We start from the raw sequence: 54,810 nt of genomic DNA, 5'->3' as shown, positions 1-54,810 counted from the left end.
CTCTCCGGCGGGCAGCAGCAACGGGTGGCCATCGCCCGTGCACTGGCGATGAAACCCCAGGCCATGCTGTTTGACGAACCCACCAGCGCCCTCGACCCGGAAACCGTCGGCGAAGTGCTGCAGGTGATGAAGGAGCTGGCCGAGGAGGGTATGACCATGGTGGTGGTCACCCACGAAATGGGTTTTGCCCGTGAAGTGGCCGACCGCGTGGTGGTGCTCGATCAGGGTGAACTCATCGAGCAAGGGCCGCCGGAACAGATTTTCAGCCACCCCAGCCATCCGCGCACGCGTGCGTTCCTTAGTCGTGTGTTGTGAGTCTTCCCATCACGCTTGTGTTGACGAGTCTTAGCCATGTTGAAATTTTCTGCTCACGAGTACCCTTATCCCTCCCAACGCCAGAGCGTGTTTGCCCAGCGCGGCATGGTCGCGGCGTCCCAGCCCCTGGCCGCCCAGGCCGGTATCGAGGTCATGCAGAAGGGCGGTAACGCCATCGACGCTGCGATTGCTACGGCGGCCGCTTTGACGGTGGTGGAGCCCACCGGCTGCGGCATCGGCGGCGATGCGTTTGCCCTCGTCTGGTGCAAGGGCCAGTTGCACGGTTTGAATGGCAACGGCCATGCGCCGGCGGCCTTGAGTATCGAGGCGGTCAAGGCAGCGGGGCATGATCAGATGCCGCTGTATGGCTGGACACCGGTCACGGTGCCAGGCTGCCCGTCGGCTTGGGCCGAGCTGTCGCAACGCTTCGGCAAATTGCCGTTTGCCGAGTTGCTGCAACCGGCCATCCGCCTGGCGCGCGATGGTTTCCCGCTGTCGCCGGTGGTCGCCCATCAATGGCAGCTTACCCTGGAAGAATTCAGCCCCCATCGCGACGCTGCGCTGGATGCCTGGTTCGACACCTTCCTGATCGACGGCCGCGCGCCACGGGCCGGGGACATGTTTCGCAACCCGGCCCAGGCCCGTACCCTCGAAGAACTGGCGGCCACCCGCTGCGAAAGCCTGTATCGCGGAGCCCTGGCCGAGCGCCTGGATGCGCATTCCAGGGCGAGTGGCGGCTACCTGCGCGCCAGCGATCTCCAGGATTACCGCGCTGAGTGGGTGGAGCCGATCCACGTCAACTACCGGGGCGTGGATGTCTGGGAAATCCCCCCAGCGGCCAGGGCCTGGTGGCGTTGATGGCGCTGAACATCCTCGAAGGTTTCAGCTTCGATCACCGCGACAGCCAGCAGACCTGGCACCGCCAATTGGAGGCCATGAAACTCGCCTACAGCGACGGTCTGCACTACATCACCGACCCGCTGCACATGCGCGTGGCCGTCGCCGATCTGCTCAGCGATGACTACAGCAGCCGTCGCCGTGGGCAGATCGGTGAACAGGCCCAGCCCCCCAAACCCGGTGATCCCCACGCCAGCGGCACGGTGTACCTGGCCACGGCCGACGCCGAGGGCAACATGGTTTCGTTTATCCAAAGCAACTACCACGGCTTTGGTTCCGGCGTGGTGCTGCCCGACAGTGGCATTGCCCTGCAGAACCGCGGGCAGGAGTTCAGCCTCGACCCGACACACGCCAACTGCCTGGCGCCAGGCAAAAAAACCTTCCATACCATCATCCCCGGCTTCCTCACCCAAGACGGCCAGGCCCTCGGCCCGTTCGGCGTGATGGGCGGCTACATGCAGCCCCAGGGCCACGTGCAGATGGTGATGAACCTGGTGGATTTCGGCCTCAACCCGCAAGCGGCATTGGACGCGCCGCGCTGGCAATGGCTGGGCGACATGAAGGTCGGTATCGAACAGGGTGCCTCCCGCGACTTGGCCAATGCCTTGGCGCGGCGCGGGCATCAGGTGCAGATGGCCAGCGACCTCACCGACTACGGGCGTGGGCAGATCATTCTGCGGGACCCGGTCAGTGGTGTATTGTGCGGCGGAACGGAGCCGAGGGCGGATTCAACGATCGCAGTGTGGTAAGCGAAAAAATTGGCTGAAGCCTGTCCCCTTTTTTCATCTCGCCTGTCATTCCAGGCAAGTGAACAATATTGAGAGCTTCCGCCAATGCCTGTAGTCCGCCCCTTGCTGAAACTCAGCCTGCTGCTGAGCCTCAGCGCCAGCCCGTTCTTCGCTGCTGTCAGCTACGCCGAAGACACCGCCACTCGCCGCAGCTATCAGGTGCCCGCCGGCAGCCTGAGTGCGGCGCTCACCCGCTTTGCCGGGTTGGCGGGCGTCAATCTGTCGGTGGACCCGGCGTTGGTCAGTGGGCGCAGCAGCAGCGGTTTGTCCGGCGAGTATGCGGTCGAGGAGGGCTTTGCCCGCTTGCTGCAAGGCTCTGGCCTGCAACTGCAGCCGATGGGTGCACAGGCCTATATGCTGGTGCCGGCGCCGGAGGGCAGCAGCCTGGAATTGGCCCCGACGTCGATCCTCGGCACCACCGGCCTGTATGACGGCGACACCTACGCCGGTGGCCAAGTGGCGCGCCGCACGGCCCAGGGCCTGCTCGGCACGCGGGACTTCATGGAAACCCCGTTCAGCATCACCACCTACACCGCTGACACGGTGAAGAACCAACAGGCCCGCACCCTGGGCGACCTGATCGCCGCCGACCCGTCGGTACGCGCGACCAACCCGGCCGGTGGGCGCTACGAGCAATTCACCATTCGCGGCTTCAGCCTGTTCAACAGCGACGTGGCGTACAACGGCTTATACGGCGTGCTGCCGACTTACACCATCGACATGGAAATGGCCGACCGCGTCGACATCCTCAAGGGGCCAAGCCAGTTGATCAACGGCATTTCGCCGCGTGGCAGCGTGGGCGGCGGGATCAACGTGGTGCCCAAGCGCGCCACCGACAAGGACATCAACTCGTTTACCGGCAACTGGGCTTCCGACAGCCAGGCCGGCGGCGCAGTGGACATCGGTCGACGCTTTGGCGAAGACAACCAGTTCGGCATTCGCTTCAACGGCGTGAAGCAGTCCGGCGATACCGAGTGGGATCACCAGAGCGTCGACCGCGAAATGGCCGTGCTGGGCCTGGATTTTCGTGGCGAACGCTTGCGCCTTTCCACTGACATCGGCCACACCGAGCGCGACACCGATGCGCCGCAAGAGCGCGTACAGGTGGCGGCCGCAGCGCCGGTGCCCAGCGCCAATGACGTGCGCCGCAACTATGCGCAATCCTGGAGCAAGGCCCGCACCAACGACACCTTCGGCACGGTCAATGCCGAGTATGACCTCAGCGACAACGTGATGCTCTACGGCGGCATGGGGGCGCGTAAAAGCAACCACGATTTCCTGCGCCACGCGGTGTCCGTATCCAACGCAGCCGGTGATTTCAGCGTGCAGCCACGGGATTTCACCCGCGATGAAAACGTGCGCACCTACACCGCCGGCGTGCGCAACTGGTTCCAGACCGGGCCGGTGAGCCATGAGGTCAACCTGGCCGCCAGCTACTTCGACATGGACTTCACCAACGGAGGCGCGCGTTATACGTCGCCGTCGAGCAATCTCTACAACCCGGTGCAAACCCCCACGCCTTCGCGGCCGACGCGGTTTGATCCCAAGGTCTACACCGAAAACAAATTCAGCGGCGTGGCCTTGTCCGACACCCTGGGCTTCTTCGATGATCGCCTGTTGCTCACCCTCGGTGCGCGCTGGCAGCGCGTGAAGGTCGATGACTGGAGCGACGGCATCAAAGGTGATACCGCCTACGACGAAGAAAAGGTCTCGCCATCCGGCGGCATCCTGTTCAAGGCCACCGACAGGTTGTCGCTGTACGCCAACTACATGGAAGGCCTGAGCCAGGGCAAGATCGCACCGTCCACCTCGATCAACGAAGACCAGATCTTCCCGCCGTTCATCAGCCGCCAGGTCGAAGTGGGCGCCAAGTACGACGCCGGGGCGTTTGCCGTGACCGCTGCGGTGTTCCGTATCAAGCAGCCGGCCTATGAAACCAATGCGACCACGCGGCTGTTTGGTCCCAATGGCAAACGCGAGAACTCAGGTGTGGAACTGAGTGTGTTCGGCGAACCGCTCAAGGGCTTCCGCCTGCTCGGTGGTGTGATGTACATCGACAGTGAGCTGAAGGACACCACCAACGGTACCTGGGACGGCAACCGTGCCCCGGCCACGCCCAAGTACAACGTCAACCTGGGTGCCGAATGGGATGTGCCGGGCCTCGAAGGCCTGACGCTGACCAGCCGTGGCATTTACTCCAGCTCGCAGTACCTGGACCAGTCCAACGTCAAGGAAATCGACGCCTGGAACCGCCTCGACGTAGGGGCGCGCTACGCGTTCAAGGTGGACGACAAACACATCACCTTGCGGGCGAATGTGGAGAACGTCGCCGATAAGCGCTATTGGAGTTCGGCCGGGGCTTCGGATGACAGTGAGCCGGGGCTGACCTTGTCGACGCCGCGTACCTATCTGCTGTCCGCCACCGTCGACTTCTAAGGGGGGACACCGATCAACCTGTGGGCGCTGGTTTGCTTGCGATAGGGAGGGGCGCCAGTCACAGCGCTATTTGCTGATGTAGCGTCATCGCAGGCAAGCCAGCTCCCACACCTGATTTTGGCGTTAATGAGAATGTTTTTTGATCACGCCGCGTCGATATGGAATAGTACCCGCCGTTTTCCCCGGCCTGTCTAGCGGGGTGTTTTAACGCCGAGGTCCTTGTCATGCGAATGCTGCGCTCCATCCCCACCCTTGCCGCCTGCGTGTTGGCGTTCTCTTCAAGCCTGCTGAGCGCCGCCCCCATCGACCTCAACGACGGCCAGCACGCGGTGCATCTGCCGGATGCGCCCAAGCGCGTGGTGGTGCTGGAATTCTCCTTTCTCGACAGCCTGGCTGCCGTTGACGTCACGCCCGTTGGGGCCGCCGATGATGGTGATGCCAACCGCGTACTGCCCCGTGTGCGCCAGGCCATCGGCCAATGGAAGTCGGTGGGCCTGCGCTCGCAACCGAGTATCGAGGAAATCGCCCGGCTCAAGCCAGACTTGATCGTCGCCGACCTCAATCGTCACCAGGCCTTGTACAGCGACCTGGCGAGCATCGCGCCGACCCTGTTGCTGCCGTCACGCGGCGAGGACTACCAGGGCAGCCTGAAATCCGCCGAGTTGATCGGCAAGGCGTTGGGCAAAAGCGCGCAGATGGAAGCGCGGATCCAGAAGAACCGCGAGAACCTCAACGCCATTGCGCAACAGATCCCGGCCGGCGCCAGTGTGCTGTTCGGTGTGGCGCGTGAAGACAGTTTCTCCGTACACGGCCCGGACTCCTACGCCGGCAGCGTGCTCGAAGCCATCGGCGTGAAAGTCCCTTCGGTACGCGCCAACGCTGCACCTACCGAGTTCGTCAGCCTGGAGCAACTGCTCGCCCTCGACCCCGGCTGGTTGCTCGTCGGCCATTACCGTCGCCCCAGCATCGTCGACAGCTGGAGCCAGCAGCCGCTGTGGCAAGTGCTGGGAGCGGTGCGTAACAAGCAGGTCGCCGAAGTGGACGGCGACAGTTGGGCGCGCAACCGCGGCGTACTGGCCTCGGAGCAGATCGCCGAAGACGCGCTGGCGATTCTCAAAGGCGGTAAAGCCGTACTGAGCCAATAAGCATGGGGCGCAGTCTCGCGGCGGCAGGCATTGTGCTGCTGGGTGCCGGCTTGTTCTGGCTGTCGCTGTACAGCTGGTCGCCGTTCACGATCACGGCGACGGATGCGTGGAATGGCCTGGTTCATCAAGGCCGCGTGGGCGGCAATATGGCCTACATCGTCGCCCAGCTGCGTGTGCCACGCGCGCTGTGTGCCGCCTTGGTCGGCGCCTGCCTGGGCTTGGCCGGTGCGTTGATGCAGGGCATTACTCGCAACCGTCTGGCCTCGCCGTCCTTGTTTGGCGTGACGGCAGGGGCGGCGTTGGGCTTGGCGTTGTTTTCCACCGGGCTGGTTGCGTTGCCGTTTGCGGGCGGTGCGTTGTTGATGACCTGCCTGGGGGGCGCGCTGGCCTGGATCACCGTATTCAGCCTCGGCGGCGCCTGGTCGCCGACTACGGCCCAAGGCCGCCTGGTATTGGCTGGCGTCGCGGTGGCGGCGTTGTGCGCGGCATTGACCCGGCTCACGGTGATCCTGGTCGAGGCCCAGGCGCAAAGCGTGCTCAACTGGCTGGCCGGTTCCCTGGCCAATGCCGGCGCCGCGCAAGTGCAATTGCTCTGGCCGTGCACCTTGATCGGCGGCCTGTGGGCGCTCTGGTGTGCGCCGCGACTGAACCTGATCAACCTCGGCGAAGACGCCGCACGCTCCCTGGGCGTGGGCATTGCCAGCCTGCGTTTGCAGGTGTTCATCGCCAGCCTGTTGCTAGTGGGGGCGAGTGTCTGCGCGGTGGGGCCGATCGGATTTGTCGGGCTGATCGCGCCGAATATCCTTCGTCAGTTCCTCGGGAATGACTACCGCTGGTTGATTCCGCTGAGCGCTGCGTTGGGCGCGGTGATCGTGCTGGGCGCCGACCTGCTCAGCCGCGCCGTGGCGTTTCCGGTGGAGACCCCGGCCGGTGTGGTCACCGCGCTGATCGGCGCGCCGTTCTTCCTCTTTCTTGCCAGGCGTGCCCTATGACCCGGCCACCATTGCGCTTATGGCTGCTGCTGGGCCTGTTGCTGCTGGCGACGTTTATCAGCCTCAGCGCCGGCACTGTGTGGCTCACGCCTGACGCTGTGTTGGACCGCTTGTTGGCCCACGACGCCCTCGACTTCGACGTCTGGAACCACCGCCTGCCACGCAGCCTGATTGCGATCCTCGCCGGATGCGCCTTCGGCCTGGCCGGGGCGATTGTGCAGGGTGTGATCCGCAACCCGCTGGCCTCGCCGGAGATCCTCGGCGTGACCCAGGGGGCGGGCCTGGCGCTGACCGTAGCGATCATCAGTTGGCCGCACATGCCGATTGCGTGGTTGCCGTTGGTGGCGTGCCTGGGTGGGGCCGGCGGTGCGTTGCTGTTGGCGCTGTACAACGCGGGGGTGAGTTTTTCCGGAGTGCGCTTTGCACTGTCCGGGGTGGCGATTGCGGTGACCTTGTCCAGTGTCACCGAGTTTCTGATCCTGTCCCATCCGCTGGATATCAACACGGCCTTGCTCGCCCTCACTGGCAGCCTGTGGAGCCGTAACTGGCACCATGTGGCGCTGGTATTGCCGTTCCTGGTGCTGATCCCCGTGGGCCTGTGCCTGGCCAAGCCGCTGAACCTGATTGCCCTCGGCGACGAAGCCGCCCACAGCCTCGGCACGGCACTTGGCCGCACTCGCTGGCTGGCCATGGCCTGCGCGGTGGTGTTGACCAGCCTGGGCGTGGGCGTGATCGGGCCGATCGGTTTTATCGGCCTGGTCGCGCCGCACATGGCACGTCGCTTGGTGGGCGGGCATCACCAGTATTTGCTGCCGGCGGCGATGCTGACGGGTGCGCTGTTGCTGGTGCTGGCCGACACGTTGGGACGCACGTTGATCGCGCCCAGCGAAATCCCCGCCGGGGTGCTCACGGCGGTGATTGGCGCGCCGTATTTTCTTTGGTTGCTGGCACGGTTCAAGGGCTGATCACATGAGTATTCTTCAAGCACGCGAGCTGGATATCGGCTACGGCACCACGCGTATCGTGCAGGGGTTGTCCTTTGTGCCGCCGACCGGAAAGGTCACCGCCTTGATCGGTCCCAATGGCTGTGGCAAATCCACCTTGCTCAAGGCCTTCGCGCGCATCCTCAAGCCGACCCAGGGTGAACTGACCCTGGATGGCCAGGCTTACACCAGCTTGTCCGCCCGCCAATTGGCGCGGCAGATCGCATTCTTGCCCCAGGTGTTGCCAGTGCCAGAAGGCGTCAGCGTGCGCCAGTTGGTCGCCTATGGCCGCAGCCCGCACAACTCATTGTGGGGACGCCTGAGCGGCAATGACCAAGCCCATGTCACCCAGGCCATGCAACGCCTGGAACTGGACACCCTGGCCGACCGCGCCCTGGCGGACCTGTCCGGCGGCCAGCGCCAACGCGCCTGGCTGGCCATGGTGTTGGCGCAGAACGCGCCGGTGGTACTGCTTGACGAACCCACCACGTACCTCGACATCAGCCACCAGGTCGAACTGCTCGACCTGATGGGCGAACTGGCTGGCGAAGGCAAGACCGTGATCACCGTGCTCCACGACATCAACCAGGCCTGCCGCTACGCCCACCACCTGGCGGTGATGCACGGCGGCAAGCTGGTGGCCGATGGTGCGCCGGGGCAGGTGATCACTGCCGAGTTGATGCGGCAGGTGTTTGAGGTGCAGGTGCAGGTGATGAGCGAGCCGGTGGCAGGCACGCCGATGTGCCTGATCGAAAAAAGCACCCGACCTCATACCTGACGTGGTTGAACGTGTGGTTTTACTTCTTGTTGATAATGAAGTAACCCGGTTGAATGTATTGAAAAACCGTTTAATTGCGCGAGAAAACGTATAAGTGGCTAATTGCAACTAGTGAGATGATGGCTATTAGCTTCTAAGGCTCTGGCGCAAGGGTCTTGGCCATTATGTTTATTTTATTCCCGGTCTTCAGGAACTAGGGCTATAACTTCCAGTCGATAACCCCGGCTTACTCTCGCTTGGGTTGTGGCTAACTAATGGCATGTTGCTGTAGTTCCAAATAGCCATACTTTCTCGCAACACTAGATACCTGAACATTATGTCGTCAGCGCCTATCGATGCCTGCCAGATGCAGATCCCGCACACCGAACAGGTGTGCGCGTGGCTGATGCAGCATGCCGGGCTGAAAACGGTGGACCTGGAGCGCGCCCGACGCTTGTCCACGGACGATCTGCTGAGCCTGCTGACACGCCTGGGCCTGGTCTCTGAAGTCGAATTGGCCCGCGCCTGGGCGGCGTTACTCGGCGCGCCGCTGTTATTGGCCGATGCCGCGCCGCCGTTGCTCGATCCCTTGCCCGTCTTGACCGAACGCTTCATGCGTCACTACCAGGTAGTGCCCATGGGCTGGACCCAGGGCGGCCTGCGGGTGCTCGCCGCCAACCCGGCGCAACTTTATCCGTTCCAGGCCTTGGCTTATGCGTGCCAGGTGCCAGTGTGGCTGGCCATCGGCCCGCGCAATGAAGTCGACACCCTGATCGAGCGCTACTACGGCCAGGGCCGCTCGGCCATGGGCACGCTGATCGAAAACCTCGATGAGCAGGGCGGCGCCGAGGAAGATATCGAACACCTCAAGGACATGGCCTCCGAAGCACCGGTGATCCGCCTGGTCAACCTGATCCTGCAGCGCGCCGTGGAACAACGGGCCTCGGACATCCATATCGAACCCTTCGAAAACCAGCTCAAGGTGCGCTACCGCATCGACGGCGTGCTGCACGACGCCGAAGCGCCGCCTGCCAGTTCATCGGCGGCGGTGATCTCACGGGTGAAGATCATGGCGCGGCTGGACATCGCCGAACGTCGGCTGCCCCAGGATGGGCGCATCATGCTGCGCATCCAGGGCAAGGAGCTCGACCTGCGCGTGTCCACGGTGCCCACCAGTTTCGGCGAGTCGGTGGTGCTGCGCTTGCTGGACCGGCAGACCGTGCAGTTCGATTTCCCGAGCCTGGGCTTTGACGGCCAGCGCCTGGCAAGCTTCCTCGATCTGCTGGAGCGCCCCCACGGCATCCTGCTGGTCACCGGGCCCACCGGTTCCGGCAAGACCACCACGCTCTACACCGCGCTGTCGCGGCTCAATACCACCGAGCGCAAGATCATCACCGTGGAAGACCCGGTGGAGTACCAACTCGAAGGCATCAACCAGATCCAGGTCAAACCTGCCATCGGCCTGGACTTCGCCGGGGCGCTGCGCTCCATCGTGCGCCAGGACCCGGACGTGATCATGATCGGCGAGATCCGCGACCTGGAAACCTGCCGCATCGCCATTCAATCGTCCCTGACCGGGCACCTTGTGCTTTCCACTCTGCACACCAACAGCGCCGCAGCCAGCATCACGCGGCTGATGGACATGGGCGTGGAAAGCTACCTGATCGCCTCGACCGTCAGCGGCATTCTCGCCCAGCGCCTGGTGCGGCGCCTGGATCCGGTCACCCGCGTGGCCTTTGAAGCGCCGCCGGAACTGATCGCAGAACACGGCCTGGATCGCCTGACCGAACAGCGCCCGATTCTGCTTTATCGCGGGGACTATCACGGCCGCAGCGCCCTGACCGAGCTGCTGGTGATGAACGACGAACTGCGCAGCCTGTTGATGCGTCACGCCGATGCCGCCACGTTGGAGCAGGCGGCTCGCCGCGCCGGTTTGCGCACGTTGTATGAAGAAGGACTGCGCCAGGCCTTGGCGGGTATTACCTCGTTGGAAGAGGTACTGCGCGTCACCCGTGGAGAGGGCGCGTGAGCCTGTTCAAGTTCCGCGCCCTGGACAGCCAGGGTGTGCCGCAGAACGGTACGCTGGAAGCGGCGGATCAGGTCGCCGCCGTCGCGGCCCTGCACAAGCGTGGCCTGTTGTTGTTGCAGATTGAGGCGGCCGGCAGCCCGCTCCTGCGCAACCCACGCGGGCAGTTGAAGGGCGCGGCGTTGGTGAGTTTCACCCAGCAGTTGGCGACGCTGCTGGGGGCTGGTCAGCCGCTCGAACGTTCGTTGAGCCTGTTGCTCAAACAACCCGGTCAACCCCAGGTGCGTGCACTGATTGGGCGCATCCGTGATCACGTCAAAGCGGGTAAACCACTGTCCGCCGCTTTGGAAGAAGAAGGCGGCAGCTTCTCACCGTTGTACCTGAGCATGGTGCGCGCCGGTGAGGCGGGTGGCGCACTGGAGAACACCCTGCGCCAACTCAGCGACTACCTGGAACGCAGCGAGCGGCTGCGTGGTGAAGTGATCAATGCGCTGATCTATCCAGCCTTCCTGGTGGTGGGCGTACTCGGGTCCCTGGCGCTGTTGCTGGCTTATGTGGTGCCGCAATTCGTGCCGATCTTCCAGGACCTGGGCGTGCCGATTCCGTGGATCACCGAGGTGGTTCTCGCCTTGGGTGAGTTCCTGGGCGCCTATGGCCTGCTGGTGTTGGCCGGGCTGATCGTGAGCGGTGGGTGTTGGGCGGCACGCCTGCGTAATCCGGCGTTTCGAGAACAATACGATCGGCGCCTGCTCGGTGTCCGTGGGATCGGCCCGCTGCTGCAACGTGTCGAAGCGGCCCGCCTGACGCGCACCCTCGGCACGCTGCTCAGCAATGGCGTGGCGTTGCTGCAAGCCTTGGTGATCGCACGGCAAGTCTGCACCAACCGCGCGCTGCAGGCCCAGGTCGGCAGTGCGGCGGAATCGGTCAAAGGCGGCGGCACCCTCGCCAGCGCGTTCGGCAGCCAGCCGCTGCTGCCCGAGCTGGCCCTGCAAATGATTGAAGTCGGCGAACAGGCCGGCGAACTCGACAGCATGCTGCTCAAGGTGGCCGACATCTTCGACGTCGAAGCCAAGCGCGGCATCGATCGCCTGCTCGCCGCACTGGTGCCGTCCCTGACCGTGGTCATGGCGGTGCTGGTGGCGGTGATCATGTTGGCGATCATGCTGCCGTTGATGAGCCTGACCAGCAATATATGAAGGAGCTGAACCTATGAGAAAACCACGCCGCCAAGGCGGTTTCACCCTGTTGGAAATGCTCGCGGTGATCGTGCTGCTGGGCATTGTCGCCACCATTGTCGTGCGCCAGGTCGGCGGCAATGTGGACAAGGGCAAGTACGGCGCGGGCAAGGCGCAATTGGCCAGCCTGAGCATGAAGATCGACAGCTACGCGCTCGACGTCGGCGCGCCGCCCACCAGCCTGCAACAACTGGTGGACAGACCCGGTGGCTATGCCAAGCCGTCGGACCTCAAGGACCCGTTCGGGCATGCCTTCGGCTATCGCTTCCCCGGTGAACACGGTGCGTTCGACCTGATCTTCTACGGCCAGGATGGCCAGCCGGGCGGCGAAGGTTATAGCGCCGACCTGGGCAATTGGGAGTAACGCGGCTATGTTCCAGCGCGGCTTTACCCTGCTGGAAATGCTGGTCGTGATCCTATTGATCAGCCTCGCCGCCGGGTTGCTGGGGATGGGCGTGCGCCAGGGGCTGCAGGCGGCGAAGGAGCGCCGCGCGGTCGGACAGATGGTGGAGGCGTTGCGCACCACGCGGGCGGGGGCGATTATCAGCGGGCAGTCCGCACGTACTGCGTTCGACCTGCGCGCCCGCACGTTCCAGGCGCCGGGCCGTGCGCTGCAACAGTGGCCGTCCGAGCTGCAAGTGACACTGCACACCGCCGAACAGGTCGGCCCCGCCGTCGAGTTCTATCCGGACGGCAGCTCCACCGGCGGCAATCTGCTAGTGGCCAACGGCACCCGGCGTTGGCGCATCGATATCGGCTGGCTCACCGGCAGCGTGCAATCCAAGGCGCTGCCATGAAGCACCAGGCCGGGTTCACGCTGCTGGAAATGCTCGCCGCGCTGACGCTGATGGCGGTGTGCAGCACGGTGCTGCTGGTTGCGTTCGGCCAGAGCGCGCGCTCGCTGTCCCAGGTGGCCCACAGTGACCGGCTCACTCATGCGGCGCTGACGATTTTCGATCAAGAGGCCGCAGGGCGATTGAGCAACGGCGTCAGCCAGGGCGAACTCGATGGTATCCACTGGCAACTGACCTGTACCCGTCAGCAAACGCATATTTTTCGTCTCGATCTGGTCGTTGGTGAGGGCCCGCACCAGGCCCGTTTCAGCACGTTGAAGGCGCGCCTGTGAAGCGCCGCGAACAGGGCTTTACCTTGCTGGAAATCCTTGTGGTACTCAGCTTGCTGGGCGTGCTGCTGGTGTTGGTCGGCGGCGCGTTGCTGGGTGCCAATCGTGCCGTGTCCAAGGCCCAGGCATATGCAGTGAGCCTGGATGAAATGCGCGCCGCTCAACAGTTTTTGCGCACGGCGATCAGCGAGGCGTTGCCCCTGGCGGTGGGTGAGGGCGATGGATTTTTCGTCGGCACGGCACAGCGCCTGGAGTTCGTCTCGACCTTGCCCGGTGTGCTCGGTGGTGGGATCCACCGGTTCAGCCTGCAACGGGTCGAACAGGGTCTGCAGGTCGGGTTTTCCCAGCGTGAACCCCAGGTGCTGCTGAACAATATCGAGGGTCTTCAATTCAATTATCGCGGCACGTCACCGCTGGGCCAGCCCACCGGTTGGGTCAGTGACTGGCCATGGTCCAGGCGCTTGCCTGCGGCCGTGCGCATCGCCGCCCACGTCGACGGCCCGGTGCCCTGGGTCACCCAGGTGATTGCCCTGCGCTTGAACCTGTCCAGCGGGAGCGTGGAAGAATGAGACGCCAACGCGGCGCGGCCCTGCTGCTGGTGTTGTGGGTACTGGCGTTGCTCAGCGTGTTGCTCGGCGGCCTGGCGGGCTGGGTGCAACTGGAAAGTCGCCAGGCCCTGTGGCTGCGCCAACATACCCAGACTGTTTTGGCCGCCGAAGCCGGCGTCGCGCACGTCTTGGTCGACCGACGCTGGGTTGCCGATGGCCGCGATATCGCCCTGGCTTTTGACGACGCCCAGTTGCACGTCAGCTTGCGTAGCGAACGCGGCAAGCTCTACCTGATCAATGCCCAGGCACAGGATTTCACACGTCTGGCCCTGGCCTGCGGTGCCACTCCGGCCCAAGCGACACAGTTGGCCACGGCCCTCGACGCGCGACGTCACCAGGGCCTGGCGCCGTTCCGGGTGCTGGAAGAAGTGCGCCAATTGCCCGGCATGACGCAAACCCTCTACAGCCAATTGCTGCCCGAGATCACCTTGTGGAGCGACCTGGACCGCCCCGATCCCGCCTTCGCTAGCCCGCTGATGCGCAAGGCGCTGAACCTGCCGCGTCAGAACGCCGAAGGTGCCGACCCTGGCGAAGTGCTGGTGGTCGACAGCCGCGCCGAGCGCCCCGGCGGTTATCAGGCGCGGCTGCAAGTCACCGTTTTATTGAGCCCATCGGAGGACAGCGCACAACCCTATCGGGTGTTGCGTTGGCAAGAATGAATCGATTGGAACCCATTGCCCGGCACTGGCGCGGCAGCCTGCTGCAACAGGGTTGGCGCGTGTGGCTTGCGGAGTTGCGCGCCTGTGTGCCGAGTTGGTTGGCACGGCCAGAACCGCCGGAGCAGATCCACCACTGGCCGTTAGCGGTGCCGGTCGTGTCGAGCAGCACACGCCAAGTGCTGATGCTCGGCGCGGATGCCGTGCTGCTGCAACGCGTACAACTGCCTCTGGCCGCCGGGCGCAATCTGGAGGCCGTGGTCGGTTATGAACTGGACCGCTACACCCCGTTCGAGGCTGACCAACTCTACTTTGTCGCCCGCCAGGAGCGGCGCACGCCCAGCCACCTTGAGGTCACGCTGGTGGCGATCCTGCGCGAGCGCCTGGACCAGATGCTTACCGACTGCGCCGCCCTCGGCCTGCATCCCCATCGCGTGGACGCGGCAAACCTCGGTATCGACCTGCTGCCCGCACCGCTGCGCCCCCGTCAACGCCGGCCGGGCATGGGCTTGCAGCGTAGCCTGCCGTGGTTGTGCGGGGCCTTGCTGATCGCGGCGATGGTGCTGTGGCTCAACGACCGCCAGCGTGTCATCGACGTGATGCATACCAGCGTCCAACAGCAAAAAGCCCAGGTCGCCGAGGTGCATGCGCTGCGCCAGCAACTGCTCAATACCCGCGGCGCGGCGCAGTACCTCACTCGGCGCAAACTGGCGCAACCACCGCTGGCCGCGCTGCTCAATGACCTGACCACCTGCTTGCCCGCCGACACCTGGTTGGATCAACTGGAGGTGAAGGACGGTGAGATTTCAATCTCCGGCCAAAGCGCCAAGGCCAGCGCATTGATCACCCGTATCAAAGGCTGCCGCAGCCTGGAAAACGCCCAGTTCGAAGGGGTGATCCAACCCGATGCCCGCACCGGCAAGGACCAGTTTGCCTTGCGTGCACACCTACGCCAGGAGGCTGCCGATGCGCCGACCCCTCACACCCCGTGAACGCCGTGGTGCTGCCTTGCTGGTGCTGGCGTTGGTGCTTGGCACGGCCTACTGGCTGTTGATCGACAGCTGGTTCGCCGGCCCCCTGCGCGACATGGGCGAACAGGCCGAACAACTGCGCGAGCAACAGCAGCGGTATGCCGGCGTGTTGCGTCAACGCGATGCACTGCGCCAACAGCTTGAGCAAGCCCGGCAGGATCCCGCCAGCAGCACCAGCCTATTGCCGGGGGATGACCCCGATGTGGTGGCCGCCGACCTGATGCAGCGTCTCGCCGACCTGATCAACAGCCACGCCAACCTCGGCGGCGGTTGCAGTTTGACCCAGCGCAAGCCCATCACCCCGGAGCAGGACGACGGCGAGCCGTATCGCCAGGTCAAGGTCAGCCTGACCCTCGATTGCGCCATCGAACCTCTGGAAGCCCTGCTGCATGAGCTGGAGTACCAGCCGCCGTTCCTGTTCGTGGATGAACTGCGTATCCGTCGCAGCCAGCAGGCGCCGGCCAATGGCGGTGCGGGCAAGTTGGTGGTGCATCTGTTGGTGCGCGGCTATCTGCAACCGGCGCGGGTGACGCCATGATCGGCAGACTACGCCCCGTGGAGTGGGGCCTGCTCGGCTTGTCGGGCTTACTGGGCGTGTTGATGGCGGTGATCCTCAGCAGTATCGGCGATGAACCGCAGTGGCTGCCTGAAGCACCCACGCGCGCCCATCCTACCGCTCAGATCCAGGTCGCGCCGAGTGTCCCGCTGGAAAACCTCGCCGCCACTTGGCAAACGCCGCTGTTCAGCCCGGACCGCAGCCCGGATCGCGTCGTGGGCAAAGCCCAAGGCGCCAGCCTGGCCAACCTGACCCTCAGCGGCATCATGATCACCGGCAACCTGCAAATGGCCATGCTCAAACAGGCCGACGGCCGCGCCCTGACGGTCCGTCTCGGCCAGGCCCTGCCCAACGGCTGGCGCCTGGACCACCTCACCCCGCAATACGCCCGATTCAGCCTGGACGGCCGCACGCAAACCTTGAGCCTCTACGCCAAGCGCCTGCCGCCGCCGTCCAGCAGGCCCCCCATTACTTTGCCCCGCGAGCCTCTCCCTTGATCGACATGCGCACCTCAACGTTTTGCCTGGCCACCGCCCTTGTCCTGGGCGGCTGTGGATCTTTTCCCGACCGTCTGGAACCGGATGACGATCTGCTGCACGAAGCCATGCAGGGCACGGGCTCGCAACGCCCGCCGACCGAGCAGGCCGCAGCGGAAACTCCGCCGCCGTCGGTGCAACCGCCAGCGCAGCGCCAACTGATCCGTGGCAACCAACAGTTCGTCCGCGCGCCGGCAGCGCAGCCGGTGGCGAAAGAGAAGGGGGGCGATATCGTCTTCAACTTTGCCGACCAGCCCATCGAAGCGGTGATCAACAGCGTGATGGGCGACCTGCTGCACGAAAACTACAGCATCGCCCAGGGCGTGAAGGGCAACGTCAGCTTTTCCACCTCCAAACCGGTGGACAAACAACAGGCCCTGTCGATCCTTGAAACCCTGCTGTCCTGGACCGACAACGCGATGATCAAGCAGGGCGATCGCTACGTGATCCTGCCTGCCAACCAGGCGGTGGCCGGCAAACTGGTACCGCAGATGAACGTGGCGCAACCGTCCAGCGGCCTGTCGGCGCGGTTGTTTGCGTTGCGCTACATCTCCGCCACCGAGATGCAAAAACTGCTCAAGCCCTTCGCCCGCGAGAACGCGTTCTTGCTGGTGGACCCGGCGCGCAACGTGCTGAGCCTGGCGGGTACCCCGGACGAGTTGGCCAACTACCAGGACACCATCGACACCTTCGACGTGGACTGGCTCAAGGGCATGTCGGTGGGCGTCTTCGGTCTGCAACGGGCTTCCGTGGCCGAGTTGATGCCCCAACTGCAAAGCATGTTCGGCCCTGACAGCGGCATGCCCCTGGCCGGCATGCTGCGCTTTTTGCCGATTGAACGGACCAACTCGGTGGTGGCGATTTCTTCCCAGCCGCAGTACCTCAGCGAAGTGGGCGACTGGATTCGCACCATCGACGAAGGCGGCGGTAACGAGCCGCAGATGTACGTTTACGACGTGCGCAACATGAAGGCCGCCGACCTGGCCAAGTACCTGCGGCAGATCTACGGCACCGGCGCAATCAAGGACGACACACCGGCCAAGGTCGCGCCGGGTCTGCGCACGACCACCCTGTCGTCGCTCAATTCCGGCGGCTTGCAGAACAACCCGCCTGCGGCCGAAGAGTCGGAGCCGCAAGAAAAGGAAGTCGCCCCCACCAGCGCGCTCGAAGCCGGCACCCGCATCACCGCGCAAAAGAGCAGCAACCAGCTGCTGGTGCGCACCCGACCGGCACAGTGGAAAGAGATCGAAGCGGCGATCAAACGCCTCGACAACCCGCCGCTGCAAGTGCAGATCGAGACGCGCATCCTTGAGGTCAAGCTCACTGGTGAACTGGACCTGGGCGTGCAGTGGTACCTGGGGCGCCTGGCGGGGAATTCCTCCAGCACCACCGTGGCCAATGCCTCTGGCAGCCAGGGCGCGCTGGGCGGGGGTGGGGCGGGGTTGGGGGCAACGGATTCGTTGTTCTATTCGTTTGTCAGTTCGAATTTGCAGGTGGCGTTGCATGCGTTGGAAACCAATGGCCGCACCCAGGTACTGTCGGCACCGTCGCTGGTGGTGATGAACAACCAGCCGGCGCAGATTCAAGTGGGGGACAACATTCCCATCAACCAGACCACGGTGAACACGGGGGATGCGGATACCACCTTGAGCAGTGTCGAGTATGTGCAGACGGGGGTGATTCTGGATGTGGTGCCGCGGATCAATCCGGGTGGGTTGGTGTACATGGATATTCAGCAGCAGGTCAGTGATGCTGAGAATCAGAGTACGAATAGCGACACGCCGGTGAATCCACGTATTTCCACGCGTTCGGTGTCGACGCAGGTGGCGGTGCAGAGTGGGCAGACGGTGTTGCTGGGGGGTTGATCAAGCAGGACAACCAGGAGAGTGTGAGTGCGGTACCGTATCTGGGGAAGATTCCGGGGTTGCGGTGGTTGTTCGGCAGTACCAGCAAGTCGAAGGATCGGACGGAGTTGATTGTGCTGATTACGCCTAAGGTGATTACCAGCAGCGGGCAGGCTCGGCAGGTGACGGATGATTATCGGCAGCAGATGCAACTGTTGCGGCTGGATAAATAGGTGTACCTATCCGTTTCTTCGGTAACGGCAGCTTAGGGTCCCGCTGTTGCAGCGGGTCACTTTTGGAAGCGCCAACAGTAAGCAAAAACGCTTCGCGCCCCAACACGGCTTGCGCCCGCAAGGCCTGGACCTGGGCGATCAGGACCGCGTGATCGATTGACCGCCCATCATTGATGCTTGGCAATCACACCGCTCATGTACTGATTCAAATCGCGGAAGTCGTTAACCCTCCAAGCGAACGGCGGTAGTTTTACGCCGTTCTCTCGCAACGTTCTTGGGATCAAGTCGCCATTGGGTCGAAGTATGATCGAAGAGACGATAACGCCCGGATAATCATTCAGGCGTTTTTTAAAGGCAGCGGTGGTCAGGTCTGGTGTAGGCGGGTTGCTTTTTTTGGCCAACGGCCCTGTTCCCTTGATATCCGCGCCGTGGCACATGGCGCATCGCTGCATATAGAGATTTTTTCCGTTGGCGTTATCGGCGAACGCCAGCGATGTTTGGGTCAGCGACAAGATGCCGAACGCAGCGATCAACACTCTTTTCATTTCCATATGCCTTATTGTGTCCGTCGGCGGACAACTTATTGATTAAGTGAACAAATACTACACTTGGTGGTGGTTGTTTTTCTGAGAAAAATCCTACAACCAGCCAGGATTTTTCATTCTTCTAGTCTGCATTTTTCCTCCTAGGATGGCGCGATCGCTTGAACACAAGCGAGACGGCAAGGGCTGTTCCCATCGCCCCGCAGCCGTAAGAACATGCTTAGGAGTCAACACATGAAGATGACCAGTGTGAGCAAACGCCTGCGCCGCTCGGCCTGGGCCGTGATCGCCGCCGGTGTACTGGCAGGTTGTGCCACGCCGCAGCCACCAGCGGTAAAGATCTCCCTGGCCCGTGATGCGGTAGGGCGTGCCTTGGCAGCGCAAGCGACCCAGTTCGCGCCACTGGAAATGAAAACGGCCCAGGACAAACTGGCGCGTATGGACCAGGCCATCGGTGAAATGAAGTACGTCGAGGTCGACGCACTGGCCGATCAGATCGAAGCCGATGCCAGCCTCGCCGAAGCCAAGGCCAATGCCGTGCGTAAACAACAAGTCTTGAAGCAGGCGCGAGAGGGCATCCAGGTGCTCAAGCAGGAAATGCTCAACGCCCCCGCGACTACCCACTGAGGATCTTGCCATGCGTGCCCTTTTTTTCATTCCTGTTCTTTCGGCCCTGAGTCTGGTGTTTGCCGGTTGCGCCACGCCGCCGGAAAACCCGCAATTGCTGCAAGCGCGCAGCCAGTTCTCCAGCCTGCAGGAGAAGCCGGAGTCCAACACCCTGGCGGCGGTTGAAACCCGTATCGCTTCCAACGCGCTGGACCGCGCCAACCAAGTGTCCCTGCACGACCGTACCGCCCCCCAGATCGACCAACTCGCCTACCTTGCCACGCAAAAAATCGCCCTGGCCGAGCAGACCATCGTCGGCCGCAAAACCGACGCCCAGCTCGACAACATCGCGGTCGACCGCACCCAGGTGCAACTCGACGTGCGCACCGCGCAGCTCAAGGCGTTGCAGGCGATGAAAGCCCAGCCGACCGAGCGTGGTCAGGTCATCACCTTTGGTGACGTGCTGTTCGATACCGGCAAGGCCGATTTGAAAGCGGGCAGCCAACGCGACTTCCAGGGGCTGGCGAACTTTCTGGTGCAGAACCCGGAGCGTCAGGTGCGCGTAGAGGGGTTCACTGACAGCGTCGGTGGCGATGCCTACAACCAGAGCCTGTCCGAGCGACGTGCCCAAGCAGTCGCCCGTGGCCTGCAACGGCTTGGCGTGGGGATCGAGCGTATTGCGGTAATCGGCTACGGCAAGCAATTCCCGGTCGCCGATAACCAGAGCGCGCAGTCACGCCAGTTGAACCGCCGTGTGGAAGTGATCGTGTCCAATGACGCTTCGGCAGTCAGCGCACGTCGCTGAGGAATCGGTATACGGCAGCATCCCAGGCCCGTTCAGTCGCGCGGGCTATTCCTGCAACTGCAACGCCTGCTGCTTGAGCGTGCGCTTTTGCTCAAACGGTAACTTCTCATCATCCCCATACGGCGCGCTGTACCAGTTGCCATAGGTCGGGTTGGGCAGCAGAAACCAGCGTTGCCCCAGCCAGTTCACATAGGGCGCCACGGCCTTGCGTTGATCCGCGACGGTGTTGTGCTCGGCCTGGACGAAATCCCCAAGGGAATCACCCGCCATCAACAACACCCGAGCATGGGCAGCGACCCATTGGCGGCGGCAGTTCTTGCCATAGCCGGCGCTTTCGCAATGGCCGGTAGGTGTGCTGGCGGCGAGGACGTGTTCGTCGCTTTCCACCGGAAAGCCGCGCAGGCGCAGGTTTTTCACCGTGGCGGTGACCTGGCTGTGTTCGCGGTTGGTCAGGTAGTAGACCGCGATGCCTTTTTGCTGGGCCGCTTGCAGGAAGGCGACTGCGCCAGGCAACGCCTGGGCCTTGGCCTGGTCGACCCAGGTGTTCCAGCGGTCGTAGGAGTAGACCTGGTTGTTGACCACATCCCGCGCGTTGAGCGGCACGTTGTCCAGCAGGGTTTCGTCGATATCCACCACCACGGCCGGCGGCAAGCCCGTCAGGTTGCGCGGTGGTAAGGGCAGGGCGTCCCAGGTGGGATCAGCCAGGGCCACGTCGAGTTGGCGGGTGGCATTGGCAAAGAGCTGGCGGTAGATCAGCTCATGCTCGATGGAGGTCTGGGTCCAGAGCACGGCGTCGAGCTGGTCGTTGGCGGGTGGCGTTTGTTGGCAGCCGGCCAACAGGCAGAGGCTGACGAAGATCAGGTTGCGCATTGAAATAATCAACCTTGGAAAAGGCGCGCCGCGTGGCAGGCGTAGAGTTTGATGGATGCCGCACCATACGGCCCCGAGCGGCTTTGTGGCAAACGCTCAATAGGATTCACCAGCACGTGTGCAAGCGATCAGAGCGGGTATTGCCCGTCGCAGCAGACTCTCCGTAGATTTCCTCATCCGCAGCTCCATTGAGCCGTCCGGTTGCAGAATGATGATGCCCGCCAGCTTGTCGTGATAATTGCGTTCTTCATGAAATCCACCGCTGTCCGTAAACAGCATCAACAGGCCACGTTCTTTGTGGGTGATGTCGTAGACCCCCTTGGGTCCGTTGACGGTTTTTTCGAACAGCGACAGCATGGCGTTACGCGTTGGCTGGCCGGGACTCACGGGTTCCGGGTAGTGCCGGTTAAGTATGAGCCCCATGCCCGAATCAGCAATGCGCTCGGCAGTGGTTGGCCAGCTATCCAAGGCTTGAGTATTCAGCACTCCACCCATTGAACTCGACAGGTCGACAATCAGGCGGGGCAGAGGTAACGCGTACTCTGTGAGTGCACAACGAAAATGCTGGCGCAATAGGTGCGTTGACATCGCGTTGATGGGGGTGACGCCTGCAAATGCCTGGCAACGCTCACTCACGTTTTCATCGCCATTCTGCGCGCACAGGTCCACCAGCTTTTTCGGCTGACTGGCGGGCACCGGTCCGTAGTTTGCGAGGGCTACAAGGGCGTGTGTGTTGATCTTTGCGTAGTCGCGCAGGGCTTCATTAAAGTTTCGAGTGTTGGCGCGCGCGTACTGCTTTGCTTCCAGCACATAGACAACTTTTTCGGTTTTATCCGGCAGGCGCTGCAGGAGCGAATAGTCAGGTTGAATGTTCTGGCTACGGCCTGCACCTGCCAACTTAATGTCTTTGGAGGCGACGCGAAGCTCCGCCATCAGCTCGAGCACATCGTTGCCGACATGCAGCTTGGCAATAAGAGTAGGCCTGAAGGCGAATGTGAGGCCGTTGTCTTCGGCCATCAGTTGAAAACGTTCACCCGACTGTTTGAGTTCGCGCTTCAGCAGCGTAATAAGCCACACCGAATAGAGCTGTGAACGTTGTTTCCAGATGGGCAGGTCCAGCAGGTCTTCCAGCTCACGTGACAAGGGTTGGGGCGGGACGAACTGCGAATGGGCATTGGTGAGTGCTTCAATTTTTTCTGCGAAATTGTCCCTGTGTGACAGGGGGACAAGCTGTTGGCAATACCAAAGTCCGCGTAAGAGGTGATAGCGCGCGATGTGATCGTCCTGAGCGTGCGCTAACTGGGATTCACTCCATTGATGGATGGGCGCTCTCTCTGATGGGCATGGCTCGTCATCACGGCGGGCGCTGCGCAGGTCATTCTGGCTGGTATAGCGGCTTGTACGTTGGCACAGCTGCTGGATCAGGGTCGCCAGTGGTGCAAGTGCCTGGGTCAGTGAGTCATTGGGCGCACCATCGGGCAGCGGCACAGGCGTTTGATAAGGCCATTCGTGGCCATCAATCCAGCTTTTTGCAGCCATATCCACGAGAGAAGGGGGCCTGGTAGTGTCCACCCCCGGCGTTTCTCTCAACGCACGGAACACGCCGTTGCTGATGAGCCTCAAGTCCTCTGCACAATAGGCGCGCTGGGCAACTGCGTGGCTGAGGTTTTCCATTATCGCGCGGGCGCGACGAAACGCATCGACGTCGAAGGGCACTTTGTCGCCCTGACCAAAATCGAACTCGATCAGCAGTCGCTCATTGCTCTGGGACACACCGCCCTCGGCGAACATCTCATAGATGTCGTTGAGCATCATGCCGAAAGGCTGCAAGGCATTCAGTACCGCGATGAGGAAAGACGTGGCATCGACGGTGTGACGTTTCAGATAGGCGCCAATGTCTTGAGATGGCGCAATCTGCAACGCCGCGCGCAGGTCTGCGACGAACTGTCTGTCATGGCTCCTGGGCGCCAGGCGGTCCGCTGAGTTTAGGCTGTTCCACAGGTCAGCTGCTGTTCGAAGGGTCACAAATCTTCCTTGATAAGAATAGGTGGCTATTAGCCATGTGGTGCGAAGTGTGGGATGTTATCCCACTCAAGGAAATCATGCGCTGGTCAGGAACATCATGAACGCACAGCAAGGTCTTTACGAAAACATCACCCTTATCGACGTCCAGTTGGCGTCCGTCTATTACCCAATTCTGGTTGATCTGGCCAAGCACAAACATTGCCTGACGTACTCCGAACTGGTCGATCGTGCCCAGTGTGAGAACCCTGACCATCCGGTCGTTCAAAATGCTATTCCCGTTTCCACCGGGCGGCGGCTGGACGTGGTCAGGCTGTTCACCAATGAGCGAGGGCTGCCAGACCTGACGTCGTTGGTGATCAGTAAAAGCTCGGGGGAGTGTGGCAGTTTTTTTACTCGACACTTCGATCCGGTGGCTGCGCGTAAGCAGGTCTTTGAGTTTGACTGGAGCGTCGCGACAGCGGACTTCGATGGTTTCGTCAGTGTGACCACGCAGGCAGTGAAACCTCGCCAAAAGGTCAAAAAGCCGCAAGCTATCCAGTGTATGGCGGCTTATTACCAGACGAACAAGGCGACCCTGCCGGTGAAGGTCAGTGAATACAGAGAGGCTATCATCGACCTCATCATGGAGGGGTTCTCGGCTGAAGAAGCCTACCTGATAGCCCTGCGCTGAAAGACGGGTTGGTTATCCTCATCAATCGTCCAGTGAGGTTGGCCGGGTTGGATGCACGTTCCACCGACCCAGCGTTCATGGGAGCAATGGTCGGGCCAATAGGCTCGGCCTTTGAGCACGTCTTGGCCCAATGCCGTCAGCGTCAACCCTCTTTGCGGCCATGCTTTTTGGGCTTCTGCTTCTAGGAGCAAAGGGTTGTCGCCATCGATCAGCGGCCGCAAGAGCGCATGAAACATCATGTCCCCCAGAAACGGCAGCGGTTCACGCTTGGCCATCAGCTCGGCAAACACCCGACCGAAGGGGGTTGGCCCAGCTTCAGCAAGGTACGTCAGGGCCAGTCGCTCGGTCAGCGACAGGCCATCGCGCATCCCAGGCAACTCCTGCAATTGACGCAACAGCGCCGGGGCGAGCAACGGTAAGGCGGGATGGCTGTCATGGGCCAATTGCGCCCATTTGACTGGCGAGCTATCGCAGTACGCCGACCAGGCCCGTTTGGCCAATTGCACGGCATCATTATCGATCAGACGCCGTTGTGGCCACAGCCACGCCAGCACATCCGGCGCCAGTTGGCCGATGCCGATAAAGCGTTGCACGCCGGGAATGTGGTCTACCTCGATCAGTTCCAACTTACGCGGTGCTTGTTCGAGGCCGGCAAGCGCACGGACCAGGAACAATTGGTCATAGGCATCCGCTTCGCACCACAGCACGCTGTGATCGGCGCTGGCCAATGCGTCGAGGTGGCCGTATTCAACGTCTACGCGACGCGCTGCGTCTGCTTCATCGATAGAAAAGGCCTGGCTGATAAATGCACTGCGCATGGCGCGGAAGTCTTGGCCGGGCAAGTCGCGGACCGGCCCCATGCACAGCGGGTCGGCGAGCATCCGGAACTGCCCTTTGAACCCCGCCAGCTGGAGGGTGTGGGCAATGTCATTGCCGCAGCGCCAGTGGGTGGTGCGGGCTTCATCACTGGCGGCAAAGTCGGGGTGGCGGGCGGCGAAGTCGATGGCGTCGATATGGGCCTTGAGCTTGGGCCAACTGCTGAAACCCAGCTGCTTGGCGATCGTCCACTGGGCCACGGACAAGGTAGCGTTCGGGTCCTGGGTTTTCAGGTGTGGCAGCAGTTCCTTGGCGCGCTTGCGCTGCTGCTCAAGGTTGAGGCGGCCATCGGTGTTGAATGGATGGGACATACGATCTCCTTGCACAAACCTTTTCCGCTTCAAGGTTGGGAGTCGTAAAAAAAGAGGGTGTTGCAGGGTCTTGGGCGCAGCCCTTTCCGCGGAAGGTGGCGTAGAGAGCGCCAGGCGGGAAATATAGGCAGTGCCGCGCTCGATTGCAAATCAGTCTCTTGTGTCCGGCTCCCACAGAGGTCAGTCGGGTTTTTTCAGCACCGTGGTGGGACCTGTGGTTGAGCGAACACTGTCTTTGGGAACTCGGCGTTTCTGAAACTGGATTTCGCCGCCCTCCCTGTGTTTTTCCACCAGATACAACATATCGTCACTTTCGCCGACGATACAGGCCGTGACCACATCGAGGTTGTTGAGCTGGAGAATTGATGGCTTGCAATCACGAATCTCTTCGTAGGCTCTCAGCTTGCCATGTGCCATCGACTGCGCGTACGCCAGCGACCAGATGATCCAGGCGAAAAATGCCAGCAGGCTGATCAGCAGTGCGCCGGATATCGGCGTCGTGGCTTTCCTGTAGCTCTTCTCCAGCCTGCGCAGCATTCGATAGCGACGTGTGTGGATCCCCAATTCCCGAGTGGGTAAAACACGGTCAGGGTTTTCGGTGAAGTACATCAGGCAGGCGAAAACCAGGACCGCTGCGGTGAAGATAAGCAAGGCCGCCAGTTTGACCAGAATGTGGTTTCCGCCGTACACCACGTAGTGATAAGTGTCGTAGCCGAGACGGTTAACGGGCACGCCGAGCACCTTGTTATAAGTCTCCAGATAGGCGTAGCCGTTTGAGTAAAACAGCGCAAACAGCAGCAGCATGATCGGCAGGCTTTGACGCTTTAGCAGTCGCCATAACCACGCTGCGCTCAAGCGGGAAGCGGGGGTATTGGATACTTTCTGTTCGTCCATGAGGGTTCCTTTTTATAGGACTGCGAGTCTAGCGAGCACAATGGGCCTTGCCCAGGCCAACTGCGCGCTTCTGCTCGTGCACATGAGTTTGAATGTTTTGCATGAAATCCCGACGAGTGTGCTTCACCATTGCACCATCCAGATTGAGAGGAACACCGCGTCCATGAGCGCACTGATCGAAACCCGCGCCCTTACGCGCATGGACGAGCGCCGCCACGTGGCCTTGCTCCAGCCCACCGATTTCACCTTGAATGCCACCGATCGCGTGTCGATCACCGGCTCATCCGGCTCGGGCAAAAGCGTGTTCCTGCGCGCACTCGCCCTGCTGGACGCGCCCAGCTCCGGGCAGATCCTGTGGAACGGCCAGCCGATTAACAACGCGCAGATTCCTCACTACCGCTGCCACATCAGCTACCTGTCGCAACGCCCGGCGCTGCTCGACGGCACAGTGGAAGACAACCTGCGCTTCCCGTTCAGCCTGAAGACGTCGCGCAAACGCCGCTTTGACCTGGCGACGGTGACCACGCTGTTGGGCCACGCGGGTAAGACTCCGGATTTTCTGGCCAAGCGCGCCGCCGACCTGTCGGGCGGTGAGTCCCAGGTGGTTTCGCTGATCCGCACCCTGCAGCTCAACCCCGAAGTGCTGTTGCTCGACGAGCCCACCGCCGCCCTCGACCCCACGTCTTCCCGCGAAGTGGAAGCGCTGATCGACGCCTGGTTTGCCGTGGATCGCTCCCGCGCCTGTGTCTGGGTCTCCCACGACCTCGAACAGGCCCGGCGCATGAGCGACATCCATTTGCAGATGAGTGCCGGTGTATTGAGTGGAGTGGCCCAGCCATGAACTATCAGAACCTTACCGCGCTGGACATGGGCATCGCCGCCTCGCTGATCCTGATCAACGGCGCGCTCTCCCTGCTGTTGCGCCTGGGCCTGGAGCGTCAGTTGTTGTGGGCGGCTGTGCGCACCGTGGTGCAACTGCTGGCCATCGGTTATCTGCTGGGCTGGGTGTTCGAGTTTGCCTATTGGTACGTGGTGCTGCCGCTGATGTGCGCCATGACGCTGATTGCCGGTATCTCGGCGGCGGGGCGCGGGCGGCGCACGTATCGGGGGCAGCGCGTGGACAGCATCCTGTCGGTGTGGGGCAGTTCGTGGCTGGTGACGGCGGTGGGCTTGTTTGCGGTGATTCGCATCCATCCGTGGTACGAGCCGCAGTATGCGATCCCGATCCTTGGCATGATTCTGGGCAACACCCTGACTGGCGTGTCGCTGGGGATAGAGCGCATGACCCAGGAACTGACGTCGGGCCGCAACACCATCGAAATGATCCTGGCCCTTGGCGGCTCGCGCTGGGAAGCGGCCCAGGAAGCCATCCGCCAGGCGGTGCGCGCCGGTATGATCCCGACGCTGAACCAGATGACGGTGGTGGGCATCGTCAGCCTGCCCGGCATGATGACGGGGCAGGTACTGGCGGGGGAGAGTCCGGTGGACGCGGTGCGGTATCAGATCGTGATCATGTTTCTGATTGCCGCATCGTCGGCGTTGGGCACGGTGGGGGCGGTGTTGCTCACGTATCGGCGGTTGTTTTCGGTGAGCCATCGGTTTTTGCGTGATCGGCTGCAAGAACGTGCCTGATCGAGGTCTTGGCCTGGATCGCGTTGGACAGCGTGGTGATGACCACCGTGTTCAACCTGATCGTGGGTATTATTCGACGAGTGATTGTTTCACCGGATGAAATGCTGGATTGTAAATCCTGGTGATTCCAACGGCCGGGGCAGCGGCGGAACATGCGGGGCGTCGATACCCCACTTTTTTGGAGCCTTTCATGATCAAACTCTACGGTTTCCCGTTGTCCGGCCACTCACACCGGGTCGAGCTGATGCTGTCCCTGCTCGGCCTGCCTACGGAGTTTGTGCAGGTTGACCTCAAGCAAGGCGCTCACAAAGCCCCCGAGTTCATTGCCTCCATCAACCCGTTCGGCCAGGTGCCGGCCATCGATGACAACGGTGTTGTGCTGGCGGACTCCAATGCGATCCTGGTTTACCTGGCGAACACCTATGGCAACGGTCAATGGCTGCCGAGCGACCCGGTGGGGCAGGCTCGCGTGCAGCGCTGGCTCTCGGCCGCTGCCGGCCAGTTGCACGCCGGGCCTGCGTCTGCACGACTGGCCACGGTGTTTGGTGCCGAGGTCGACACCGCCGTCGCCATTGCCCGTTCCCATGCGTTGCTGAAACTGGTGGAGGCGCAATTGAGCCAGAGCCGTTTCCTGGTCGGCGAGCAACCCACTATTGCCGATGTGGCGTTCTACACCTACACCGCTCACGCGCCGGAAGGCAATGTTTCGCTGGCCGACTACCCTCAAGTGCGCGCCTGGCTCGCCAGCATCGAGGCGTTGCCGGGGTTCGTGGGCATGCCGCGAACGGCGGTGGGCTTGCAGTCGCAATAACTTTCTAGAGGCGTGCCGATGGACCGATTTCATGAGATGCAGGTGTTCCTGGCCGTGGCCGAGGAGGAGGGCTTCGCCGCTGCGGCGCGCCGCCTGAAAACCTCGCCGCCCAGTGTGACCCGGGCCATCGCCGCCATGGAGCAACGCATCGGCACCCAATTGCTGGCGCGTACCACACGCAGCTTGCACCTCACCGAAGCCGGCCAGCGTTACCTGGAAGATTGCCGGCGTATCCTGGCGGAGCTCGATGAAGCCGAGGAAGCTGCGGCGGGCAGTTATTCCATTCCTTGCGGCCATTTGACGGTGACCGCGCCGGTGCTGTTTGGCGAGCTGTATGTGGCACCGGTGCTGGGGGAGTACCTGGACCGGTTCCCGCTGGTGAATATCAACGCCTTGCTGGTCGATCGCGTGGTCAACATGACCGACGAAGGTGTGGATGTGGCGGTGCGTATCGGTCACTTGCATGAGCCGGGGCAGCAGGCGATCAAGGTCGGTGAAGTGCGCCGAGTGGTGTGTGCATCGCCGGCCTATCTCGAACAGCACGGGCAGCCTACGCATCCGTCGCAGTTGCGTGAAGCCAAGATCGCCACGTCGTCGTCCAGCCGGTTGGTGAGTGGCTGGGAGTTCGTCGACGGCGGCCAACCCTTGACCGTGTCCATCGAGCCACGTCTGGTAGTCACGGCGAACAATGCCGCGATCAACCTGGCGCGGTTGGGCTGGGGCATGACGCGTGTGCTGTCCTATCAAGTCGCAGCGGCGGTGGCGGCGGGTGAGTTGGAGATTGTCCTTGAAGCCTATGAGTCGGCGCCGTTGCCGATCCAGGTGGTGTTCCAGAAAAGCGGCCGGGTGCCGGCCAAGATCAACACCTTTGTCGACTTTCTCACCCACCGCCTGGGCCAGGACGCCGCGCTGAACCCGGCAATCAAGCGGCGCAGCTGATGGAGCGTTATCGCGATATGCAGTTGTTCGCCGCGCTGGCCGGGCAGCCTAGCCTGGCCTCGGCGGCGCGTGATGCACAGGTCTCCGGCCCGACCCTGGTACGCGCGATTGCCCGCCTGGAGGCGCGTTTGCGCGTGCCGTTGCTGGCGCGCAGCACGCGTGGCGTGAGCCTCACCGACGCCGGCAGCGCCTACCTGGCGGACTGCGTGCGCCTGCTCGCCGCGGTGGACGCCGCCGAAGCCTCCGCCAAGGGCCTGCATGTGCAGGCCCAAGGCAATCTGCGGGTGTTTTTGCCGTTCCTGTTCAGCCGCTATGTGATGGCGCCGGTCTTGGCCGACTACTTGGACCGCTATCCCGAGGTGAACCTGGTCGTCAGCTACCACGACTATTACCCGAACCTGCACGAAGAAGGGCTCGACGTTGCCATCCTCGTCGGAGAACTGCCCGATTCGTCATTGATTGCCCGACCGCTGGGGCACGTGCGGCCTATCCTTTGCGCCAGCCCCGACTATCTTGCTGTTCATGGTGAGCCTCAACGCCCGGACGACCTCAAGCAGCACCGACTGATCGCCAGCACCGATCAGGTGCATTGGGATTTTCCGGGCTATCAACTCAAGGCCCGCGCCCGACTCGGCTGCGCCACGGTGCAGGGCGCGATCAATGCGGCGGTGCATGGCGCGGGGTTGATTCGCTGCTTGAGTTATCCGGTGCACGACCACCTGCACAACGGGCAGCTGCGTCGAGTATTGCCGGACTTTGAGCCGCCGCCCCTGCCGGTGCAGGTGGTGTACCGCGAAGGCCGCAACGCACCGATGCGCGTGCGCAGTTTTGTCGACCACTGTGTGACGGCGTTGCGCGACTACCCGGCATTTCAGCTGGCGTAACAGTGGATTGCCTGGCGTGGTGATTCTCACGCCGGCTGACAGGGCGCAGCATCGACACATCCAACATGAGGTGCTCGCCATGAACCTGATCGAACAATCCCCCTGGCATGCCGGTGAACGGCACATACAAGCGGCGGTGGGCGTGGCCGACCGTATGGCCGTGGTCGGGCCCAAAGTGATCCGCGATCACCTGCCGGAACAGCACCGGGATTTCTACCCTTTATTGCCGTACCTGATACTGGGTGCGGTGGACGAGCAGGGCATCCCTTGGGCGACGATGATTGAAGGCGCGCCAGGCTTTGCCCACTCGCCGGATCCGCAGACCCTGCAGATCGACAGCCTGCCGTCCGCGACTGACCCGGCCCGCAACGCCTTGCGTACGGGAGCAGCCGTCGGCCTGCTGGGCATCGACCTCAACACTCGGCGCCGCAATCGCATGAACGGCCGAATCGGTGCATTCGATCACGAAGGTTTTTCGGTCGACGTGGTGCATACCTTCGGCAACTGCCCCAAGTACATCCAACTGCGCCCGGTCGACAGCATCGCCCGCAGACCCGGAACGGTGGTCGAACGCTTCAACGACCTGGACGATGCCGCGCAAACCCTGATCCGCAACGCCGACACGCTTTTCGTCGCCAGTTACGTCGAGGTCGATGGCCAACGTTCGGTGGACGTTTCTCATCGGGGCGGTAACTCAGGTTTTGTGCGGGTCGAGGGCAACGTGCTGACCATCCCCGACTTCGTCGGCAACCTGTTCTTTGCCACCCTGGGCAACCTGCAAGCCAACCCGGTGGCGGGTTTGTTGTTCATCGACTTTGAGTCGGGGGATGTACTGCAAGTGGCTGGACGGACCTCGTTGATTCTCGACGGCCCGGAAGTGGCGCTGTTCGAAGGCGCCCAGCGGCTGTGGACGGTGACAGTGGAACACGTGGTGCGCCGCCCAGCGGCGTTGGCGTTGCGGTGGCAGTTCGCGGAGTTTTCGCCGTTCAGTCTGGCGATGGGGAGTTGGTAGCCAGGCCCGGACCATAGGAGGCATTCGGGAACAACTGGTTGGTCATCTCGATGATCTTGCTTTGTGCATCGATAAACTTGCCCATTCGAGCGCCACCCGAGGTCGAGTCATACAGCGCCTTGCCCACCTGGCGGCCATTTTCAAACACCTGGATATCGGCATAGCTCATGTAAAGCGCCAGGTCCCAGCTCCATTGACCAATGTAGGTCGTCGACAGGGCGCAACTGGCCGGTGGGGTGCCGGGCCGCAGCTCACGAGTCTGGAACCCTTTGCTGCGCAACTGCGCGGTGTAGGTGGCATTGAACCCGGCACGCAAGCCTTCGGCGGGGATCATGCAGATCTCAGGCGCCTGGGCGCCGCTGAAGGCAACCGGCGTGACGGTTTGCTTGATGCTGCAGCCAGCCAGGGTTAAGGCGGCCAGTAAACAAGCGGGAGCTGTTATCAGGCGCATAGCGACGTCCATTTCTGCAGTAGTGGTTTGATGATAGCAGTGAAGGCCTGATGCCGAGCGCAGCATTTCAGACGCAGGGGATCGTCTGTATGGGAGCTGGCTTGTCGGATCGCCGCACTGCTATCGGGGGCAAGCCCTTATGCCAGTCAGTTAAGACAAACACTGTAACTGTGGCGAGGGAGCTTGCTCCCGTAGGGTCGCGAAGCGGCCCCAGCTCTATGTTTGATCAGGCTACCGGGCATTCCCGGTTCAGCGCTTCATCGACCAACAACTGCGCAATCTCGACCATCTGCACCACCGCCAGCACCTTTTTCAGGCTTGGCCCATCAAGGTGTTCGGCACAGTCATAGGCGCAGACAGCCGCTGACTCGAGCATCTCGCTGGCATTGCTCAAGGCGGCTTCGGTACTGAGTCCGGGACGGACGGTGAAAATGACATCGGGAGGAAGTTGCGGATTGTCATCCGAGGTGGATGGCGGGGGATTGGGGGTGACGTTTGTCAGGGTGAAAATCCTATGAATGAGCACCTCCATTTCGCTACCACACGAAGTAAGGAGGCGACTGTACACGGGGTGGTAGACCGGTCATAGAAACCCGGCAGGCCGAAGCCTCCCATGCACAGCCGCCACAAAGCAGCCCGCACAAAAAACGCCCATGAGCGTTTTGGGGTCTATGAAAGAACTGGGCTACCACACCCATTCGCTGAATTTGCAGCGACCCGCGAAGGTTAGCGGCGAGGTTCATCGGACGCAACCCGAAAGTTATTCAGGAACGGTCCGATAAAAAGGGCCTTCTATACCATTCGTGCCCCCCGGTTAACATTCAATTGCGCCATGCCCGGTGGTGACCCGTGCTTTTTGAGGCAATACTCCCTCACGTTTCTGCCTTGAGGTTCCAACCATGAATGTACCGAGCCGTCTTGCGCTCCTGATTGCCGCTGCCGCTGTCCTCAGCGCTTGTGGCGAAGCCTCCAGACTGCCTTTCCAGGCGGGTGTCGGGCCTGCGCCGCAACTGCCCGAGCCCAGCACTTCTTTGATCCCTACGCTCAAGGTCTCCAAGGCCGTGGGCTGGTCTGACGGTGTGCAACCCACCGCGCCTCAGGGCTTCACCGTCACGGCCCTGGCCGACAATCTCGACCACCCGCGGTGGGTCTACACCTTGCCTAACGGCGATGTGCTGGTCGCCGAAAGCAACCACCCGCCCATGCCCGAAGGTGCCACCGACGGCGGCACCGGCTTGATCGCCTGGGCACGCCGCACGGCAATGGGCGTGGTGATGGGCCGCATCGGCGCCGATGCACCCAGCGCGAATCGCATCACGTTGCTACGCGATGCCGATCACGATGGGCATGCGGAGGTACGCACCGAATTCCTGACTGGCCTGATGTCACCTTTCGGCATGGCGCTGGTGGGCAACGATTTGTACATCGCCAACGCCGACGCGGTGGTCAAGGTGCCCTACACCCCGGGCCAGACTCACATCGACGCAACTCCGGTGAAGGTCACCGACCTGCCGGCGGGCATTAACCATCACTGGACCAAAAACCTGCTGGCCAATCCCGAGGGCACCCGGCTGTATGTGACGGTTGGATCTAACAGCAATGTCGGCGAAAACGGCCTCGACGCAGAGGAGGGTCGTGCGGCTATCTGGGAACTGGACCCGGCCAGCGGCGAGAAACGGTTATTCGCCAGCGGCTTGCGCAACCCCAACGGCCTCGCTTGGAAACCGGGTTCTACCCAGCTGTGGACGGTCGTCAACGAGCGCGATGAAATCGGCAGCGACCTGGTGCCCGACTACCTCACCTCGGTGCAGGACGGCGCGTTCTACGGCTGGCCGTGGAGCTATTACGGCAGCCACGTGGATGTACGCGTCCAACCGCCGCGCCCGGACAAAGTCGCTCAGGCCATCGCGCCGGACTACGCCCTGGGTACCCATGTCGCCCCCCTGGGCCTGACGTTCTCCGACGCACGCGGCATGCCGGCCGCTTTTGCCGATGGGGTGTTTGTCGGTGAGCACGGCTCCTGGAACCGCAATCCGCAAGCGGGCTACAAGGTGGTGTTTATCCCGTTCAAGGACGGCAAACCGTCGGGCGCACCGGTCGACTTCCTCACTGGGTTTCTCAATGCCGAAGGCGAAGCGCAAGGTCGGCCGGTGGGCGTGACCCTGGATGAGCAGGGCGCCTTGCTGGTGGCGGATGATGTGGGGAACAAGGTGTGGCGGGTGGCGCAGAGCAAACCCTGACCGTCGATATGTTGCGGGATGTTGAACTGCCAGATTGAACGATGCCTTTGGGTTAGCCTTGTTTTCCTACCGACAACAAGGAAGCGTCATGCAACGAAAGGTCATCAATCCCACGACGGTATTCAACTCCCTGCAATACGGCTTCAGCCAGGCGCTTGAGGTGCCACAGGGGCGACGTATCATGCTTTCCGGCCAGGTGGGCGTGGATGCTGACGAGCGCACGGTGGGCGGAGGCATTGCCGAGCAGGCCGCCAAGGCGCTGGACAATATCGACAAGGTGCTGGCCGAAGTCGGGGGTGACCTTTCCGATGTGATCATGCTGCGGCTGTACATCGCCGAGTCCGCTCGTGACCAGCAGGAGCCGATCGCGCAGGCGCTGCGCCAGCGCTTCCCACATAACCCGCCGCCGTCTTCGTGGATTATCGTCAGCGGGTTGTCGTTGCCGGAATGGTTGATCGAGATCGAGGCCGAGGCGGTCGTTCCATTCAGTACCGAATCATCACCGATTTGAGTTCGGTGTAATCCTCGATAAACGCACTGCCGAACTCCCGCCCAACCCCCGAAGACCTATTGCCCCCAAACGGCACCGCGGGATCGAGCAGCGTGTGCATGTTCACCCACAGGGTGCCGGCCTGGATGGCCGGCACCATGCGCAAGGCCTTGCCCAGGTCGTTGGTCCATAGGCTGGCGCTGAGGCCGTAGGGGCCGTTGTTCATCAGCGCGAGCAGTTCGTCTTCGCTGTCGTAGGGCAGGAAGGTGGCGATGGGGCCGAAGGTTTCTTCGTTGAGCAGGGTGTCGTTGATGCTGTTGGCGAGGATCACCGTGGGCTCGACGTAGCAGCCGGGGCGGTCAATGAGGGTGCCGCCATGGATGATCGTGTTGTTTTCGGCGCGGGCCTGGTTGAAGTAACCGAGCAATTTGAGTTGGTGCTGGTGGTGGGTGACGGGGCCGAATTCGGTGCGTTCATCCAGTGGCGAGCCGATGTTCAGGCGACTAAGGCGCTGGCTGAGTGTGTCCAGCACCGCGTCGATCTGCGAACGGTGCACGAAGAAGCGCTCGGCCGCCGCGCAAATTTGCCCTGAGTGCAAAAAGCCCGCTTCGATGATGCCGTTCACCGCCGTGTCCACGTCCACATCGCGCAGGAAACCGGCAGCATTCTTGCCCCCCAGCTCCAGGGTTGCACGGGTGAGGCCGGCGCCCATGGCGCTGCGGCCGACCGCAATGCCCGTAGGCACGGAACCGGTGAAGGACACTTTGCGGGTGCCAGGGTGTTCCACCAGGCCTTTGCCGACATGGCCGCCGCCCGTCAATACATTGAGCACACCCGGTGGCAACCCGGCTTCGACGGCCAGCTCGGCGATGCGCAGAACGGTCAGCGGCGTGAATTCGCTGGGCTTGATGATGATGCTGCAGCCGGTTACCAGCGCGGAGGCGAGTTTCCAGATGGCGATCATGGTGGAAAAATTCCACGGCACGATGCCCACCACCACGCCCACCGGTTCACGCAGGGTGAATGCGGTGTAGCGTTCGCCGTTGAACGAGGGCAGCGACGGAGTGAGGGTCTGGCCGCTGAGCTTGGTCGCCCAGCCCGCGTAGTAACGCAGGAAGTGCGCGGCCTGGTCGACCTCGAATGCGCGGGCAATCTGGATGATCTTGCCGGACTGGCAGGTCTCGATCTGCGCCAGTTCTTCGCGATTGCGCTCCAGCAGGTCGGCGAGCTTGAGCAGTACATTGCTGCGTGTCGCGGGTAAAGCCTGGGACCACACCTGGAAGCCGCGGTTGGCAGAATTCACCGCCGCGTCGATATCCGCCAGGTCCGCATCGGCCACCTGGGCGATCACGTCACCGGTGGCCGGGTTGGTCACGGCCAGTGTCTGGCTGGAATGGCTGCGGATGTTGACGCCGTCGATGAACAGCCCATGGGGCCGACGCAAAAAGGCTTCGACTTGAGGCAGCAGCGGGATATCACTCATGGCGGGTTCCTGGCAGGTCACAAAGGAAAAACCGAGGGTAACCAAGCCACCGGGCCATGGCTTGACTCTGCCTGCCGTGCGAGATGTCTGTGGCTGCCAGCCCTATGAAAAGTACAATCTTGCCTGTGGAACGTGCATTTTCCAGCCGTGCCACCCCACCGATACTGGCCCTGCATCAGGCGCCGTTCCTCAACCCGGAGCGCGCGCCGGACTTCCAATAATAAGCAGGGCCGTCCATGAAAAAGCCAAACCCGCTCCTTGAAGACCTCAAGCCACTCCTGCCCATCATCGCCGCGAATGCCACACAGGCTGAACAGCAGCGTCAGGTGCCGGATGAAAACATGGCCTTGCTCAAAAGCATTGGCCTGCACCGCGCTTTTCAACCCAAGGCCTTTGGTGGCCTGGAACTCTCGCTGCCGGAGTTTGCCGATTGCATCGCCTTGCTTGCCGGCAGTTGCGCGAGCACCGCCTGGGCCATGAGCTTGCTGTGCACCCACAGCCACCAACTGGCGTTGTTTTCGGCCCAGTTGCAGCAGGAGATCTGGGGCGAAAACCCGCACGCCACCGCCAGCAGCAGTATTGCGCCATTCGGTCGTGTGGTGGAGGGCGAAGGCGGCGTGCACTTCAGCGGTGAAATGGGCTGGAGCAGCGGTTGTGACCATGGCGAGTGGGCGATTGTCGGCTGCCGTCGACAGAACGCCGAAGGCGGCCAGGATTACTGCTTCGCCGTGCTGCCGCGCAGTGACTACCAGATTCGTGACGATTGGTACGCCGCCGGCATGAAAGGCAGCGGCACCAAGACCCTGGTCATCGACAACGTCTGGGTGCCCGAACACCGGATCCAGAAAGCCAAAGACATGATGGAAGGCAAGTCCGCAGGTTTCGGCCTGTATCCCGACAGCCAGATTTTCTACGCGCCGTACCGGCCATATTTCGCCAGCGGGTTTTCCACCGTCAGCCTCGGCGTGGCCGAGCGCATGCTGGAGGTGTTCCGCGAAAAAACCAAAAACCGCGTGCGCGCCTATACCGGTGCCGCCGTTGGCGCGGCCACTCCCGCCTTGATGCGCCTGGCCGAGTCCACCCACCAGGTGGCCGCCGCCCGCGCATTCCTCGAAAAGACCTGGCAAGACCACGCCGAACACAGCGCCGCGCACCGTTACCCGAGCCGCGAAACCCTGGCGTTCTGGCGCACTAACCAGGCCTACGCGACAAAAATGTGCATCGAAGCCGTGGACCGTCTGTTCGCCGCTGCCGGCGGCAACGCCTGGTTCGAACATAACGAGATGCAGCGCCTGTTTCGCGATTCCCATATGACCGGCGCCCATGCCTACACCGACTACGACGTCTGTGCGCAGATCCTTGGCCGCGAGCTGATGGGTCTGGAGCCGGACCCGAGCATGGTGTGACGCGTTCTTCCCCCACAACAATCAGGGCGCCCGTTCGACGGCGCCCGGGAGTCTTGCATGTCTGACAGCAGCCTTTTCGACCCACGGGCCTTTCGCCGTGCCCTGGGCAACTTTGCCACCGGCGTGACCGTGGTCACCGCCGCCACCGCATCCGGGCGCAAGGTGGGTGTGACCGCCAACAGTTTCAACTCGGTATCCCTCGACCCACCGCTGGTGCTGTGGAGCATCGACAAGCGCTCCAACAGCCATGAGGTGTTCGAGGAGGCCAGCCATTTTGCGGTGAACGTGCTGGCGGCCGACCAGGTGCACTTGTCGAATAACTTTGCGCGCCCCCGTGAAGACCGCTTTGCCTTGATCGAATACGAACCGGGGGAGGGTGGCTCGCCGGTATTCGCCGATTGCTCGGCACGGTTCCACTGCGAGAAGTACCAGCAGGTGGACGGCGGCGATCACTGGATCATGATCGGCAAGGTGGTCGCCTTTGATGACTTCGGGCGTGCGCCGCTGTTGTATCACCAGGGCGCTTATGCCGAGGTCCAGGCGCTGCGTCCCTGCGCGCCCGAGACGGTTCAGAACGGCACGGCAACCACCAACTGACTGTAGACGTTGGTGCCGTTGCCCCCGACCTGATTGCCGCCGGTCTCTGCAGCCTGGTTGGGCTTGTAGAGACCCAGCAGCGGCGTGATGATCAGGTGATCGTTCACCGCCCACTCGGCGTACAGGTCCAGCTCACGGCCATCCAGGTTGCGTTGGCCACGGGTGCTGACGGTGGTGTAGTCGAAAAACAGCGCGCCGAGGGTGACGTTCTCCAGCGGCTTGACCTTGAGCGCCACGTGTTGCACTGAGGTGTTGGTGTTGTAGGGGCCGGAGTAGTTGCCGGCGACTTCACCCTGCACCCAGGTGCCGTAGCCCCGGCTGAAACCGGAGAACATGGCGTCCCAGTTCTTTGAATAGCGCGCGTAGCGGTAGGTCAGGTCCGGCGACCAGGGCAGGTCGGCGAAGGTGTAGCCGGCTTCGGCGTAGCCCGCATTTTGCTGGCTGTCGCGGCGGTCCTGGCGGGCCAGTTCGAAGGCGAAATGCGCGTTGTCGATACCCGCATTGCCCGCGCCACGCAGGCTATAGAGGTTCATGCCCTTGCGTTGGCGCTGTACGTCGCTGGCGAAGCGTTCATCCACGTCGATTCCGTGAATGTAGGTGAGCCCGAGCGTGCCCGGTGCCGCGCTGTATTCCAGGGTGCCGGCGGCCATTTCAGTCATGGCCTGGGCGGGGTTGTCGGACTTGATCCACATCAGGCTGCCATGTACGCCGTCTTTGCCGCCCAGGCGGATCACGGCGGTCTTGTCGAAAGCATGCCGAGCGGCAATGTAGTAAGCGCCGCCACGGTTGAAGTCCCCATCGCCCACGCCCTTGCCGAGGTTGGGACCGTCATCATTGATGAGAAAGCCGTCGCCCAACAGGATGATTTGCCGGCCGAACGACAGGTCTAGACCGTCCTTGCCCAGGGCCGGGAACAGGTCGCCGGAGCGCCAGCCGGCGAAGGCTTCGTCAAACTTGGTGGTGCGCTCCTTGCCCGTGGTGACCCCCGACGCATCGCCATCGCCCCAGGTGCCGGAGCTCACCAGGTTGGCCGTGCCATACACGCCGCCAAAGGCGCCCAGGCTCTGGTCCACGCTCAGGCCGTACTTGATAAACGCCTCGCGCCAGGTGGAACCGCCGCTGCGCCCATCGTAGTTCTTCGGACTGTTGAACATACCGTACACGGCGAGGAAATTGCCGGTGACCTGAGTGTCGGCATCGGCATACAACTCAATGGCCTGGGCCTGGCCCACCAGCAGCGCAATGCCCAGGCCGACCGCCTGGCGCAGGCGGCGATTTTTCAGTGTGTGCTCCATTGTTATTGTCCCCATCTTGGTTAAGAGTGAGGGCGCATTAGGGCGAGCGTTGGAGGCCTGAGTCTTTTCTCTGCGTGCCAGGGAATTGACCCAGGCCGCCACGCCATACGTTGTGGCAGGGAGCAACAAAACCGGCGGCAGACAGGGGCAAGACGATCAACTCGAGTGGGGCGCAGAGTGCTGACACATTAAAAAAACCGCTTTCGAGGACCCCAACATGTCGATCAACGACCGGCTCACCGCGCACCTCAACCGGGGCACGGTAGGTTTCCCCACCGCTTTGGCCAGCACCATTGGCCTGATCATGGCGAGTCCGGTGATTCTCACCGCCACCATGGGCTTCGGCATCGGCGGCAGCGCGTTTGCCGTGGCAATGCTGATTGCCGTAGTGATGATGCTGGCCCAGGCCACCACCTTCGCCGAGGCCGCCTCGATCCTGCCCACCACCGGCTCGGTGTACGACTACATCAACTGCGGCATGGGTCGTTTTTTCGCGATCACCGGCACCTTGTCGGCGTACTTGATCGTGCATGTGTTCGCGGGCACCGCTGAAACTATCCTGTCCGGCGTCATGGCCCTGGTGAACTTCGAACATCTCAACACCTTGGCAGAGTCGGCCGGCGGTTCATGGTTGCTGGGCGTCGGCTTCGTGATCGTCTTTGGTGTGCTGAACGCGTTTGGGGTCAGCGCGTTTGGCCGTGCGGAAATCATCCTCACCTTTGGCATGTGGACGACCCTGATGGTGTTCGGCGTGCTGGGGCTGATCGCCGCGCCCGCCGTGCAGTTGGACGGCTGGTTCGGTGAGTCGCTGGTGGGCACCGACCTGATCACCGTGCTGTCATTGGTGGGCATGGCGATGTTCATGTTTGTCGGCTGCGAATTCGTCACGCCGCTGGCGCCGGACCTGCGCCAATCGGCCAAGGTGATGCCACGCGCCATGATGCTGGGCCTGATGGGCGTGGCCACGTGCATGTTCATCTATGGCGCCGCAATGAAACGCCAGGTGGAAAACGTGGTACTCGATGCCGCCTCCGGCGTGCACCTGCTGGACACGCCCATGGCGATCCCCAAGTTCGCCGAGCAGGTGATGGGCCAAATTGGCCCCCTGTGGTTGGGCATCGGCTTTCTGTTCGCCGGCGCGGCCACTATCAACACCTTGATGGCCGGTGTGCCACGGATTCTGTATGGCATGGCGGTGGATGGAGCGTTGCCCAAGGTTTTCACTTACCTGCACCCACGTTTCAAGACGCCGCTGCTGTGCATCCTGGTGGCGATGCTGATTCCCTGCCTGCACGCGCTGTACCTGGGGGGCAACACCGACAACATCATGCACTTGGTGCTGGCGGCGGTGTGTGCGTGGAGCTTTGCCTACCTGCTGGTGACGATCTCGGTGGTCAGCCTGCGTATCCGTCGGCCGGATTTGCCGCGGGCGTATCGTTCACCGTGGTTCCCGCTGCCGCAGATCGTATCGAGCATCGGCATCCTGCTGGGCATGTGGTTCATCACGCCTCCGGGCATGAACCCGGCGGACATCTATGTGCCGTTTGGCGTGATGCTGGGCGGTACGGCGGCGTACGCGCTGTTCTGGACCCTGGTGGTGCAGAAGGTCAACCCCTTCAAGCCGGCTTCCGTGGAGGAAGTGTTGGCAAAGGAATTCAGTCATCAACTGGAGCAGGCCGATGAGGGTCATGGCGACTTTGCGGCAAAGACTGTTTGAACTGTTTCGCACCGGTCGTGCCCCGACGGGGTATCGGCCAGGGGTGACCCTGGCGCACCTGCGGCGCAACCTCGGGCTGGCGACGCTGGACGTGGAGGGGGTGGCGTTCGAGATTGTCGAACGCACCGAGTCGCAGTTGTTGATGCACCTGGTGCTGACTGAATTCGTCCTGCAGGTACCCGCTGCGACAGGGGGCACGGCGAGCTTCGAGGTGCACCATGGCGGCGCGATCCGCCGCACGGGCCTCCGTGTGAGGTGCCGTTCCGGCGACCAGGCGCTGGGTCGCGAGTTGCAGGTGCGATTGCTGGCCGACACAGCGCTGTTCCAGGCGCTGATGCCGCTGGATTTCAAACGCCTGCGCATCCAACTGCAAGACCAGCACTGGTGCGTGCGCCTGGAGCATATGGGCGGCAGCGAGGTGGTCAATCGCCTGCCGGCGTTTCGGCGTTACATCGCGCTGAGCCCGGTGCAACGCACCCACCTCCTGGCATCCCTGACAGGCCTGCAGCGGGTACTGTCACACCTCTAAAAAACGACCCACGCTGCGAAGCGCTACTCATCGTGGGTGCGCGGACCCGCAGGAGCCGGCGCCTATCCTTCCCATTGGCATCAATAGTGCTACTCCAGCAGCACACCAGATGTTGTTGCGTGCATATAGATAACATGTTAACTATTGCACCAGAACAACAAAAAGAAGCCATTGCGGAGACACCCCATGAGCATCCCACAGCATGCACACGACGGGCTGGACACCTGGAACCGCGAGCTACGCGCCGCGTGCGGGTATTTCGACACAGAACTGGCCTTCAACCGCTCGTTGTTCATCGGCGAGATCAGAGACCTGCCGCGCGGCCTGGCCCTCTTGCGCACCAATGCCGGGCTGATCAAACGCCCGGCGCACCACGCCGACCATGACAACGACCAGGACTGTTTCCTGATCAGCCAGCGCAGCGGCTACTCGCAGATCGTGCAGAACGGCCAGGCCCTGCAACTGGCCCCCGGCGAGATGCTGCTGATGGACTCGGTGGGCTCCATCGAAATCACCCCCTTCGGCCTGATCGAACACGCCTCGCTGTCATTGTCGCGCCCGCAGGTGTGCAAGCACCTGGGCGGCGACGCACGGGCCTTCGGCAAGATCTCCTCGACCAAAGCCTGTGGGCGCATGCTGCATGTGCTGATGGACCAATTGTGCAAGGACGACACCGAAGACGGCGCGGGTGAAGTGGAGGCGCTGCAAAGCGCTTTTGTATCGCTGTTGGGCTCGGCCCTGGAGCAGGGCGACGAGTGTCGCGAAGGCTTGGCACTGCTGCAGGGCAACAACCTGCGCAGTTATGTGCAGAAGGTTATTGATGAGTCCCTGAGCCAGCCTGGCCTCAGCCCGATCGGCCTGGCCAACCGCCTGAACATTTCGGTACGCCACTTGTACCGTCTGTTCGAAGAGCAGGACGACAGCGTTTGCCGCTACATTCAGCGCGCGCGGCTCAAACGCAGTGCGGATGACTTGACCAACCCGTTCCTGCGCAGTGAGTCGATCACCTCGATAGCCTACAAGTGGGGTTTTACCGATTCGGCGCATTTTAGCCGGTCGTTCAAGAAGCAGTTCGAGGTGTCGCCCAAGGATTTCCGTTCGAGCCGCATGCAGGCGGTGGGGGCGTAGGAAGGTCAGACTTCTGGCAGGGTGGACCCGCCGTCCACCACCAGGGTCTGCCCGGTGATGTAGCCGGCGAGGTCGGAGGCAAGAAACAGCATGGCGCCGGCAATATCCGCCGCTGTTCCCAAACGCCCCAGTGGCACGCGACTGGCGATGGTGACGTTCAACGCGGTATCGCCCAGGTTGGCCATCGCCGGCGTGGCGATCATGCCCGGTTCCACGCCATTGACCCGCACATTCAGCGGCGCCAGTTCCAGCGCTGCATTGCGGATAAAACCGTTGACGCCGGCCTTGGACGCCGCGTAGTGGCTGAGGCCCGGATAACCGACACGGTTGCCGGTCACCGAAGAGGTCACCAGCACGCAGCCCCGGCCTTGTGCGCGGAACGCCGGCAATGCGGCCTGGGTCAGCCAGAACAACGCCGACAGGTTAACCGCCAGGGTGCGCTGCAGGAGGTCCGGGGTGATGTCTTCAAAAGCCGTCAAAGGAAAATACCCGGCGTTGTGCACCAGAATATCCAGCTGCGGCAGCCCTTGAACGCACTCAAACACAGCCTGGGATTCGGCCAGGTCGACGCCCACCGCTGTAACTCGGCAACCCTGCGCGGATAACTCAGTCGCCACCGCCTGAGCCTGTTCCCGCTGCCGATCGGCGATTACCACCCGTGCGCCACGTTGGGCAAACGCCTTGACGATGCCTCGGCCAATGCCCTGGGCGCCGCCCGTGACCAGCACCACTTGCCCGCTGAAATCCAGGTCATTCATGGGCATTCTCCAAGTGAGCGAAAGCCAGCGTGGGCACATCGACAATGCTGGAACCGCCATCGGCCACCACCGTCGCCCCGGTAATGATGGACGCATCACTGGAAGCCAGGAAGCGACACACCTTGGCGATCTCGTCGGCACTGGCGGCCCGTCGCAGCGGCACGTCGGCGCAGACCCGGTCATAGGCTTGCTGCAACGTGTCGCCAAAAGCCTCCATCAGCGGCTGCATCTCCGCATCGGCCATAGGTGTACGTACCCAGCCGGGGCAGACCGCGTTCACCCTTACGCCGTGCGGCCCATAGTCGCGCGCCAGCGAGCGATTGAGCCCGAGCAACGCGTGTTTGGCCGTGGTGTAGCCGCACACCTCAGGCCCCGCCGCCAATGCGGCGATGGAGCCGATCAACACGATATTCCCCGCACTTTCCTGCAACAACGGCAAGCAGGCGCGGGCGCTGTAGAACGCGCTGTCCAGATTGCTGCGCAGGGCGCTTTCCCAGGTGCTCGGGCTGGTCTGGGTGGCGCTGCCCAGGCCATGCCCGCCAGCACAGGCGAGCAGCACATCGAGGCGCCCGTGTTGCTCGCGGATCTGGTGGATAAACCCGTCCCAGGTCTGCGGGCAGGCGGCATCACCCACCAGGATCAGGCCGCCCGTGTCCTGCGCAACCTGTTCCAACGGCGCTCTGCGCCGACCGATCAGCACCAGGCGTGCACCTTCCTGCGCATACAGCCGGGCACACGCTGCGCCGATGCCTGTGCCGGCGCCGGTGATCACCACCGTGCGCGGCTCAGTCATCGGGATACTCCGTGCGGTTGAGCACCTGGCAATACGAGCTGATGGGGAAGTTCGACAGCGCATCGAAGGACGCACCCGCATAGCCGAAGATCTTGCCGTCGCTGCGGTGTTGTTGCAGGTCGATCAGCACCAGGCCGAGGGTCGGCACGATCTTCTCCTGCCATACGAACAGATACAGCTGCTCGGCGATCTTGTAGGAGTGGCAGCGGTCGGTGTCGCACAGGCCTTGTTCTACACCTTTGAGGCATTGCCAGGCGTAGAAGCGCTCGTTGAGGTAGATGTGTTCGTAGACTTCGCTGGGGCTGTAGCGGTAGTGGTTGCGCAGGCCCACCAGTTCATCGGTGGGCGCATGCAGGCAGTGGCCGGCCTGCCACGGGCGGTCGAGGCTGCCATGGAGGAAGTCGACTTCGACCGAGGTCAGCGGTTTCCCGGCGAGGGCGCGGTGATAGAGGCCTTCGTGAGTCTCGGCGTGGTCCGGCAGGCGCCCGATCACCGCCGTGAATGAGGTGTTCGGTGCGTCCAGCACCAGGCTGATCGACCAACTGTGCCCGGCCTCATGCTTGATGAAGTCCACCAGATACAGCCCTGGACGGATCGAGGTGGCGCGGTACGGCGCACTGCCGCTGGAGTGCCCGTCAGCGGCGTGCCAGGCCAGGCGGTCCTGCTCGAAACGGTGCTCGATCTGCCAGCCGTTGGCGAAATGCAGGGTGAAGGTTTGGCCCGCCAAGTCGGCGAGGTTGGGCAGGATGAAAGCGTCCGGGGCGAAACCGTCGGCCAGCGCACCGACGGTGATCCAGTCAGAAGAGCTCGTCATGGCAATGTCTCCTTTATACGACGGCGAAGTAGTGTTTAACGAAGCTTTCGGTGAGCACTTCCCACAACACTGGCGTGCCCTTGGTCACGAACCAGCTGTCACCGGCTTTGTAGTGCGTGGATTGGCCGGTGGACTCGTCGGTGAGCCGCACTTCGCCGGTCACCACCGTGGCGTGTTCGGCGAAGGGGTAGACCATGCGGAATTTGCCCTGGGTGGTGCCAAAATAGGCGCTGCTGACCGGGTCGGTGGGCGCGCCGAAGGTCATCTTGCCGAAGGCACGCACTTCGCCTTCGAGAATCTGCGAGCCGAGGTCGGCCACGGTGCCCCAGGCGTCGAGTTCCGACAGCTGGATGTTGTGCTTGAGGGTCGTGAGAGTCATGGCGTTGCTCCTGATGAGGACAAAATGTAGGAGCGAGCGTGCTCGCGAAAAACGCAATGGCACCGCGATCAATCGGAATGCCCGCGTTATCGTTAACGATTTTCGCGGGCAAGCCCGCTCCTACAGGGGGGGTTAGCGGCGCCCGTTCCAATATCCGGACAGTTGGTGCCAGGATTTGCCCGCCGTCAGCAGCAAGGGGCGGATCGCGTCCTTGCCGATGATGGTCGGGCGATGAATCGAGCTGACCAGGTCATAGCGCGCCGAGCCTTCGCTCATGCCTTCGGCCAGGACCTTGCAGATGATGTGGCTGGGCGTCACGCCGAAGCCGGAGTAGCCCTGCACGAAAAACGCGTTGCTGCGCCCCGGCAAGGTGCCGACCTGCGGGAACAGGTTGGGGCTGCACGCCATGGGGCCGCCCCAGGCCAGGTCGATCTTCACGTCCTTGAGGTAGGGGAAGATCTTCAGCATGAGGGTGCGGTTCCAGGCCTTGAGGTCGCCGGGAATATGCTCCACCAGCGGCGTGGCGGCGCCGAACAGCAGGCGGTTCTCGTGGGTGACGCGGTAGTAATCGATCACCGGGCGAATGTCGCTGTAGGCCCCGCGAATCGGGCTGATGCGCTGGATCAGTTCCTCGGACAACGGCTCGGTCATCATCTGGAACGCGTAGGTGTTGATGGTCGAGCGGTGCAGCTCCGGCTCCAGCTTGTTGAGGAAACTGTCGCAGGCCCACAGCAGCTTGCTCGCGCGCACCGAGCCGCGGCCGGTACGCACGGTGATGCGTTCGCCATAACTGACTTCCAGCGCCGGGCTGTTCTCGAAAATCCGCACGCCATGGCTGGCCAGTGCGGTGGCTTCGCCCAACAGCAGGTTCAGCGAGTGCACATGCCCGCCGCCCATGTGCAGCAGGGCGCTGCTGTAGGCCTTGGAACCGATGATCTGCTGCACGTCCGAGCCGCCGAGAAAGCGGATCTCGTGCTGGCTGTTGACCGACTTGAAGTCCTTTTCCCAGGCGCGCAGGGTTTTTTCCTGGCGGGCGTTGAAACCCATGTAGCCGTAGCCGTGGCAGAAGTCAGCGTCGATGTTGTACTTGGCGATGCGGTTCTTGATGATGTCGGCGCCCAGGTCGCTGATCTCGAACACTTGGCGCAGACCGTCTTCGCCCACGTCCTTCTTGATCTTTTCCAGATCGTGGCCGATACCCGCCATGATCTGCCCGCCATTGCGGCCGGTGCCGCCGAAACCGAGGTAGCGCGCTTCGAGCACCACGATATTGGTGATGCCTTTTTCCGCCAGTTCCAGGGCCGTGTTGATGCCGGAGAAACCGCCGCCGATCACCACGACGTCGGCGTCGATGTCCTGTTCCAGGGTCGGGAAGCTGAGGTTGTATTTCTTGGTGGCGGTGTAATACGTCGGGGTTTCGATGTTGATCATGGCGCAGCCTGAAAAGGTGAAGGAAGGCTCTAAAGCGGATGCCTCCATTAGGGGCCCTGGCGGGATGGAAGTCTTGATCCTGCGTGCCCAGGCTTTTGATTCTGCGCGCCATGGGCGGTGCGATAGACAAGTTATAGCGCGCTCGCTGGCAGGGAATGCTAGAGTTTCGTTAAATTATTAACTAAATACGTCGTGACCCTGATTCCTATGCTCAAACCTCGCCAGTCCCTGACCCTGACCCTGCTGCAAGCCCGCGAAGCCGCGATGAGTTTCTTCCGCCCGTCCTTGAACGAACACGGCCTGACGGAACAGCAATGGCGGATCATCCGCATCCTTGAACAGTACGGTGAGCTGGAGATCTACCAGCTGGCGGAACTGGCCTGCATCCTCAAGCCGAGCATGACCGGCGTATTGGTGCGCATGGAAACCGCCGGTATGGTGCACCGGCGCAAAGCAGAGCAAGACCAGCGCCGGGTACTGGTGACCCTGGCCGACAAGGGCAAGGCCAGTTTCGAGTCCATGAGCCAGTGCATGGAGGCCAACTACCAGCGTTTGCAGGATCAGTTGGGCGAAGAGAAGTTGCAGACCCTGTTGGGTCTGCTGGATGACTTGAAGAACATCAACATCAAGCGTTGAGTCAGCACCGCACAACCCTATGTAGGAGCCGGCTTGCCGGCGATAGCGTCTTCAAGATCGTCATCGCCGGCAAGCCGGCTCCTACAGGGGGTTAATACACGCTACCGGCGTGGGTTGGCGTGGGAACGCTTTTGAACTTGCCGGCCAACGCCTGCAACCCGCGCATCAACACCGTGGTGTCCACGCCGACCGCCACAAACGTCGCGCCCAATTCGATATAGCGCCGCGCCAGGTTTTCATCGGCACTCAGAATCCCTGCCGCCTTGCCCGACTGCACGATGCGCCCGATGGCGTCTTCAATCGCTACCTGCACCTCGGGATGCCCAGGATTGCCGCGATGCCCCATCGACGCGCTCAAATCCGCCGGGCCGATAAACACACCGTCCACGCCCTCGACGGCGGCAATCTCATCCAGGTTCGCCAGGCCCTCAAGGTTTTCGATTTGCACCAGCAGGCACATCTGATCATCCGCCTGGTCGAGGTAGCCCTGGATACTGTTCCAGCGCGACGCCCGCGCCAGCGCGCTGCCCACTCCACGAATCCCCTCGGGCGGATAGCGCATGGCTCGCACGAGCTCGCGGGCCTGGGCGGCGCTTTCGACCATGGGCACCAGCAGTGTCTGGGCGCCGATGTCCAGCAGTTGCTTGATCAGCGCGCTGTCGCCGATCACCGGGCGAATCAGCGCCTGGCTGGGGTAGGGCGCCACGGCCTGTAGCTGGGCGAGCATGCCTTGCAGGTGATTGGGCGCGTGTTCGCCGTCGATCAGCAACCAGTCGAAACCAGCGTTGGCAGCCAGCTCCGCGCAATAGGCATCGGCCAGGCCCAGCCACAGGCCGATCTGTACCTCGCCGTTGCGCAGGCGTTGTTTGAAGCGGTTGACGGGCATGTCCATGACAATCCTCCAGGGTTCAGACGAAGCGGCAGGCGATCGAGCCGAGCAGGTCGTAGTCGACGTGGAATGTATCGCCAGGGCGGGCGGCGACCGGGCGCGTAAACGAACCACCGAGGATGATTTGCCCTGGTAGCAGGGTTACGTCATGGGGCGCCAGTTTGTTCGCCAGCCAGGCCACGCCCTTGGCCGGATGGTTGAGCACGGCAGCCGAAACGCCGGACTCTTCGATCACACCATTGCGGTACAGCACAGCCGGCACTTTGCGCAAGTCGATCTCGGTTGGCCGCACCGCGCGACCGCCCAGCACCACACCGGCATTCGCGGCATTGTCGGAGATGGTGTCGAATACCTTGCGTGTTGCGTTGGTCTGCGGGTCGACCTGCTGGATGCGTGCGTCGATGATTTCCAGCGCCGGGATCACCCATTCGGTGGCGTCGAGCACATCGAACACCGTGCAGTTCGGGCCCTTGAGGGGTTTGCCGAGGATAAACGCCAGCTCGACTTCCACGCGCGGCACGATGAAGCGTTCGAAGGGAATGTCGCTGCCTTCGTCGAAGAACATGTCATCGAGCAACGCGCCGTAGTCCGGTTCGGTGATGTTCGACGACACCTGCATGGCCCGCGAGGTGAGGCCGATCTTGTGGCCCTTGAGCGTGCGCCCGTCCTTGATCTTCTGCGCGACCCAGGCGCGCTGGATCGCGTAGGCGTCTTCGATCGTGATGCCTGGATAGTCGAGGGAAAACTGGCGTACTTGTTCGCGGCTGCGTTCGGCGCGGTCCAGGTTGGCAGCGGCCGCAAGAATTTGCTGGGAGTCGAGCATGGCAAGGGTCCTTAACGGGGATTTACGATGGCAGCGTGGGTGCGCAGCACCAGCAGGCCGCCGAGGGCGATAAATACAGCGAGTACGTACAGGGCCAAGCTGGCGCTCTGGGTGGCGTCACGCATCCAGCCGATCAGGTAGGGCGCGAGGAACGCGGCGATGCTGCCGAACGAGCTGATCATGGCGATACCCGCTGCCTGGGTGGTGTTGGAGAGAAACGCCGGCGGCAGTTGCCAGAACATCGGCAATGCGGCGCTGGCGCCCATGCCGGCGACGATCAGCCCACCCATCACCAGCAGCGGATTACCCGGCGCCAGGCCCGCCACGGCGATACCGACGGCAGCCATCAGCAGCGGCACGCACAGGTGCCAGCGACGTTCGCGGTGGCGGTCGGAAGAACGCCCGCAGCCGATCATGAAAAAGCATCCGGCCAGGTACGGTAAGGCGCTGAGCAGGCCGACCTGGCTGTCGCGGCCGATACCAGCGCCGTGGATCAGCGTGGGCATCCAGAACGCCAGGGTGTTCACTGCCAGCATCACCGCGAAATACACCGCCACCAGCAGCCAGACCTGCGGGTCACGCAGGATGCCGCCGAACGAGGTGATGGTCTTGCGCTGTTCCTCACTGCGCAGTTGGGTCTGCAACTGGCGCTTTTGCTCGGCCGTCAGCCAGTGCACCGAGTCGAAGCCGTCCGGCAACCACTTGAGCACCACCAGCCCGAGCAGCACCACCGGCAGACCTTCGATCAGGAACATCCACTGCCAGCCGCGCAGGCTGCCCACATCATGGAAATGTTCGAGGATCGCTCCCGACAACGGCCCGCCCAGCACGCCCGCCATGGGCACGGCAATGGCAAACAACGCGGTGACCTGGGCACGACGGCGTGCCGGGTACCAGCGGTTGAGAAACACCAGGATCCCCGGGAAAAATCCGGCCTCAGCCATCCCCAGCAGAAAGCGCAGCACATAGAAACCACGGGCGCTCTCCACCCACAGCATGCCGGTGGACAGCAGCCCCCATACCACCATCAGGCTGGCGATCCAGCGCCGTGGGCCGACGCGGTCCAGCGCCATGTTGCTGGGCACGCCAAACAACGCATAGGCGATAAAGAACAACCCGGCGCCGAAGCCGTACACCGTGTCGCTGAAATGCAGGTCGCTGCTCATCTGCATCTTGGCGAAGCCGATGTTGATGCGGTCCAGGTGGGCGAACAGGTAACACACCAGCAACAGCGGCATCAGGCGCCAGGTCACTGAACGATGGGTGCGGTCGTGCTCGGCCAGCACGCGGCTGGCAGTCGATTGGGCTGTGCTCATGATGTTGTACTTTTTGTCTGAGAGGCCGTGGGAGGAGGCCCGTGGGCGCTGGCTTGCCAGCGCCTATGGGGTTGCGTGATCGGTGGAGACCGTCGGGTTGTTCAGGAACGCATGCACATTGTTCTGCTTGAAATTGAGCTGCGCGTGCAGCTCGACCATTTCGAACGACAGCGCCAACAGGCGTTGCGCCTGCAGCTCGGCGAAGTGCGTGGTGATCACCGCAAACACGGTCTCGGCCACTGCTTGGCGCGTGCTCAGGTCGCGACCGTGGCCGACCTTGAGGGTCATGTGTACGAAGGCGTAATCGTGCTTGCCGTCGGCCATGCGCCAGGTGTCCAGGCGCACGCCGCGGCTGCGGATACCGCCCAAGGGAAACACGCCACTGTCTCCCAGCACGCGGTGGACCTTTTCAAACAGGCCGGGCAGGTCGGCCTGTCGTTCGATGTTGTCGGTGTACTCGGCGATGAAGTGCGGCATGGGTTTCTCCCAGGTTTACAACGGGAAAATCGCGTTGATCTGGCCGGTGCCCGAACTGCCGAACGGCGGCGTGATGATCTCTGCGGGCTTGGCATAATCCGGTCCGCCGAGCAGCCCCAGGAGCATGGCGGTGTCATGCATCTTGCCTTCGCCGAAGCAGTGCTCGGCGTAATCCGGCAGCATCGCGCAGAACGCCTTGAAGCGGCCTTGCTTCCACATCTCCACCACATGCAGGTCCATCTGCTTGTCGAACTCGCGGGTCCAGTTGTGGATGTTTGCTTCGGCCTGGCGGTCATCCGAGAAGCGGTGCGACAGGGAACCGGACGCCAACACCAGCACCTTGCGGTCGCTCTTTTCGATGGCCCGGCGCACGGCGGCGCCAAAGGCAAAGCTGTCTTCCAGGCGATGCCAGGCGCACCACGCGGCGATGGAAATGACCTTGAATTTCTCGTCCTCCGGCACGCCCATGTGCATGTAGCGCATGGGCACCAGCGTGCCGTATTCCAGCTCCAGGCTCGGAATGTTATGGGCCATGCTGCGCACGCCGGCCCCGTTGGCCTCGGCGGCGATCAGTGCACCCAGCTCGGGGCAACCGGGGTAGGCGTAGTCCATGTTCTTGATGAAGTGCGGCAGCTCGTTACTGGTGTAGGTGCCCTGGAACTGCTCGCCGCAGTTGACGTGATAACCGCTGTTGACCAGCCAGTGCACGTCGAACACCACTGCCGTGTCGGCGCCCAACTCACGGGCGCGGCGGCCGATTTCCTTGTGGCCGGCAATCGCCGCTTCGCGACAGCCGTGATGCTTGCCGGGCAGTTCCGACAGGTACATCGACGGTACGTGGCAGATCTTCGCCGCCAGGACCACTTCGCCCATGATGATTCTCCTGAATAGTTGTTTTTATTAGAGTGCGCATTGTCGCGGGTTACACACCCCAACGCGGGATGTGATGGCTGCCCATGGAAATGCACACGTTCTTGATCTCGGCAAACACTTCGAAGCTGTACTGGCCGCCTTCACGCCCGGTGCCGGAGCCTTTGACCCCACCGAACGGCTGGCGCAGGTCGCGCACGTTCTGGCTGTTGATAAATACCATGCCGGCTTCAATCCCGCGCGCCAGGCGATGAGCCTTGCCGATGTCCTGGGTCCAGATGTAGGAGGCCAGGCCGTACTCGGTGTCGTTAGCCAGTTGCAGGGCCTCGGCTTCGTCCTTGAAGGGGATCAGGCACACCACCGGACCGAAGATTTCTTCTTGGGCAATGCGCATTTTGTTGTTCACATCGGCAAACACCGTTGGCTGGATGAATTGGCCTTTGCTCAGGTGCGCCGGCAGATTGGCCGGGCGGTCCAGGCCACCGGCGAGCAGGGTAGCGCCTTCCTCGATACCAATCTTGATGTAGCCGGTGACCTTGTCGTAATGCGCCTGGGTGATCATCGAGCCGACTTGGGTCTTCGGATCCTGTGGGTCACCGACGATCAGGCGCTTGGCACGGGCGGCGAATTCGGCGACGAACTGCGGGTACACGCTTTCCTGGATAAAGATGCGGCTGCCGGCGGTGCAGCGTTCGCCGTTCAGGGAGAAGATGGTGAACAGCGCCGAGTCGAGGGCGCGTTCCAGGTCGGCATCCTCGAAGATCAGCACCGGCGACTTGCCGCCCAACTCCATGGAGTATTTTTTCAGGCCCGCGGTCTGCATGATCTTCTTGCCGGTGGCGGTGCCGCCGGTAAAGGAAATCGCCCGCACGTCCGGATGGCGCACCAGTGCATCGCCGGCCGTGGCGCCGTAGCCCTGGATCACGTTGAGCACGCCGTTGGGGATCCCGGCTTCCACTGCCAGGCGCCCCAGTTCATTGGCGGTCAATGGCGACAGTTCCGACATCTTCAATACCGCTGTGTTGCCCAGTGCCAGGCACGGTGCGGTCTTCCAGGTGGCGGTCATGAACGGCACGTTCCACGGCGACACCAACCCGCACACGCCCACCGGTTGATAGAGGGTGTAGTTGAGCATCTGGTCGTCCACCGGGTAGCTGTGGCCGTCCATGCGCGTGCAGACTTCGGCAAAGAAATCGAAGTTGTGCGAAGCGCGTGGGATCAACACGTTTTTGGTCTGGTGGATCGGTAGGCCGGTGTCGAGGGTTTCCAGCTCGGCCAGGTGCGGCACGTTCTGCTCGATCAACTCACCGAGCTTGCGCATCAAGCGTGCGCGCTCCTTGGCCGGGGTGTTGGCCCATTTGGGGAAGGCTTCCTTGGCCGCGGCGACGGCCAGGGCGACTTCCTCGGCGCCGCCGCTGGCGACTTCGCCAATCGCCTCGCCGGTGGCCGGGTTGTAGTTGATGAAGGTGTCTTTGCTCTCGACCTCACGGCCGTTGATCCAATGTTTGATCATGCTGATTACGCCTCTTTCCGGGCGGAGAAGAAGTCCGCCTCGCTGACAATCCGGTTGACTAGGCGGCCCACGCCTTCGACTTCCACTACCACTTCATCGCCGGGCACCACATCGGCCAGGCCCTCGGGCGTGCCGGTGGCGATCATGTCGCCGGGTTGCAGGGTCATGAAGCTGGACAGGTATTCGATGAGGTAGGGGATGTCGAAAATCATGTCGCGGGTGCTGCCTTCCTGGCGCAGTTCACCGTTGATCCAAGTGCGCAGGGTCAGGTTGCCTGGGTCGGGCACGTCGGCCACGTCGACGATCCACGGGCCGACCGGGGTGGTGGCGTCGCGGTTTTTCACGCGCAGGTTGGGGCGGTAGTAGTTTTCCAGGTAGTCGCGGATCGCGTAGTCGTTACACACCGTGTAGCCGGCCAGGTAGTCCAGGGCGTCGGCACGCTTGACGTTGCGCGCGGCCTTGCCGATGACAGCTACCAACTCGCACTCGTAGTGCATGTAGGCGACGTTGTCCGGGCGCCAGGTGACGTGGCGGTGGCCGGTGTAGGTGCCGACGGACTTGATGAAAGCCAGCGGTTCCGTGGGCGGGGTGAAGGCCAGTTCGGCGGCATGGTCGGCGTAGTTCAAGCCGAGGGCGAACATGTTGCCGGTGGCCGGGGGCAGCCACTCGACCTGATCCTCGGCGAGCAGGCGTCCATCGTCCAGGCGCACGGCGTTGTCGGCTTCGACCTGTACCGCGTGGATTTCATTTTCAAAGCGAATGCGCGCGCGTTTCATGCTGGGGTCTCCGCTTGAATATGATTGACCAGGCGGCCCACACCACTGATCTCGACTTCAACTTTGTCCCCCGGCAGCACGTCCACACGGCCTTCGGGCGTGCCGGTGATCAGCACGTCGCCGGGGTGCAGGGTCATGAATTCGCTGATTTCGGCGATCAACTGCGCAATATCGCGGACCCAATGGGCGGTGGAGTTTTCCTGGCGCAGTTCGCCGTTGACCCACAGCCTGAGGCTCAGTTGATTGGGGTTGGCCACCTGGTCGCGCGGGATCAAATGCGGCCCGAGTGCGCAGAAACCATCGCGGCATTTGGCTTTGACGGCGGGGCGGTAGTAGCTGTCTTCCGGCAGGCTGAACTCGTTGACCACCACATAGCCAGCCACATGGGCCATGGCATTTTCCAGGCTGACGCGGCTGGCCCGCAGGCCAATCACCACGCCTAAAGCAGGGCCGGGTTGCAGGCGTTCACCCTGGGGATGCAGCACCACCGCGTCGTGCTGATTACGCGTATTCGGGGTCTTGATAAACAATACCGGCTTGGTCGGCGGCTTCTGGTAGGGCGCCTGCTGGAAGGCGGCGAGATGCTGGTCCAGCAAACCCTGATAGTTCAGCGCAACGCCGAACAGGGTGCCGCTGGCAACATCATGCAGGGTACGGCTCATGCGTTTCTCCTGACGGTGGCGACTGCTGCATAGGCAGTTCGTTAAGTTGTTAACGTTATAATTAATATGTTAACTACCGTCAAGCGTGGCAAAATCGGTCAGCCTCAAAACAACAAGAAGAGAGCCACGTGAAGCCGATCCCCAACATCAACATCGGACAGGTCTACGACCAGCGTTACAGCGATGCCGAGGTGCATTACGACAAGCTCGGCAACCTGGCGGGCTTTTTTGGGCGCAACATGCCGGTGCATCGGCATGATCGGTTTTTCCAGGTGCATTACGTGAAAAGCGGCGCGGTG

The 54,810-nt window shown here is 62.5% G+C and carries 55 protein-coding genes and 3 pseudogenes (2 of these 58 only partly in view); 36 read left to right on the top strand and 22 right to left on the bottom strand.

What is annotated here, in order from left to right:
• The 18 genes and pseudogenes from AB4N92_RS02145 to gspD all read left to right on the top strand — a co-directional run.
• Positions 1–315 carry the final stretch of an amino acid ABC transporter ATP-binding protein gene (locus AB4N92_RS02145; RefSeq protein WP_010209181.1) on the top strand. 465 nt of this gene lie to the left of the window's left edge, so only the last 315 of its 780 coding nucleotides appear in the window; the start codon falls outside the window, past its left edge; the stop codon is at positions 313–315.
• A 36-nt stretch (positions 316–351) separates the two neighbouring features.
• Positions 352–1,961: pseudogene (locus AB4N92_RS02140) on the top strand (gamma-glutamyltransferase family protein).
• 84 nt (positions 1,962–2,045) lie between these two features.
• A complete protein-coding gene (locus tag AB4N92_RS02135) occupies positions 2,046–4,436 on the top strand; it encodes a TonB-dependent receptor (protein WP_010209184.1) in 2,391 nt (796 codons plus the stop codon).
• A gap of 230 nt (positions 4,437–4,666) precedes the next feature.
• Positions 4,667–5,581 carry a Fe(3+) dicitrate ABC transporter substrate-binding protein FecB gene (locus tag AB4N92_RS02130; RefSeq protein ID WP_021491089.1) on the top strand — a complete coding sequence of 305 codons (915 nt, stop codon included), beginning with the start codon at positions 4,667–4,669 and terminating at the stop codon, positions 5,579–5,581.
• A gap of 2 nt (positions 5,582–5,583) precedes the next feature.
• A complete protein-coding gene (gene fecC, locus AB4N92_RS02125; protein WP_021491088.1) occupies positions 5,584–6,573 on the top strand; it encodes an iron-dicitrate ABC transporter permease FecC in 990 nt (329 codons plus the stop codon).
• Positions 6,570–7,538, top strand: a complete 969-nt coding sequence (locus AB4N92_RS02120; protein ID WP_021491087.1) for an iron chelate uptake ABC transporter family permease subunit — start codon at positions 6,570–6,572, stop codon at positions 7,536–7,538. Before fecC ends, AB4N92_RS02120 begins: the two co-directional genes overlap by 4 nt.
• A gap of 4 nt (positions 7,539–7,542) precedes the next feature.
• Positions 7,543–8,334 (top strand): Fe(3+) dicitrate ABC transporter ATP-binding protein FecE, encoded by a 792-nt coding sequence (gene fecE / locus AB4N92_RS02115; RefSeq protein ID WP_044287447.1) that lies wholly within the window; start codon positions 7,543–7,545, stop codon positions 8,332–8,334.
• Positions 8,335–8,650: 316 nt separating this feature from the next.
• Entirely contained in the window at positions 8,651–10,342 is a 1,692-nt protein-coding gene (gene gspE / locus AB4N92_RS02110) for a type II secretion system ATPase GspE (RefSeq protein ID WP_021491085.1), read from the top strand.
• A complete protein-coding gene (gene gspF / locus AB4N92_RS02105) occupies positions 10,339–11,535 on the top strand; it encodes a type II secretion system inner membrane protein GspF (protein ID WP_236267352.1) in 1,197 nt (398 codons plus the stop codon). The genes gspE and gspF overlap by 4 nt, the downstream gene beginning before the upstream one ends.
• Positions 11,536–11,548: 13 nt before the next feature.
• Positions 11,549–11,938, top strand: a complete 390-nt coding sequence (locus AB4N92_RS02100; RefSeq protein WP_010209194.1) for a type II secretion system protein GspG — start codon at positions 11,549–11,551, stop codon at positions 11,936–11,938.
• Positions 11,939–11,945: 7 nt separating this feature from the next.
• Positions 11,946–12,371 carry a GspH/FimT family pseudopilin gene (locus tag AB4N92_RS02095; RefSeq protein WP_010209195.1) on the top strand — a complete coding sequence of 142 codons (426 nt, stop codon included), beginning with the start codon at positions 11,946–11,948 and terminating at the stop codon, positions 12,369–12,371.
• Positions 12,368–12,700 (top strand): type II secretion system protein, encoded by a 333-nt coding sequence (locus AB4N92_RS02090; RefSeq protein ID WP_047540668.1) that lies wholly within the window; start codon positions 12,368–12,370, stop codon positions 12,698–12,700. The genes AB4N92_RS02095 and AB4N92_RS02090 overlap by 4 nt, the downstream gene beginning before the upstream one ends.
• Positions 12,697–13,266: a prepilin-type N-terminal cleavage/methylation domain-containing protein gene (locus tag AB4N92_RS02085; RefSeq protein ID WP_021491082.1), complete on the top strand. Its 570-nt coding sequence runs from the start codon at positions 12,697–12,699 to the stop codon at positions 13,264–13,266. The genes AB4N92_RS02090 and AB4N92_RS02085 overlap by 4 nt, the downstream gene beginning before the upstream one ends.
• A complete protein-coding gene (locus tag AB4N92_RS02080) occupies positions 13,263–13,964 on the top strand; it encodes a general secretion pathway protein GspK (protein ID WP_236267351.1) in 702 nt (233 codons plus the stop codon). Before AB4N92_RS02085 ends, AB4N92_RS02080 begins: the two co-directional genes overlap by 4 nt.
• A complete protein-coding gene (locus AB4N92_RS02075; protein ID WP_044287444.1) occupies positions 13,961–14,953 on the top strand; it encodes a PilN domain-containing protein in 993 nt (330 codons plus the stop codon). The genes AB4N92_RS02080 and AB4N92_RS02075 overlap by 4 nt, the downstream gene beginning before the upstream one ends.
• Complete coding sequence (gene gspM, locus AB4N92_RS02070) at positions 14,928–15,530, top strand: type II secretion system protein GspM (protein ID WP_010209200.1); 603 nt, start codon at positions 14,928–14,930, stop codon at positions 15,528–15,530. The genes AB4N92_RS02075 and gspM overlap by 26 nt, the downstream gene beginning before the upstream one ends.
• Positions 15,527–16,045 (top strand): general secretion pathway protein GspN, encoded by a 519-nt coding sequence (locus AB4N92_RS02065; RefSeq protein ID WP_047540674.1) that lies wholly within the window; start codon positions 15,527–15,529, stop codon positions 16,043–16,045. Before gspM ends, AB4N92_RS02065 begins: the two co-directional genes overlap by 4 nt.
• A gap of 5 nt (positions 16,046–16,050) precedes the next feature.
• A pseudogene (gspD, locus tag AB4N92_RS02060) lies at positions 16,051–18,161 on the top strand (type II secretion system secretin GspD).
• Between the two features lie 167 nt (positions 18,162–18,328).
• Here gspD and AB4N92_RS02055 read toward each other — a convergent pair.
• Complete coding sequence (locus AB4N92_RS02055) at positions 18,329–18,706, bottom strand: c-type cytochrome (RefSeq protein WP_106119372.1); 378 nt, start codon at positions 18,704–18,706, stop codon at positions 18,329–18,331.
• Between the two features lie 231 nt (positions 18,707–18,937).
• On the opposite strand from AB4N92_RS02055, the gene AB4N92_RS02050 reads away from it, so the two are divergent.
• Positions 18,938–19,330: a DUF4398 domain-containing protein gene (locus AB4N92_RS02050; protein ID WP_010209206.1), complete on the top strand. Its 393-nt coding sequence runs from the start codon at positions 18,938–18,940 to the stop codon at positions 19,328–19,330.
• Positions 19,331–19,340: 10 nt separating this feature from the next.
• The gene (locus AB4N92_RS02045; RefSeq protein ID WP_021491077.1) at positions 19,341–20,114 is read left to right on the top strand and encodes an OmpA family protein; all 774 of its coding nucleotides are present in this window, start codon (positions 19,341–19,343) and stop codon (positions 20,112–20,114) included.
• 45 nt (positions 20,115–20,159) lie between these two features.
• On the opposite strand, the gene AB4N92_RS02040 is transcribed toward AB4N92_RS02045, so the two are convergent.
• On the bottom strand, positions 20,160–20,984 hold the full coding sequence (locus AB4N92_RS02040; protein WP_021491076.1) for a 5'-nucleotidase, lipoprotein e(P4) family: 825 nt from the start codon (positions 20,982–20,984) through the stop codon (positions 20,160–20,162).
• A gap of 96 nt (positions 20,985–21,080) precedes the next feature.
• Positions 21,081–23,009, bottom strand: a complete 1,929-nt coding sequence (locus tag AB4N92_RS02035; protein WP_236267396.1) for a hypothetical protein — start codon at positions 23,007–23,009, stop codon at positions 21,081–21,083.
• 97 nt (positions 23,010–23,106) lie between these two features.
• On the opposite strand from AB4N92_RS02035, the gene AB4N92_RS02030 reads away from it, so the two are divergent.
• Positions 23,107–23,679, top strand: coding sequence for a hypothetical protein (locus AB4N92_RS02030; RefSeq protein ID WP_010209210.1), 573 nt, complete (start codon positions 23,107–23,109; stop codon positions 23,677–23,679).
• Here AB4N92_RS02030 and AB4N92_RS02025 read toward each other — a convergent pair.
• Together AB4N92_RS02025 and AB4N92_RS02020 are read right to left on the bottom strand one after the other, a co-directional pair.
• Entirely contained in the window at positions 23,658–24,866 is a 1,209-nt protein-coding gene (locus tag AB4N92_RS02025) for a DUF1835 domain-containing protein (protein ID WP_010209212.1), read from the bottom strand. The genes AB4N92_RS02030 and AB4N92_RS02025 overlap by 22 nt on opposite strands.
• 180 nt (positions 24,867–25,046) lie before the next feature.
• Positions 25,047–25,760 carry a hypothetical protein gene (locus AB4N92_RS02020; protein ID WP_021491074.1) on the bottom strand — a complete coding sequence of 238 codons (714 nt, stop codon included), beginning with the start codon at positions 25,758–25,760 and terminating at the stop codon, positions 25,047–25,049.
• A gap of 163 nt (positions 25,761–25,923) precedes the next feature.
• On the opposite strand from AB4N92_RS02020, the gene AB4N92_RS02015 reads away from it, so the two are divergent.
• The 6 genes from AB4N92_RS02015 to AB4N92_RS01990 all read left to right on the top strand — a co-directional run bounded on the left by AB4N92_RS02015 (position 25,924) and on the right by AB4N92_RS01990 (position 31,038).
• Positions 25,924–26,601: an ABC transporter ATP-binding protein gene (locus tag AB4N92_RS02015; RefSeq protein ID WP_021491073.1), complete on the top strand. Its 678-nt coding sequence runs from the start codon at positions 25,924–25,926 to the stop codon at positions 26,599–26,601.
• Positions 26,598–27,392, top strand: coding sequence for an ABC transporter permease (locus tag AB4N92_RS02010; RefSeq protein WP_010209218.1), 795 nt, complete (start codon positions 26,598–26,600; stop codon positions 27,390–27,392). Before AB4N92_RS02015 ends, AB4N92_RS02010 begins: the two co-directional genes overlap by 4 nt.
• Positions 27,393–27,582: 190 nt before the next feature.
• Entirely contained in the window at positions 27,583–28,203 is a 621-nt protein-coding gene (locus AB4N92_RS02005; protein WP_010209219.1) for a glutathione S-transferase family protein, read from the top strand.
• Positions 28,204–28,221: 18 nt separating this feature from the next.
• On the top strand, positions 28,222–29,142 hold the full coding sequence (locus AB4N92_RS02000) for a LysR family transcriptional regulator (RefSeq protein WP_236267392.1): 921 nt from the start codon (positions 28,222–28,224) through the stop codon (positions 29,140–29,142).
• Entirely contained in the window at positions 29,142–30,026 is an 885-nt protein-coding gene (locus AB4N92_RS01995) for a LysR family transcriptional regulator (RefSeq protein WP_198729584.1), read from the top strand. Before AB4N92_RS02000 ends, AB4N92_RS01995 begins: the two co-directional genes overlap by 1 nt.
• 79 nt (positions 30,027–30,105) lie before the next feature.
• Entirely contained in the window at positions 30,106–31,038 is a 933-nt protein-coding gene (locus AB4N92_RS01990) for a pyridoxamine 5'-phosphate oxidase family protein (RefSeq protein ID WP_236267390.1), read from the top strand.
• Here AB4N92_RS01990 and AB4N92_RS01985 read toward each other — a convergent pair.
• Both AB4N92_RS01985 and AB4N92_RS01980 read right to left on the bottom strand, forming a co-directional pair.
• On the bottom strand, positions 31,013–31,489 hold the full coding sequence (locus AB4N92_RS01985; protein ID WP_010209225.1) for an Sbal_3080 family lipoprotein: 477 nt from the start codon (positions 31,487–31,489) through the stop codon (positions 31,013–31,015). The two genes, AB4N92_RS01990 and AB4N92_RS01985, sit on opposite strands and share 26 nt — an antisense overlap.
• Positions 31,490–31,715: 226 nt before the next feature.
• Positions 31,716–31,991, bottom strand: coding sequence for a DUF6124 family protein (locus tag AB4N92_RS01980; RefSeq protein WP_137205672.1), 276 nt, complete (start codon positions 31,989–31,991; stop codon positions 31,716–31,718).
• Between the two features lie 397 nt (positions 31,992–32,388).
• Between AB4N92_RS01980 and AB4N92_RS01975 the strand changes: the two genes are divergently transcribed.
• Together AB4N92_RS01975 and AB4N92_RS01970 are read left to right on the top strand one after the other, a co-directional pair.
• Complete coding sequence (locus tag AB4N92_RS01975) at positions 32,389–33,729, top strand: PQQ-dependent sugar dehydrogenase (protein WP_069672499.1); 1,341 nt, start codon at positions 32,389–32,391, stop codon at positions 33,727–33,729.
• Positions 33,730–33,817: 88 nt separating this feature from the next.
• Entirely contained in the window at positions 33,818–34,240 is a 423-nt protein-coding gene (locus AB4N92_RS01970) for a RidA family protein (protein WP_010209228.1), read from the top strand.
• On the opposite strand, the gene AB4N92_RS01965 is transcribed toward AB4N92_RS01970, so the two are convergent.
• Complete coding sequence (locus AB4N92_RS01965; RefSeq protein ID WP_236267386.1) at positions 34,215–35,702, bottom strand: aldehyde dehydrogenase family protein; 1,488 nt, start codon at positions 35,700–35,702, stop codon at positions 34,215–34,217. The genes AB4N92_RS01970 and AB4N92_RS01965 overlap by 26 nt on opposite strands.
• 236 nt (positions 35,703–35,938) lie before the next feature.
• Here AB4N92_RS01965 and AB4N92_RS01960 point away from each other — a divergent pair, with 236 nt between their 5' ends.
• Complete coding sequence (locus AB4N92_RS01960; protein WP_010209231.1) at positions 35,939–37,108, top strand: p-hydroxyphenylacetate 3-hydroxylase oxygenase component; 1,170 nt, start codon at positions 35,939–35,941, stop codon at positions 37,106–37,108.
• Positions 37,109–37,165: 57 nt separating this feature from the next.
• A pseudogene (locus AB4N92_RS01955) lies at positions 37,166–37,645 on the top strand (flavin reductase family protein); the annotation flags it as partial.
• A 32-nt stretch (positions 37,646–37,677) separates the two neighbouring features.
• On the opposite strand, the gene AB4N92_RS01950 reads toward AB4N92_RS01955, so the two are convergent.
• Positions 37,678–39,000 (bottom strand): alginate export family protein, encoded by a 1,323-nt coding sequence (locus AB4N92_RS01950; RefSeq protein WP_069672501.1) that lies wholly within the window; start codon positions 38,998–39,000, stop codon positions 37,678–37,680.
• 217 nt (positions 39,001–39,217) lie between these two features.
• Between AB4N92_RS01950 and AB4N92_RS01945 the strand changes: the two genes are divergently transcribed.
• The 3 genes from AB4N92_RS01945 (at position 39,218) to feaR (ending at position 42,374) form a co-directional block, all read left to right on the top strand.
• Positions 39,218–40,717, top strand: coding sequence for an APC family permease (locus AB4N92_RS01945; RefSeq protein WP_137205553.1), 1,500 nt, complete (start codon positions 39,218–39,220; stop codon positions 40,715–40,717).
• The gene (locus AB4N92_RS01940; protein ID WP_137205552.1) at positions 40,680–41,246 is read left to right on the top strand and encodes a DUF3156 family protein; all 567 of its coding nucleotides are present in this window, start codon (positions 40,680–40,682) and stop codon (positions 41,244–41,246) included. The genes AB4N92_RS01945 and AB4N92_RS01940 overlap by 38 nt, the downstream gene beginning before the upstream one ends.
• Before the next feature lie 186 nt (positions 41,247–41,432).
• Complete coding sequence (feaR, locus tag AB4N92_RS01935; RefSeq protein ID WP_010209242.1) at positions 41,433–42,374, top strand: transcriptional regulator FeaR; 942 nt, start codon at positions 41,433–41,435, stop codon at positions 42,372–42,374.
• A 5-nt stretch (positions 42,375–42,379) separates the two neighbouring features.
• Here the strand turns inward: feaR and AB4N92_RS01930 are convergent, their stop codons facing one another.
• The 5 genes from AB4N92_RS01930 to AB4N92_RS01910 all read right to left on the bottom strand — a co-directional run bounded on the left by AB4N92_RS01930 (position 42,380) and on the right by AB4N92_RS01910 (position 46,549).
• Positions 42,380–43,132 (bottom strand): SDR family oxidoreductase, encoded by a 753-nt coding sequence (locus AB4N92_RS01930; protein WP_392397726.1) that lies wholly within the window; start codon positions 43,130–43,132, stop codon positions 42,380–42,382.
• Positions 43,125–43,925 carry an SDR family NAD(P)-dependent oxidoreductase gene (locus tag AB4N92_RS01925; protein ID WP_021491061.1) on the bottom strand — a complete coding sequence of 267 codons (801 nt, stop codon included), beginning with the start codon at positions 43,923–43,925 and terminating at the stop codon, positions 43,125–43,127. The genes AB4N92_RS01930 and AB4N92_RS01925 overlap by 8 nt, the downstream gene beginning before the upstream one ends.
• A complete protein-coding gene (locus tag AB4N92_RS01920) occupies positions 43,918–44,739 on the bottom strand; it encodes a molybdenum cofactor biosynthesis F family protein (RefSeq protein ID WP_010209248.1) in 822 nt (273 codons plus the stop codon). The genes AB4N92_RS01925 and AB4N92_RS01920 overlap by 8 nt, the downstream gene beginning before the upstream one ends.
• Positions 44,740–44,752: 13 nt before the next feature.
• A complete protein-coding gene (locus AB4N92_RS01915; protein WP_137205551.1) occupies positions 44,753–45,118 on the bottom strand; it encodes a cupin domain-containing protein in 366 nt (121 codons plus the stop codon).
• 132 nt (positions 45,119–45,250) lie between these two features.
• Positions 45,251–46,549 carry an NAD(P)/FAD-dependent oxidoreductase gene (locus tag AB4N92_RS01910; RefSeq protein ID WP_010209250.1) on the bottom strand — a complete coding sequence of 433 codons (1,299 nt, stop codon included), beginning with the start codon at positions 46,547–46,549 and terminating at the stop codon, positions 45,251–45,253.
• Positions 46,550–46,756: 207 nt separating this feature from the next.
• Here AB4N92_RS01910 and hpaR point away from each other — a divergent pair, with 207 nt between their 5' ends.
• Positions 46,757–47,185: a homoprotocatechuate degradation operon regulator HpaR gene (hpaR, locus tag AB4N92_RS01905; RefSeq protein ID WP_010209251.1), complete on the top strand. Its 429-nt coding sequence runs from the start codon at positions 46,757–46,759 to the stop codon at positions 47,183–47,185.
• Positions 47,186–47,276: 91 nt separating this feature from the next.
• Here hpaR and hpaI read toward each other — a convergent pair whose 3' ends face one another.
• The 8 genes from hpaI to AB4N92_RS01865 form a co-directional block, all read right to left on the bottom strand.
• The gene (hpaI, locus tag AB4N92_RS01900) at positions 47,277–48,077 is read right to left on the bottom strand and encodes a 4-hydroxy-2-oxoheptanedioate aldolase (protein ID WP_042572074.1); all 801 of its coding nucleotides are present in this window, start codon (positions 48,075–48,077) and stop codon (positions 47,277–47,279) included.
• A 16-nt stretch (positions 48,078–48,093) separates the two neighbouring features.
• Positions 48,094–48,897 carry a 2-oxo-hept-4-ene-1,7-dioate hydratase gene (hpaH, locus tag AB4N92_RS01895; protein WP_010209253.1) on the bottom strand — a complete coding sequence of 268 codons (804 nt, stop codon included), beginning with the start codon at positions 48,895–48,897 and terminating at the stop codon, positions 48,094–48,096.
• An 11-nt stretch (positions 48,898–48,908) separates the two neighbouring features.
• On the bottom strand, positions 48,909–50,213 hold the full coding sequence (locus AB4N92_RS01890; protein WP_010209254.1) for an MFS transporter: 1,305 nt from the start codon (positions 50,211–50,213) through the stop codon (positions 48,909–48,911).
• Positions 50,214–50,276: 63 nt separating this feature from the next.
• Positions 50,277–50,690: a tautomerase family protein gene (locus tag AB4N92_RS01885; RefSeq protein WP_010209255.1), complete on the bottom strand. Its 414-nt coding sequence runs from the start codon at positions 50,688–50,690 to the stop codon at positions 50,277–50,279.
• A gap of 15 nt (positions 50,691–50,705) precedes the next feature.
• Complete coding sequence (gene hpaD, locus AB4N92_RS01880) at positions 50,706–51,563, bottom strand: 3,4-dihydroxyphenylacetate 2,3-dioxygenase (RefSeq protein WP_010209257.1); 858 nt, start codon at positions 51,561–51,563, stop codon at positions 50,706–50,708.
• Positions 51,564–51,612: 49 nt separating this feature from the next.
• Positions 51,613–53,073 (bottom strand): 5-carboxymethyl-2-hydroxymuconate semialdehyde dehydrogenase, encoded by a 1,461-nt coding sequence (gene hpaE, locus AB4N92_RS01875; RefSeq protein ID WP_010209258.1) that lies wholly within the window; start codon positions 53,071–53,073, stop codon positions 51,613–51,615.
• Positions 53,074–53,078: 5 nt separating this feature from the next.
• Positions 53,079–53,849, bottom strand: a complete 771-nt coding sequence (locus tag AB4N92_RS01870; RefSeq protein WP_010209259.1) for a fumarylacetoacetate hydrolase family protein — start codon at positions 53,847–53,849, stop codon at positions 53,079–53,081.
• A complete protein-coding gene (locus AB4N92_RS01865) occupies positions 53,846–54,511 on the bottom strand; it encodes a fumarylacetoacetate hydrolase family protein (protein WP_010209260.1) in 666 nt (221 codons plus the stop codon). Before AB4N92_RS01865 ends, AB4N92_RS01870 begins: the two co-directional genes overlap by 4 nt.
• Positions 54,512–54,639: 128 nt before the next feature.
• On the opposite strand from AB4N92_RS01865, the gene hpaA reads away from it, so the two are divergent.
• On the top strand, positions 54,640–54,810 hold the start of the coding sequence (hpaA, locus tag AB4N92_RS01860) for a 4-hydroxyphenylacetate catabolism regulatory protein HpaA (RefSeq protein WP_137205549.1). The gene runs 690 nt beyond the window's last position; only the first 171 of its 861 coding nucleotides appear in the window; its start codon is at positions 54,640–54,642; the stop codon falls past the right edge of the window.

The organism is Pseudomonas sp. S3_A09, assembly GCF_054668065.1.
Note: the sequence above shows the minus strand (reverse complement) of the source record. Positions and strands in the feature narration are given on the sequence as shown.

Excerpts from the sequence above, each read along its gene's own strand:
- AB4N92_RS02135 (WP_010209184.1), top strand. The coding sequence starts at position 2,046 with ATGCCTGTAGTCCGCCCCTTGCTGAAACTCAGCCTGCTGCTGAGCCTC.
- AB4N92_RS02130 (WP_021491089.1), top strand. The coding sequence starts at position 4,667 with ATGCTGCGCTCCATCCCCACCCTTGCCGCCTGCGTGTTGGCGTTCTCT.
- fecC (WP_021491088.1), top strand. The coding sequence starts at position 5,584 with ATGGGGCGCAGTCTCGCGGCGGCAGGCATTGTGCTGCTGGGTGCCGGC.
- AB4N92_RS02120 (WP_021491087.1), top strand. The coding sequence starts at position 6,570 with ATGACCCGGCCACCATTGCGCTTATGGCTGCTGCTGGGCCTGTTGCTG.
- fecE (WP_044287447.1), top strand. The coding sequence starts at position 7,543 with ATGAGTATTCTTCAAGCACGCGAGCTGGATATCGGCTACGGCACCACG.
- gspE (WP_021491085.1), top strand. The coding sequence starts at position 8,651 with ATGTCGTCAGCGCCTATCGATGCCTGCCAGATGCAGATCCCGCACACC.
- AB4N92_RS02100 (WP_010209194.1), top strand. The coding sequence starts at position 11,549 with ATGAGAAAACCACGCCGCCAAGGCGGTTTCACCCTGTTGGAAATGCTC.
- AB4N92_RS02095 (WP_010209195.1), top strand. The coding sequence starts at position 11,946 with ATGTTCCAGCGCGGCTTTACCCTGCTGGAAATGCTGGTCGTGATCCTA.
- AB4N92_RS02090 (WP_047540668.1), top strand. The coding sequence starts at position 12,368 with ATGAAGCACCAGGCCGGGTTCACGCTGCTGGAAATGCTCGCCGCGCTG.
- AB4N92_RS02080 (WP_236267351.1), top strand. The coding sequence starts at position 13,263 with ATGAGACGCCAACGCGGCGCGGCCCTGCTGCTGGTGTTGTGGGTACTG.
- AB4N92_RS02075 (WP_044287444.1), top strand. The coding sequence starts at position 13,961 with ATGAATCGATTGGAACCCATTGCCCGGCACTGGCGCGGCAGCCTGCTG.
- gspM (WP_010209200.1), top strand. The coding sequence starts at position 14,928 with ATGCGCCGACCCCTCACACCCCGTGAACGCCGTGGTGCTGCCTTGCTG.
- AB4N92_RS02065 (WP_047540674.1), top strand. The coding sequence starts at position 15,527 with ATGATCGGCAGACTACGCCCCGTGGAGTGGGGCCTGCTCGGCTTGTCG.
- AB4N92_RS02055 (WP_106119372.1), bottom strand. The coding sequence starts at position 18,706 with ATGAAAAGAGTGTTGATCGCTGCGTTCGGCATCTTGTCGCTGACCCAA.
- AB4N92_RS02050 (WP_010209206.1), top strand. The coding sequence starts at position 18,938 with ATGAAGATGACCAGTGTGAGCAAACGCCTGCGCCGCTCGGCCTGGGCC.
- AB4N92_RS02045 (WP_021491077.1), top strand. The coding sequence starts at position 19,341 with ATGCGTGCCCTTTTTTTCATTCCTGTTCTTTCGGCCCTGAGTCTGGTG.
- AB4N92_RS02040 (WP_021491076.1), bottom strand. The coding sequence starts at position 20,984 with ATGCGCAACCTGATCTTCGTCAGCCTCTGCCTGTTGGCCGGCTGCCAA.
- AB4N92_RS02030 (WP_010209210.1), top strand. The coding sequence starts at position 23,107 with ATGAACGCACAGCAAGGTCTTTACGAAAACATCACCCTTATCGACGTC.
- AB4N92_RS02025 (WP_010209212.1), bottom strand. The coding sequence starts at position 24,866 with ATGTCCCATCCATTCAACACCGATGGCCGCCTCAACCTTGAGCAGCAG.
- AB4N92_RS02020 (WP_021491074.1), bottom strand. The coding sequence starts at position 25,760 with ATGGACGAACAGAAAGTATCCAATACCCCCGCTTCCCGCTTGAGCGCA.
- AB4N92_RS02015 (WP_021491073.1), top strand. The coding sequence starts at position 25,924 with ATGAGCGCACTGATCGAAACCCGCGCCCTTACGCGCATGGACGAGCGC.
- AB4N92_RS02010 (WP_010209218.1), top strand. The coding sequence starts at position 26,598 with ATGAACTATCAGAACCTTACCGCGCTGGACATGGGCATCGCCGCCTCG.
- AB4N92_RS02005 (WP_010209219.1), top strand. The coding sequence starts at position 27,583 with ATGATCAAACTCTACGGTTTCCCGTTGTCCGGCCACTCACACCGGGTC.
- AB4N92_RS02000 (WP_236267392.1), top strand. The coding sequence starts at position 28,222 with ATGGACCGATTTCATGAGATGCAGGTGTTCCTGGCCGTGGCCGAGGAG.
- AB4N92_RS01995 (WP_198729584.1), top strand. The coding sequence starts at position 29,142 with ATGGAGCGTTATCGCGATATGCAGTTGTTCGCCGCGCTGGCCGGGCAG.
- AB4N92_RS01990 (WP_236267390.1), top strand. The coding sequence starts at position 30,106 with ATGAACCTGATCGAACAATCCCCCTGGCATGCCGGTGAACGGCACATA.
- AB4N92_RS01985 (WP_010209225.1), bottom strand. The coding sequence starts at position 31,489 with ATGCGCCTGATAACAGCTCCCGCTTGTTTACTGGCCGCCTTAACCCTG.
- AB4N92_RS01975 (WP_069672499.1), top strand. The coding sequence starts at position 32,389 with ATGAATGTACCGAGCCGTCTTGCGCTCCTGATTGCCGCTGCCGCTGTC.
- AB4N92_RS01970 (WP_010209228.1), top strand. The coding sequence starts at position 33,818 with ATGCAACGAAAGGTCATCAATCCCACGACGGTATTCAACTCCCTGCAA.
- AB4N92_RS01965 (WP_236267386.1), bottom strand. The coding sequence starts at position 35,702 with ATGAGTGATATCCCGCTGCTGCCTCAAGTCGAAGCCTTTTTGCGTCGG.
- AB4N92_RS01960 (WP_010209231.1), top strand. The coding sequence starts at position 35,939 with ATGAAAAAGCCAAACCCGCTCCTTGAAGACCTCAAGCCACTCCTGCCC.
- AB4N92_RS01950 (WP_069672501.1), bottom strand. The coding sequence starts at position 39,000 with ATGGAGCACACACTGAAAAATCGCCGCCTGCGCCAGGCGGTCGGCCTG.
- AB4N92_RS01945 (WP_137205553.1), top strand. The coding sequence starts at position 39,218 with ATGTCGATCAACGACCGGCTCACCGCGCACCTCAACCGGGGCACGGTA.
- AB4N92_RS01940 (WP_137205552.1), top strand. The coding sequence starts at position 40,680 with ATGAGGGTCATGGCGACTTTGCGGCAAAGACTGTTTGAACTGTTTCGC.
- feaR (WP_010209242.1), top strand. The coding sequence starts at position 41,433 with ATGAGCATCCCACAGCATGCACACGACGGGCTGGACACCTGGAACCGC.
- AB4N92_RS01930 (WP_392397726.1), bottom strand. The coding sequence starts at position 43,132 with ATGAATGACCTGGATTTCAGCGGGCAAGTGGTGCTGGTCACGGGCGGC.
- AB4N92_RS01925 (WP_021491061.1), bottom strand. The coding sequence starts at position 43,925 with ATGACTGAGCCGCGCACGGTGGTGATCACCGGCGCCGGCACAGGCATC.
- AB4N92_RS01920 (WP_010209248.1), bottom strand. The coding sequence starts at position 44,739 with ATGACGAGCTCTTCTGACTGGATCACCGTCGGTGCGCTGGCCGACGGT.
- AB4N92_RS01915 (WP_137205551.1), bottom strand. The coding sequence starts at position 45,118 with ATGACTCTCACGACCCTCAAGCACAACATCCAGCTGTCGGAACTCGAC.
- AB4N92_RS01910 (WP_010209250.1), bottom strand. The coding sequence starts at position 46,549 with ATGATCAACATCGAAACCCCGACGTATTACACCGCCACCAAGAAATAC.
- hpaR (WP_010209251.1), top strand. The coding sequence starts at position 46,757 with ATGCTCAAACCTCGCCAGTCCCTGACCCTGACCCTGCTGCAAGCCCGC.
- hpaI (WP_042572074.1), bottom strand. The coding sequence starts at position 48,077 with ATGGACATGCCCGTCAACCGCTTCAAACAACGCCTGCGCAACGGCGAG.
- hpaH (WP_010209253.1), bottom strand. The coding sequence starts at position 48,897 with ATGCTCGACTCCCAGCAAATTCTTGCGGCCGCTGCCAACCTGGACCGC.
- AB4N92_RS01890 (WP_010209254.1), bottom strand. The coding sequence starts at position 50,213 with ATGAGCACAGCCCAATCGACTGCCAGCCGCGTGCTGGCCGAGCACGAC.
- AB4N92_RS01885 (WP_010209255.1), bottom strand. The coding sequence starts at position 50,690 with ATGCCGCACTTCATCGCCGAGTACACCGACAACATCGAACGACAGGCC.
- hpaD (WP_010209257.1), bottom strand. The coding sequence starts at position 51,563 with ATGGGCGAAGTGGTCCTGGCGGCGAAGATCTGCCACGTACCGTCGATG.
- hpaE (WP_010209258.1), bottom strand. The coding sequence starts at position 53,073 with ATGATCAAACATTGGATCAACGGCCGTGAGGTCGAGAGCAAAGACACC.
- AB4N92_RS01870 (WP_010209259.1), bottom strand. The coding sequence starts at position 53,849 with ATGAAACGCGCGCGCATTCGCTTTGAAAATGAAATCCACGCGGTACAG.
- AB4N92_RS01865 (WP_010209260.1), bottom strand. The coding sequence starts at position 54,511 with ATGAGCCGTACCCTGCATGATGTTGCCAGCGGCACCCTGTTCGGCGTT.